Here is a 50,881-nt window from a genome sequence, read left to right on the forward strand (position 1 = left end):
CGGGCGTCCAACAGTTCCCGATCCGGCCGCTCCATGCCTTGCATGAATCCATTTTCCCAGCTCAAGCCGCTACACCGAGGAGACACGCCGATTATTCAGCGGCCTCCTAGGGGGGACTAAGCGGCTCCGATCCGTTCGGCGAGGTTCTTGCCGGCCTTGCGGATCCCGAAGGAGGACACGATCTCGAAGACGCCGATCACGACCAGCCAGATGCCCACCACGAGGGTCAGCGTGGCCAGCGACGGGAACGGCGATGCCAGCACCACGATGCCGGCGATGAGACTGATGACACCGACGAAGATCTCCCAGCCGCGGCCGGGGGTGTCCGGGTCACTGATCGCCGAGACCGCCGTTGCGACGCCACGGAAGATGAAGCCGATGCCGATCCAGATGGCAAGCAGCAGAATGGAGTTCTGGATACTGCGGAAGCACAGCACCGCCAGGATGAGCGCGGCGGCGCCGCTGATGAACAGCATCACCCGCCCGCCGGCCGACACGTGCAGGGTGAAGGCGTGGAAGACCTGCGAGATACCCGTCACCAGAAGGTAGGCGCCGAAGAAGATCGCGGCGACGAGGATCGAGATCCCCGGCCAGACGAGTACCAGGATGCCCAGGACGAGCGACAGAATCCCCGACAGCAGCACGGACTTCCACAGGTGCGGCAGCAGCGGCGGGGTAGAGGTAGTTGTCATGCTCGAAGTGTTTCACAGCGTGCTGGCGAGTTGCGGTATTTGGGCAGTTCACCGCAGGTGAATTCGAGGTTAGAGGTCCTCGGCGTCATCTCGGTTGTCGGCCACCGAGAGCCGGAACAGCAGGGTCATCAGCCCGAAGATCAGCAGGGCGGCCATCAGATCGGACCACCGGAACGGATACACGGTCCCGTCGATGGACAGCACCATGACGGTCTCGACCAGAGCGAAGAACAAAAAGAACAGCCCAATGGCCAGCGGTGCCCTCGACCGATGCAACTGGGTGCGGCGCACCTCGACCATCAGGCTCAGCAGCAGCACCGGCAGCACCTGCGCCAGGGTCGCGGCTGTCGGGCCGTCCATCAGGGTGAAGTGGATTCGATTCAGATCGGGCACGGCGGGCCACCCTAGCCGGGCGTGCCCGCAAGCCGGGCGCACCTGTGGTTCTGCTGCCAGATGGTTACACCTCCACTACTGTTCCGTTACCGGCAGTACAAAACCTGAACCAGGCCATTAGTTTCGGGCGTTACAGCCCGGATGCAGTCGAGAGAAAGAGGCAACCGTGCTCACTGGATGTCAAGACCGTCGCGGGACGCGCCACTGGTGGCGCGCCGCCGGAGTGATCGCCGTGGCAGGCGCCCTGGCGCTGTCGGGCTGCAGCAGCAAGTCCGACTCCGGCGCGGGCCCGTCGACCGAGACCACCGCGGCCAAGGCCGAGAAGGTCGACGAAATCGCGGCCACCGTCCCCGATGACATCAAGAACTCGGGCAAATTGATCGTCGGCGTGAATATCCCTTATGCGCCTAACGAATTCAAGGATCCCAGCGGAAAGATCGTCGGTTTCGACGTGGACCTGATGAACGCCATCGCCTCGACGCTCGGGCTGACCGCCGATTACCGCGAAGCCGATTTCGCCAAGATCATCCCGTCGATCCAGCAGGGCACCTTCAACGTCGGCATGTCCTCGTTCACCGACACCAAGGAGCGCCAGCAGTCGGTGGACTTCGTCGACTACTTCTCGGCCGGCATCCTGTGGGCGCAGCGGCCCGGATCGCCGATCGACCCCAACGATGCGTGCGGCAAGAAGGTGGCCGTGCAGGCGACCACAACCGAGGAGACCGACGAGCTGCCCGCCAAGAGCAAGGCGTGCACCGACGCCGGCAAACCCGCGATCGAGATCCTGAAGTTCGACGGACAGGACGCCGCCACCAACGCCGTGGTGCTCGGTCAGGCCGACGCCATGTCCGCGGACTCACCGGTGACCGCGTACGCGATCAAGCAGAGCAACGGCAAGCTGGAAGCCGCCGGCGAGATCTTCGACTCGGCTCCCTACGGCTGGCCGGTCGCCAAGGGCTCGCCGCTGGCGCAGTCACTGCAGAAGGCGCTGGAGCACCTCATCGAGACCGGTGACTACAAGACCATCGCCGGCAACTGGGGCGTCGAGGCCGGCATGATCACCAAGCCGACCATCAACGGTGGGACCAGCTAACCGATATGACCGTCGACGAGTCGGCCCCACCTGCCATCAACGCGATACCACTTCGTCATCCCTGGCGGTGGGTGGGGGCGGCCGTCATCATCATCCTGGTCGCGCTGTTCATCTACGGTGCGGCCACCAACCCGGCCTACGGCTGGTCCACCTACGGCGAGTACCTGTTCAACGACCGGATCCTGCTCGGCGTGGTCAACACGCTGCAGCTGACGGTGTACGCGATGGTGCTCGGCATCGTGCTGGGCGTGGTGCTGTCGGTCATGCGCCTGTCGCCCAACCCGGTATTCGGTTCGGTGGCATGGGTTTTCCTGTGGATCTTCCGTGGCACACCCGTGTACGTCCAGCTGGTGTTCTGGGGGCTGATCCCGACCATCTACCAGAACATCCAGCTCGGCATCCCGTTCGGCCCGTCGTTCTTTCATCTCGACCTGCAGAGCCTGTCGATTCCGTTCCTGCTGGCAGTAGTCGGACTGGGCTTGAACGAAGCAGCCTACATGGCCGAGATCATCCGGGCCGGCATCACTTCGGTGCCCGAGGGTCAGTCGGAGGCGTCGACGGCGCTGGGCATGTCCTGGGGAATGACGATGCGCCGCACGGTTCTTCCGCAGGCGATGCGGGTCATCATCCCGCCGACCGGCAATGAGGTCATCAGCATGCTGAAGACCACGTCGCTGGTGACCGCCGTGCCCTACTCGTATGACCTCTACAGCATCGCTTCCCGGGAGATCGCCGCGCGGATCTTCGAGCCGGTCCCGCTGCTGATGGTGGCCGCGACCTGGTATCTGGTGGTGACCAGCGTGCTGATGGTGGGGCAGTACTACCTGGAGAAGTACTTCTCCCGGGGCATCTCCCGGCAGCTGACCTCCAAGCAGCTCGAAGCGCTGGCGAAGGCGCAGACCAGTACGGAGACAGGACACGTATGACCGCCGAACCCATGGTGCGTGCCGAACAGGTGTGCAAGGACTTCGGGGCGCTGTCGGTGCTGAAGGGTGTCACGCTGTCGGTGGACCGCGGGCAAGTGCTGGTGCTTGTCGGCCCGTCGGGCTCGGGCAAGTCGACCTTCCTGCGGTGCATCAATCACCTCGAGAATGTCAGTGCCGGAAGGCTTTACGTCGACGGGGACCTGATCGGCTACCGCGAACGGGGTGGCAAGCTGCACGAGATGAGTCCACGGGACGCCGCCAAACAACGCCGTGACATCGGCATGGTTTTCCAGCACTTCAACCTCTTTCCGCACCGCACCGCGCTGGCCAACATCATCGAAGCGCCGGTGAACGTCAAACGGGTCAAGAAATCCGCCGCCCTCGAGCGGGCCCGTGACCTACTCAGCCAGGTCGGACTGTCCGACAAGGCTGACGCCTACCCGGCCCAACTGTCCGGCGGGCAGCAACAGCGGGTCGCCATCGCCCGCGCCCTGGCGATGGATCCCAAGCTGATGCTGTTCGATGAGCCCACCTCGGCGCTGGACCCCGAGCTCGTCGGCGAGGTGCTGGGCGTCATGAAGAAGCTCGCGAGCGAGGGCATGACGATGGTGGTGGTGACCCACGAGATGGGCTTCGCCCGCGAGGTCGCCGACCAGTTGGTGTTCATGGACGGCGGGGTGATCGTCGAAAGCGGTCAGCCCCGGGAGGTGCTGAGCAACCCGCAGCATGACCGCACCAAGGCGTTCCTGTCGAAAGTTATGTAGCGCTGGCCTGTTCGACGGGTCGATCGCCCGCGGTGGGCAGAGCCCGGCGGTCGACCAGATACCAGGTGCGCATGAGGCCCTTGCCTTTGACGTCGACGTCGCCGCGCTCTTCGAGAACGAACTGATTTCGGAGCCGCTCATAGACGTCCTGGGGCACCTGGATACGTCCCTCGGGGTCGGTGGTCTCCATCCGGGAGGCGACGTTGACCGCGTCGCCCCACACGTCGTAGAAGAACCGTCGCGCCCCGACCACGCCGGCCACCACCGGGCCGGCGGCCATGCCAATGCGCAGGGGCACCGGTTGTCCGTTCGGGTCGCGCAGGTCCCGTACCGCCTTGGCCATGTCCAGGGCCAGGGTGGCCAGGGCCTGGACATGGTCGGCCCTGGGCTGGGGGACGCCGCTGACCACCATGTAGGAGTCACCGGTGGTCTTGATCTTCTCGAGGCCGTGTTTGTCGACCAGCCGGTCGAACGTGGTGTACAGCCGGTCCAGGAACCGCACCAATTCCGCGGGCGGAATCTGACTGGCCCGCTCGGTGAAGCCGGCGATATCGGCGAACAGGATCGAGGCGTCGTCGTAGCGGTCGGCGATCACGCCGCGGCCCGGGTCCTTGAGGCGGGCGGCGATGCTGGCCGGCAGGATATTGGCCAGCAACGCCTCGGAGCGTTTGTACTCGACCTCCATGGCGGCCTCGGCGCGCGACACTTCGCGCATGGCGTACCAGACGGTCGCGAAGATCATCACGCACGCGGAAACCGTCGTGATGACGAAGCCCGCGTTGACCAGCCACCGCGGCTGGATCCCGGTGTCGCCGGGGACCAGGAACTGTGAGGCGATGGTCAGCCCGGCGCCGATCACGACCACCGTCGAGGCCATCACGATGTGTTCGACGCCGAGCACCAGCACCGCCAGCGACGCCGAGACCAGGTAGTAGAACTGGATCCCGGAGTCGGTACCGACCTGCCAGCCGACGATCGTCAGCGACAGAAACGCGAAAAACACGAAGGTCAGCGCGGCGATGATCTCGCCGAAACGGTGCAGCAGCGGGATCCCCACGAAAATGGCCGCGGTGACCAGGTTGACCGCCCCGATCGCTCGCAGTCCGTCGCCGGTGACCAGCTGCAGAACCCCCACCACGGACGTGACGACCGCGGCCAGCCACGTCGCGATGTTGAGCACCCGCTGACGCCGGTCGATGCTTTCGGCCCAGTGCTGGTTGCGCGCCGGGGCGCTGCGCTGCATGCGCTCGCAGTCCGAGCGCTGGGTCGGCCCGTCTAACTGCACCGAACCAGCGCATTTCCGCACGGTGCCCACGACGGAAGCCTATCGGTTGGCCGCCAGCACCGAGAGAAGTTCGAAGCCGACGTGAGCTGCTGCGATCCCGGTCATCTCCGCGTGATCATAGGCCGGGGCCACCTCGACGATGTCGGCGCCGACCACGTCGAGGCCCACCAGTCCGCGCAGCGTGTTGAGCAGTTCGCGCGATGTCAGTCCGCCGGCCTCGGGTGTCCCGGTGCCGGGTGCGTGGGCGGGATCGAGCACGTCGATGTCGATCGAAACATAGACCGGGCCGCCGTCGAGGCGCTTGCGCATCCGTTCGACAATGCTTGCGACACCGTCGAATTCGTAGTCATCGGAGCGGATCACCTGAAAGCCGAGCACGGAGTCCTGCTCCAGGTCGGTCTTGCTGTACAGCGGGCCGCGGATACCCATGTGCAGCGAACGCTCCATGTCGATGAGCCCCTCCTCGCTGGCCCGCCGGAACGGCGTGCCGTGTGTGTAGGGCGCCCCGAAGTAGGTATCCCAGGTATCCAGGTGGGCATCGAAGTGCAGGACGGCCACCCTCCCGTGGTCGCGTGCCAGCGAGCGGAGGATCGGCAGCGCGATGGTGTGATCTCCGCCGATCGTCAGGACGGTCGAGCCGTCCTTGCGCAGGTCGGTCATCGCGGTGTCGATCGTGGTGATCGCCTCGTCGATGTTGAACGGGTTGACCGCGATGTCGCCGCAGTCGGCGACCTGCTGGGTGCTGAACGGCTCGACGCCGAGCGCGGGGTTGAACGGTCGCAGCAGCTTGGAGGCCGCACGCACGTGCGACGGCCCGAACCGGGCTCCGGGCCGGTAGGACACGCCGCTGTCGAACGGCACCCCGACGATGCGGACGTCGGCCCCGGGCACCTCGGTGATCCGCGGAACCCGGGCGAACGTCGAGGGTTCGGTATAGCGCGGGTATTTGGTCGCGTCGACGGGTCCGACGATGTCGGAAGTCATGTTTTCCTCCCTCTGCCGAGCCCTGCCAGGTCTTCGGGGCGAGGTTAGCCTGCAACAGTGACCCGCATCGCGTGTGCCCAGATCGATCCCATGATCGGGGCGGTGGCTACCAACCTCGAGCTGTCGGCGAACGCCGTCGCCGACGCCGTCGCCCAGGGGGCCGACGTCGTGGTGCTGCCCGAACTGGCCACCTCCGGCTATATGCTCGCCGATCCCGACGAGGCGCGCTCGGCGGCGTTGCGAGCCTGCGATCCGGCGTTCGACGTGTGGCGGTCGGCTGCCGGCCCGGCGGTGGTCGTCGGCGGATTCTGCGAGCTCGGCGACGACGGCCTGCTCTACAACAGCGCGGTGGCGCTGGACCGGGACGGGGTGATCGCCACCTACCGCAAAACGCATCTGTGGGATCGGGAAAAGCTCATCTTCGCCCCGGGTGCCGAACTGCCGTCGGTGCTGCCGACTCGCCATGGGGCCATCGCGGTGATGGTCTGTTACGACCTCGAGTTCGGCGAGGTGACCAGGCGGGTGGCGGTCGACGGCGCTGAGCTGATCGCGGCGCCGGTCAACTGGCCGCTGTTCCCGCGGCCGGCGGGTGAACGGCCGGGCGAGGTGATCACGACGATGTCGACGGCCCGGCTGAACCGGGTCGTCATCGCCGTATGCGACCGCGCCGGGGTCGAGCGAGGACAGCCGTGGACCGAGGGGAGCGTGATCGTCGATCCGGATGGCTGGGTGGTCGCCGAGGTCGGTGCGGGCCCTGGTCTGGCGGTCGCCGACGTCGATCTGGCGGCCACGCATGACAAGACCCTGACCGAGTACGTCGATCTACTCGCCGACCGGCGAGTGGACCTGTACTGAAGCGCACGTACGAAGGTTTGCCTGAGTGATCGCATCGCGGCGAAGGGCAGTGACGATCGGCCACGTTGCACTAGTCTTCAGCGGCTAATGCCCATCGCGGCGGATTTTGCCGTACAATCGCTGCAAATTGCATGGTAATTACTCACAGTGATTGTTCAGCCTTTCGGGGCCGCTGGTAAACCAGCCGAGCCAGCAAACGAGGACGATCGGACCATTCGGCACGCACAGATAGGAAATGATATGAGTTCTGGTCGCTTGACTCGTCAGATTGCACTCTTTGCTGGCGGGGCCGCGATCGTTGGGATGGGGGCCCTGACCGCCTGCAGCTCGAGTGAGAAGGAAGCGCCCTCGACGACGACCACTCCGTCGTCGGCGGTCGTTCCGTCGCCCACCGAGAAGGCAGTGGCGCCGGGTGGCAACAACTCGTTCTCGCCCACGATCAACCCGGCACCGCCGGGGCCGGTCTGCAAGGAAGTTGTCGGCAACGACTGCATTCGCTGACCGCACTCGGCGCGCCCCGACTGTTCACAGTCGGGGCGCGCTGTGCGTCAGGGCTGCGCGCCGATTCCGGGCGGAGCCGAGACGTCGCACCGGTTGCGGAAATCGGTGGTGGGCTGGCGGATCGCCCTGATCTCGTCATGCACCTGCGGGTTAGCCGCGAAGTAATCCTGAACCTTCGCCCTCATCTCCTCCTTCGGCAAGCCCTTGAGGCTGGTGAAGAAAGCGTTGACGTCCGGGTGGGTGAATAGATAGCCCGACAGCGAGAAACCGACCCCGGACATGATGCCGGCCAGGTCGGCCGATGTGCAGTTCGGTGGCGGATCCGCGGAAGCGGGCCCGGCCACGCCGACAAGAAGAGCGCCTGCGGCCAGACTGACTGCCGCCGCGCGACGCACAGAACACGTGATGTTCATGACCACTCCGCTCTTCGATCCCGGTGAAAATCGCATCCACACTGTACGGGCTGCGGGGGCTTCCATGTCATCTTTGGTGAGCCGCCAACTCGATGTTCAAAGTGCTGTGTGAACTGGCAATTGTGGACACAGACGGTTCAGGCCCCGTCGTTTTCTCCTGGTAGCACTCCCAGCTGTCGCACAGGTGGTAGGGAGACAATCATGGGTCAACACACAGCAACTACCAAGAAGCTCACCTCTGTGGTGGCAGTCGGTGCAATCGCCACGGCGGGATTGGGATCGGCACCGACCGCCAACGCGACCTGTGCATCACTCTTTGGTTTCGGCAATAGCGCCGACTGCACGAGCGGCCCGCTCAGCGTCGCGGTCGCGATCGGCGCCGGCGCCCAGGCCAAGGCGTTCGGGTGGTTCTCCACCGCATTGTCGGTCGGCACGTCCAGCTACGCCACGACGGGTACCGACAGTGCCTTCACCTTCGCGACGGCGGTTGGTGATGAAGCGAGTGCGTTTGCGCAGGGGATCGTCGGAATCGCCACCCAACTAGGCCCGAACGGGATCGTCGAAACGAGCGGGTCGCCCAACTTCGGCCATCTCGGTATCAATCTTGCCCTCAACGTATCACCCGGAACAACAACGGCTTTCGGCAACTCCGTTGCCGCTGGCGGCATCGGCAATATCGCCGTCAACCTCTTCGGGGACGCGACCGGGGGGATGCTCAACAGCGTGGTCGCGGTTGGCACCCTCAATTCCGCGATCAACCTCGGTGGTGCCAACAACTCGGTCAGAGCGATATCCGGCGAACTGAACCAGGCGTTCAATGTCTTCGGCAGCGGTAACGACGTGAACGCGGGCGGGGGTCCGCTGTCCCTCGCGGGGACGATCGGGGGGACCGGGCAGACCGTGACCAAGCAGAACCCGGGTATCAACATCAACGGAATCCGCGTCCCCAATACCGCCGCCGCGATCGACCCCGGTCAAACCGTTACGGCCGCGGCGCTCCGCGCACCCAACAGCACCGCGCACTCCGCCCGCAAGAATTCGGCTGCCGGCACCGGCGAGCCCGCAGCTCCCGCGTCCACGGTCGCGGCCTCCACCGTGCACTCGGCGAGCGCGAGCGGCTCCGGCGATACCGCCAAGAAGGCGGCTTCCCATGCGGCCGCCGGCCGCGGCACCGGAAGCAGCAAGAGACAGTAAGCCCGCCGCGACCGGTCCGTGGGCTGAGCTGGTTCCTGTGGCCAAGAATCGGAAATTTGCCCATGATGGAAAAATTGTTGGACAAACTGTTGTTGAGTGCGCAATTAGTGTGATTAGATCTTTGCTAGGACCCACGAAGGCAACTGTCGATCCACATATCGCAACGCCCCAGGGGTCAAAGGCCCGCCTGGTCGCTACCTCCCCCTCATGCGACCGGGCGGGCGCTCTACTTCTGCTCGCAGGTGTGCCTCGACAGGTACGACGCCAACCCGCTGCGCTATTCGTGATTGCGCAGGCAGAGGCCAATTCAAGGCCCTGGCCTGCTCCGGTGCTGTCAAACAAAGAGAGTGCCCTCGGTGAGATTCGAACTCAAAAACCGAGACGGCTCTACCTTAGCGTTCGTACGCTGCAGGGCTCCTGCCTGCGATTTTGAAGTTATGCGGGATTAACGCTGATTACCGCTCATTAATCAGGTATGCAGCCAAAACGTAGCCAATCGGCCGCATGTTCGACCGGTCAGACGTCGGGTCGCGGGAATCGGTTCACCATGTCGGCAATGCGCCGCTGCTGAACCGCGGTGTAGATCGCCGTGGTCGACGGGTCAGCGTGCCCGAGGAATTCCTGCACCACCCGAAGGTCCTCAACCTCGATACCCGACGATCCGGCCCAATGCCGCAGCGTGTGCAGGGTTGAACGCGTGCCGCTCTTATGCAGCCAGACGTTCGCTAGCTGCGACACCTGTTGTGGCGTGACCGGGCCGACCCCCCGTTCGCGTCGGAAACAGGCCCCCGAAGGGGCGAGCGCCGGCCGGATCAGCAGCCATGCCCATGCGGGGAGCGCAGAGATTCGTTCGTACTCACCCTTGGTCCTCGTCAGCCTGATGAACACGCCACCGTCGGGCATCTCCTCGAAGCAGTCCATTTCCAGGTGGGCGATCTCTTTGGCACGTAGTCCGGCGTAGGCGGCCAGGATAAGCCACGCCTGCAGCCGTGGGCTTGGCGCATTGCGGATGGCCCGCTCTAGCGCATAGAACTCGATAGGGCGGGGCAGGCCGCGTTTCTGCTTGGGGGTGACCAGCAACGCCGCTGGATTGTCGGCCCGTATCCCCCGCTTGTGCAAGTAGCCGTAGTAGGGGCGCACCATCGCGGTGGCGAACCGCAGCCGCTCAACCGGCAGGCCGTCTTGCCAGTCCTCTAGCTCGAACTGTGTGACATCGACTGGATCGCGGCCGAGGTACTCGGCAAGGTACTGCATATACATCCGCCGCACCTTCACAGTGCGTGGTGCCCGGCCGGCGCGCATCATCCACCGGCAGTGCTCATCGAGATGGGACACGCCGGTGCCGTAGTAGGCGCCCGGAATAGTGGGTGTCATCGCTTTACGCTCGGGAGGAGGGGACTTGCGCGCGGCGCGCTCGGGATCGCGCACCCAAGCATTCCTGTGCATGCCGCACATCGCCTCAGTGCGGCCGGGCGCATCGAGGCGCGATCCCGCCAACCGGCTGCACTGACGACCGGACTGAGTCGTGCTCTCGCACCGGACCGTGTAGTTCGCCGCAAGCTCCGAAAACGCGCCTGGCACTATCGGATTCGACGCTGCATCGCGCCGATCAAACCAGTTCGCGACCTCATCGAGAGAGCCGGCAACAATGACGGTGCCCGCGCTGTCGGTCACGGTGACGCAGTCGGCGCTCTTCCTTGTGTGCAGTCCGAGCCGTTTTGCCCTGTGTCTGATGCTCCGGACTCGGTTGTCTGAGGTGCCCCGAGGTGCGGGGACGAGTGTTAGATGCGGTACGGCGCCCACAGTGACGGTGTTGGCGTCTATCGAATCAACAACGGCCTCCATGCCCCGAGAGTTAATAGCATAGGAAGCGAGATCGCAATGACCACACCATAATTCACGCGCTCCGCGCGTAGGTCACGCCATGCATACGTGGAATGATGGAAATTCGACCGGCTTGACCCGTTCGACAGTCAGGAGCCATGCGTCACGCGCGACTTGAGACCACCGCCCGCTACACGGCGGTGACCGACGATCGCCGCGTACAGGCGATCTTCTCAACAACTTGACGATCCCGGAAATTACGTACCGAACCAGCGCTACGCGCAAGCCCTGCTCGACAACCTCGCTGCCATGCATGAGGTCACTGACGACGTGTTCATCGATTGGGACGCGGCGACGCCCAACCGCAGGCGGTAGGACTCTTCGACGAAAGCAGCCCGGTGGTACTTCACGTACGGTCCGTCTGCGTGCTTGCTGACTCGTCGAATTGCCTTGTGGCACATGGGATGAATCGTGACGCCGTGGAAACGGAACTACGCAACGATACCTAACACCCCCGGTCAGCCAGGCCAACTCCCGCCGCAGCCGCCTGGGGGAGCTTTGGGCGGGAAGATGGTGTTGCCGTTGTCGATGACGCACCACAGTTTGAAGCCGCCGTAGCTGACGTCGTAGTGCCATTTCGTGCCGTCGTCGTAAGGGATTCCGTCACACCAGCCGACCATCGCGGTGGTGTAGCCAGTGCCGCCGCCCGGGCACCAGCCGGCCATCAAGTTCGGGGTGTGCGGGTCGAACGTCGCGGGCGCAGCGCCGGCAGGGGCGGCCAGCATCAGCGCTGCGCTGGTTATCACCGCGAGAGCGGAAATCATCCGTGGCGTCATGGGCAGTCCGGGTAGGTCAACATCGCTCCTGACGAGAACATCAGGGCGTCGCTCATGCTCAATCCGGCATTCATGACCAGCTGGTTGTTGACGTAGGTCGGGTCTGCTCCAGCGCGGAACATCACGCAGACCGTGCGTGCGTTATTCACGAACGCCGCCACATCGGTGATGACCCAACCTTCCGACTGCATCTTCGCGAGGAAGTAGCGGTCGAAATCAGTGAGCACCAGTGTCGGCGCAGGTGGCGCCGGTGGGCTCATGGTGTGCGCGACCTTGGTGTCGGCGGAGAACGGAATACGCGGCGGCTCTGGGCTAGGGCTTGGGAGCGCCGCGGTCGGAGCGGCCAAACCCGCAGCAGCGGCGAGCGCCGCGGCCCCTGCCAGCCCTACCCGCTTCATCCGTTCGCCCGAATCCACGGCTTGCACCGCGCCGTCGAGAACGCCTTGTCCGACGCCATGATCTCGACGACCTGCGGGCCTTCACTGCCTTCGTTGTCGATGATGTCGCTGCTGTCGAAACTCGCGAGGCGTTTCCAATAGCAGTCGTAGCCGGGCTGGTTGCTGCCGGCTGACCGGTAGATTCCGGGGGCGATGTCGACGCCGACAACATAGGTGCCGTCACTGACGATCGACGTCGCGGGCCCGGCAGATGTCTGCGACGTACTGCCTGGCGACCATCCGCCGCTGTCGCTTCCGGTGATGGGCGCGGATGCCGGCGGTGTGTAGATGCTGGTCTTGGTGACTGTGACGGTGGCGCGGCTGCCGCCTGGAGCCGGGATGCAACCAACGCACATGGCGGCGATGGTGCCGTAGATGATCATCGCCGCCCGCGCGGCCTTGACGGCGTCCCCCACCAGCGGCCTCCCCTGCCAGTTTCCTGTGAACAGAGGTTACGCCGCCGTCAGTAGACGCGCAGCAAGATCCTGCGCCTATCGCGGACAGGCAGTCGCTGATCCCTGACCGCGGCGACGCGGATGATCACAGCCGGATCACCTGCCCGTACGGGTCCACCGAAAGTGTCCTGCGGGTCTCCCGCTGCGTCGCCGCCGCGATGATCCACCCGATCACCAGCAGGCCGCAGGTGAAGATACTCAGCAGCGCCCACACAACATGATTCGGGTCATTCCCGTACACCAGCACCGCCTGAAACGGTGTCTGCGATTCGACCCGGCATCGGTAGGTGGTCACCTCGTAGGCGACGGCGGCGTTGAGGACCGCACTGCGGTCGGAATCGGACATGCGTGCGGGCGCGGCGGCGAAGTGGGGAGTCCATGTGGCGCCGTCAAAGTAGCGCTGCCCAGGCGCACCGGCCGGATCTGGATACCACCCTGGTGACGCCGACGGTTGCAACATAACCCCCCTGTCAAATACCTGTGAACAGGGAGAATACGCCCTCGTCCCCCGCTTGAGAGGGCGTTACTGGGGGACGCCAAGGGCGAGGCAGGGGCCAGCTCGCGGCTAGGTCCGGATGCCGCAATGCGGTGACCTCACGCGCACCACCGTGGGGGTGGCCCGGGCCGGCGATCAGGGGAAAACCGACCCGGGCCGCTCTCCTACACTCCCGTTGTCCAGACCAAGAGAAGGAGAAGCAACATGGCCACTCGTGGTGACCTGCGCAACGCCGTCCTCGCCCTCCAAGGGCAGATACCTGAGACGATGAAGGTCAGCCGCGGCTCGACCAATCACGTCCTGACCTGCGCCCAGTTCGCGCAAGAGGAACAGGCACAACAGCCCGTGGGAGCGGTGCGCGGCGATGATGCGCTCGTGCTGACGTTGCTGAGCAACATCGTGTATCTGGAGAGCAAGATCGAACGGGCAGCCGGCCGCCAGGGCGTCCCTGACGAGGGGAGGATCGCGATCCTCCGCGAGTTCATTCTCTAGGTCGAAGGCGTCACCGTAGAGGTGCGAGACCGGTGGTTGTCCAGCCTGCTCCTGCAGCCAGTCCATAAGGACCGCCTGCGCGCTCACAGGGCACCGCCTTCGGTGGTGTCCGACGGCCGCGCACCGGACGCGGCACGCCGAACCCACCTCCTACGCTGCAACCTTCGGGACGCGGCACGGAACGCGCCCGGCACATGACGGGTTACCAGCCCGTGCAACGCAAGGAGACTGTGATGCCCAAGCCTCAGGACCGACGTATCCCCGATGACTGGCACGTCAGCTCGATGCTCAGAAACATGGTCGCCGACTACGTCATCGGACCTGACAAGATCGACGTTCAGATCGACCGCGAGCTGGCGCTCCGGTTCCTGCACCTGACCGTTCTTGGCCACGTTGAGCTGGCGGAGAAACTTGCATGGCTGATCGAAGTGGTGCAAGAGCTTGATGAGAGGGTGGCGGCGTTGGAAGACCGTCTCGAAAGCTAGCTCAGCTTCGTCGATCTCGGCGCGGGTGAAACCCGGAGGCGGCAGCTGCGCATCCCGCGGGATCCGGAGGATGCCGTCCGGCTGCCCGGCGCTCACGACACCGTCTCAGCAGAGCCGGGTGTTCGGACGGTGCGCAGGTCGGCACGAATGTTGGCCAGCTCGAACGGATGCCGCGACCGATCCACCGACAGGCCCAGTGCCGCAGTGACGTCCTCGTGGACGGCCTCCCCGGTCCGTACCAACTTTTGAGCCACCGCGACGATCGCCGGCCAGCACTGCTCCAGCAGCCCGCCCAAGCCCGAGGACACCGCGTCCACACCGCCGGCGGCAGCCACGAGCGCGGCGTCACTCGCGGTGGCCCGCTTGTACGCCCCCGAAACGCCCCTGTGCCCGCACCCCTGGTTAAGGACAGCCAGAACCTCGTGATTAGCGGGTCGGCGGCCAGCACGCCAACGCGCCTCAGCCCACGGTCCCGCCAACGCGACCGAGGCATCGAAGGTCGTCATCAACTCCGGACCGAAGTTCGTCACCCCACGCATGCCCAACACCTTCGTGTTCACCACCGCCACCGAACGGAGCTCACCGGAGAAAAGCACTCCACCGACCGCGTGACCCGCTTCATGCAAACACAAACCCGCCCAAGCGATGTCGTCCTTGGACAACTCGGTACTCGGCTGCGGCTGGGGCGCCGGCTTGACCGAAAGGGTCGCATCTGAAACGCGACCCTTCGATACCGCTGCGGCGGGCGCCGGCGCAACAGACGCTGTCAGGGCTGGGCCCGTCAGCGTCGCAACCCCCGAGTATCTGACCCGGGTGGACTGTTCCATCGCACCTGCGATGAACGACAACCGCTCTGCGGGATCAACCTCGGCCAATGACCTCACGGACGGAACCCCCTCTTCCCCAGCCGGTGTCGGGGCGGCGGCACATAGCGCGGACCCGCCCCGACACCGACCTACCAACCGCACACCGTTGCTCAACTGATCGCCGCCGCCCCGACGAGCGCCTCATAACCCACCAGCACCGACCTCTCGGCGACGGCCGCGAACTTGTTGTGCTCCAACCTCGCCGCATCTTTCACCGCCACCGGGCCACGCCACCCGAACGGCTGCGACGTCGCCACCAGAGTGTCACCGAGCCCCGCGACGTAACCCCCACCGAAAATCCAGCTGTGCCCGCCTGGCGTCTTCAACGCCACACCCGAACGAACGATCAGCTGCGCAGCGCACGCCCGCGGCAACCACTTCGGGCTCGCATGGATGAACCCGAGCGTGTTCGTCGTGGCGAAAGCCGACTCCAGCAATCCGAGCGCGTCGACCAGATCAGCAGCAGCCGCCGGCGACGGTGCATCGGCGAGCAACCGGGCCGCGAACTGCGCCTCAACCGCCACCGGCTCAAGCAACCGCAAATTCTGCTCCGCCCGCACCCGCGCCACCACCGGATCCTCGCAGTGGAACTTCCCCTCATCAGACGCCCACACCGTCATACCGACAAACGGATCCGGAATCAACGGCCGCACACCAGTCTTCACATCATCCTCAGTCAGATCCGCCTCCGCCGCGTTCCACGCCGCCGCCCACACACCAAACGCATCCTCGCCGCCATAATTGTGCGGCCGAACCTCCACGCCACTGGGCAGCCACCGCAGCGGATCGCCCTCACCCGAATCCGACCACACCGTCGCGGCATACAACCCACCCGGCGCCGGATTCACCAGCGGTGCATCAAACCTGATCGGCACCAGCACACTCGTCATTTCAATTCCTCTCGATTAACTACGCCAGGCCCAACCGCTGCAGACGCTGCTGCGCACGCCGCTCAGACTCCGCAGCCGCCCACCTCGACGCCTCCGCGTAACCCTGGAGCGACATCTTCATCCCGGGCACCCTGCCCTCCAGGTGCCGCAGCTTCATTGTGAACTCACGCCCCAAGAGTTCGCTCACCGCCCAGGATGCATCCGACACAAGACCATCCGGCAACGCCGCACGCCCCAACTGCGCCGCCAACTCGACATCTAGCCCAGCGACATGGCCAGCCAGAACTTCCACCCACGCGCCCGACTTCACATCCTCATCGGTCACCTGCGGCGGCCCGGCATGCGCAGGATCAGACACCACGGCAGCAGCTTGGGAACGACCAGAAGCCGACGACCCGAGCTGCCGATCACCCAGGAGCGCGGCCACCGCCAACATGAGCTCGTGGACCGCGCCCGCCAGTTCCGCAACCTGGGCCCGGAACGGCAATTCGCGCGCCTGCTCGAAGGTTCCGGACTGCACCGGCGACACCACCCGCATTCCCCCGAGCCGCCCCGAGAACATCACGGTCATCTCGGCAGCCAGCGGAGCGCACATCCCACGGACCTCACCGCTCAGCGAGAAGTCCCCGACGTACTGGACCGACAAGCCTTTGCGCCGCCGCTCACGCGCAACATCTTGAGGGTGGATCGTCGGAACCAGCTGGGGCCGCGGGTGACTCGGTTTGGCCGGCTCCTGGCCGTGCTGAGGCGGGAACGGCGCTGAGATATACCACTCGGTCGGCTTCTTCGACTTCACGACCTTCACGACGCCACCACCTCACGCAACTGCGACACCAGCCGGGTGATCGAGGCAGGCGAGAGCTGACGGCCCTCGGCGGCAATGGAATTGCGAAGCCGGCAGTACGCCAGCGCATCGCGGCACTCAGCGACCCGCGGGTCATCGTCAGGGACGCCGCGGGACTTCAGGGCACCCAATCGCCCTGACACATGCGACATCTCGATGGAATCCGGTGAGAGAGTCACGGTCATAGTTGGGAAGAATAACCACAGGGTCTGACACAGTTACCCCCTAATGGGGCGACAAGGCGTTGACCTGCAACAACTCTCATGTGACCGGAGTCACTTCGGGGTCGTCACTCATCGGGACGTCTTCGTCGTCACCTGCGCCGGCCGCCAACGCTTCCTCGATCCATGACGGCGGCGGGCCTTCTGCAGCTCGATACACCGCCGACCATTCCGCCAACTCGTCCGCCGAGATGCAGCCCTTGCCGACAGCCAACACGTCGCGCATCACCTGGACGTGGATCGGCCACAACGGATCCTCAGGGCCGATGACAGTCCCGAACAGCTTCCGCACCTCTGCGACCGCAGCGGCCTGCAAATCGTCTGGGTCGAGCGCACCGCTCGTGACATCGTTGGCGATGGACATCGCCGCCTTGACTGCATCCTGCTTCGTGTTTCTGCTCATCTCCAATATCCCTTCTGGACAGGCGGTTTGATCGATTTGGTAGCCAAAGCGCAGCCAGAACCAGGTAGATCAGACTGCTGGCGGCCAGCGATATGGCTCCGACCTGCGTTCATAGCGGTCACGGCTGGGCAACCCTCGGTGAGTGTGAAGATCTAATGCTCAATTTCGACCACCTCGGCGTCGATCGCCGCCAACAGTTGAGCCTCGTAGTCGGCCAGAATCTCCGCCGCCGGCCGGAGGGTGACATTCACGTTGACCTCCTCCGGAGCGTGTAGCCCCTCGATCTTTGCGAGCAGAGAAGTTGTTGAACGGATCTCACGTGAGTATCCGAGGACGGCAACGTCGTCGGCACGACTCTCGGCGGCCGCCATGCCCTCGTGTAGCGCCTTTTTCGTCATTCTCAATCCGTCCGCAAGCGACCGGCGCTCGACGGCCGGCGACACCCATGTGCGCCTACAGAGGCGCTCGACCGCGCTTTGGGCCCCCTGGCGAGTCCGGTACCCGAGCTGGTCGGCCACCTCTTGCCAGGTGTGGCCCTTCGCTCGCAGGTCGGCCGCATCCTGGTGTCGCACACGAGTTTCCCGACGAGTGGCCATGTCAGCAGTTTGTCAGCAGAGGGTGACAGGTCAACCGGCGTCGGCGGTCAGGTTGTGGCATGACGCATATGACGCATGTTCGGTATGACGCCTTATGTGTGCGCGCGTGGGAGGAGCCAGTAAATGCGTCATATGCGTCATGGCTGGTCGGTTCTGACGGCGATTCCTGCACGCCAGCGGCCATTCTGGTCCCTGTCGGTGACTGGGTGGCTGTGGCGGTCGAGTGCGAGTCCGAACGCTTTCTGTGACATTGGTTCTGCGCCGTCGCGAATGCGCCATCGTTCCCATGCTTCGTGGAGTTGCCCGGTCGTGGCTTTGAGTACTGGGCTGCTGATTGTGCATTCGTCTTCGATGAAGCGGGCGATGGCGTCGCTGTTGCGGTGGTAGGTGTCGGTGGCGTTGCGGACGGTGGCGGGTTCGTCGAGTCCGCGGTCGAGGTATTCGCGGTAGCCGGTGATGGCCCAGGTGAGGATGCCGTCGGCTTCGAGTTGTAGGCGGGTGTCGAGTTCGTGGTCTTGTTCGTGTTCGGGGATGACGATGTCGAAGGGGATGACGCGGAGTCGTCGCCAGATGGCGGCGTCGTCGCCGGAGACTTTGGGGAGGTGGTTGGTGATCAGTAGCGGTGTGTGCGAGGGGGTGAATTCGACGAAGTCTTGGCGCATGCGGCGGGCGCGGATGGTGTCACCACCCGTCAGGCGTTTCATGGTGGCTTCGGCGAGGCGGCGGTCTTTGTCGGATTCGCTGACGACGGTCCAGCGGACGCCGCGGAGGTCCATTTCTCCGGTGGGGTGTGCGCCGTCTCGGTGCATGAAGAGGTCGGGTTCTGCGGTGGCGGCGTAGTCGCCGAGTGTGTGCCGGATTGCTTTGTCGAAGACGGATTTTCCGTTGGCGCCGGTGCCGGTGAGGATTGGGAGGACGTGTTCGCGGACTTCGCCGAGTAGGCCGATGCCGACGAGGCGTTGGAGGAAGCCGCGTACGTCGTCGTCGGGTAGTACGCGGGTCAGGAATGCCTGCCACAGCTGCGATTGGGCGTCGGGGTGGTATGCGCCGCGGCAGATCTTGGTGATGCGCTGTGCGGGGTCGTGGGGCCGTAGTTCGTGGGTGTGTAGGTCCAGGGTGCCGTTGGCGACGTTGAGTAGGTGCGCGTCGGCGTCGAGGTCGGTGACGGCGGCCGCGAACGGTTCGAGCGCGGAAGCAATGTCGAGAACGCCGCTGATGCCGGCCGCTGATTCGCACTTGCGGGCATCGGCGCGGAGTTCTTTGTCGTCGAGGCTTTCGGCGAGTGCCCGCCGTAGTTCGGCCAGCACTGCGCGTTTGGCCACGCCGCGGTCGTCAGGGCTCCAGCGGGTGCCGTCCCAGTGGTGCCAGCCGAGCCGGGTGACGTGTAGCAGCTGACCGCTGTAGCGGGCGGCGATCCGGTAGGCCATGCGGGCCTGGCCGCGGTGCACGCGTATCGGTGTCGTCGTCTGGTCGGCGGGTGAACCGTTGTGGGAGTGGTGGTTCCCGCTTGTGACGGTCGTGTCGCTGGGTGTGGGGTCGGTGGCGGCGTTCACTTGTGCGTCCTCGATGGCTGGTGTACGTGACGGTGGATCCGAGGCATGGGCATGGCGGGAAACGGGGGCGGGCGGGTGCACCGGCTACGGGGCGCGGCTGCCGACGTTGGTGTCGTCACTGTTATTGCTCGGGTACGGCTTCAACATCGCGTCGAGGTCGGACTCCCGGATGCGCACGGGCGCCCGGTCAGAATCGCCAAGCTTGATCGCGGACAGTTTGCCGCTGCTGATCCAGTCGCGGACTGTCCACGGGGAGACGTCGAGGCGGTGGGCGACCTTATTGACGGTTAGGTACTGCTCGGCTGCAGTGGCGGAGGCGTCACTCATGGGTGTTGGCATCCTTTCGGAGTCGTTGGGTGGGTGTGGGGCACAGTACGAGTCGGTGGTGCAGGCATTGGGTCGACGGCTCGGGCGGTGCTAGTGGTGGCGCCGTCACAGGGGTGTTCGCGTCCGCAGCACGCAGGGAACGCGGCGCAATCGGCCGCGCGGTGTGATGCACCATTGGCCGGGCCCGGCATCACACATGGGGCAGTCGCGGCGGAGTGCGTCGTACTGCTCATATGCGGCGCGGACCGGGACGCGGGCGTTCACCACGGCTCGCGGGTGTCGGAGTCGGCGACGTCATCGCAGCTCGGTTCGTTCGCTGGGATGCCGCGATGCTCGGCGATACGACCTCGCCACGATTTGGCGCGTGCCTCAGCGAGCATCACCCGCGTGTCCCAGTTCGATGCCTGTTGCTCGATCGCGTCCAGCAGCTGCGGCACCACGATGGTGGCGATGGTGTCCAGCGCGGCGAATGCCACCAGGAACAGATTCCCTGTGTCGCCGCCAAGCAATGCGAAGTAGCGGTTCCGGACTTCTTCGATCCGCTCGCCGGTGGAGTCGTCGGAGCAGTCGAGCATGTCGAACGCCATGCGGGCGCCGAACATCTCCTTGGCGATCAGGTTCGGCAGGTGCATCACCGTGCCGGTTGGTTGGCCGTCGCCGCGGTAGCAGCGAAGCGTGGACAGTTCCTCGGTCCACGGCTCGATCAGCAGGGACTGTTCGCGTGCCTCGTCGGCTTCGGCGCGGGCCTTCTCGAGTTTGGCGGGCTGATCCTCGCGGGATTTCTCGATCGCGGCGATCCGTTCGCGGAATCCGTTGGCGATGGCCAGGCCTTCGGCGATGATGCGGTCACTGTCGGTGGTGGTGGCGTGGTCAGTCACGGTGTGGTCCTTTCGGCGGGGTTGTGGGTAGCCGGCGCATCCATGGCCGTGTCGAGCGAAAAGCACTGCGCGAGTGGAGGTCTCGGGCGATCTTGGGCCAGTCGTCGGCGGATGAGACGGCGCGGCTGGCTTCGGCGCGCGCCTCCTGCGCTGTCTCCATCCGCAGGACATGGTGCTCCCCGGCGGCGGCCAAGGCGATCAGCTTGCGAGGATCACGGTCGGGCATCGCACACCAGAGCGGGGTGCCGGCCACCGGAAGATCGTTGTACTGAGCGACCAGCTCGGTGATGAACTCGTGCACCGACCACCACGACGCCTGTTGTGAGTCGATGGCGGTCATTCGGCCACCACCTCAGTGATAGCTGCGTGCAGCGATCCGGCCGCCTTCAACAACCACTCGTCGTGGGGGCGAACCGTGTCGCCGATCTGCTTCCGGTTGGCGTCGAACCGGTCGTCGTCGAGCAACTTGTTGATCCGGTTCGTGATCCGGCGCATGTCCTGAGTAATCGAGCGTGCATCATCGACGAGCGGCCCGCGTCGAGGCTTCTGCGGCCGGGGAGATGATCTGTTGAAGGTGCTGCCGTCCAGACCGGTGGTCATCTGCTGATTGCGGCACTTGGTCGCGACCGTCTCGCGGGACATGTCACCCTCGGCGCGGGCCTCGACGAGTACCGCCTCGAACGCCTCGTCGTCCAACTCGGCCATCGCCATGGCGGCCGCGGCCTCGCCGGCGTCGGTGAAGTACCCAGCCACCTCAGCGTCAGGTGTCCCAATTTGGGACAGGTCAGTAGTGACTGTGTTTTTGGAAACCCCCAGCGTCGCGGCGATGGCACGCTGCGACATGCCCTCATCGGAGAGCCAGCCGACGAGCTCTCGGCGCTTGTCCCGGTCGATCTTGATCTCGATCTTGCAGGCATCCGCGACGTACGCCGTCCATGACGCATACCCAAGCGCAAGATGTATCTGACCGGCCTTGGCCTGTTCGACCAAGTCGTAGAGCGGGCTATCATCGGGGTTATCAGCGTGGTGGCTGTGGTGGGTGGCCGTCCTGACGGGGGCGGCCTCTTCCAATTCCGGCGGCGGCCCGTTCTTTTGGTCAGCCATCTTCAGCACGGCACCACTGTGTTGGCGTCGAGGTACTCCGCCAAATCGCTTGCCCTGTAACGGATTCTGCGACCATCGCGGATGTATTTCGGGCCGCGGCCGAGGTGGCGCTCTTGGGATAACACCGCGGTTGTCGTGCCGCGAAGGTCGGCGACCTGCTGCGGGGTCAGCAACTCAGGAAGAGTGACTGTCTTTATGGTCATGTAACGAAGGTTGCACCATAGTGAACGCAAGCGCTATGGTGTCAAATTATGGCGAGTACCCGATCCGATAACCCACCCCGGAGGTCAGGTGGTGTGGTGAAGGTGACGACCGTGGAAACGGGAAGAGATCGACCGTTCTATATCGAGTGTCACGACCACGCACACAGTTACGAGGTGGCGTGGCGCGACACACCGCAGGGGCCGGTCATCACAGACCTACGGGTCACGTCGTTCGACGGAACCCCAATAACGGTGTCGAGCCTCCGCAAGATCGTGCCTGATCGGCTGGCGCGGGCCGCGGCAGCCAAGAACGAAGAACTGAAGATCCTTGAGTGGTCTCGGGACAGGATCCGAAAGGCGCTAGAGGACGAGTTCGGCGACGAATTGCAAGCTCGCGGTGTCGATCTCAGCCACATGGAAGCAATGGCCAGGAGCGAGCCGGGCGCGGGCGGGCCGCGGCTGATTCGTCGCAAGCGGCCCAGAGGACAGCCGAAGCTGACTAACCAGGAGCTACAGCAGATCGCTGACTGGGCCCGTGCGGCAGCGGCCGAGTCCTTCGATGATGGCCTCGCTGTCCACGGGAAGATCGCAGCTCGGGCGGCGGCGGCTGAATGGCGCAGCTACTCGAAAAAGCACCTGCCGAGCTCCGAGACGGTCAAGGGCTGGATTCGCAGGTGCAAGGACGCCGGACTCCTGGCTCCCGACTACACGCGCAAACCCCGCAACACATCAAGTGAGGACGGCTGATCATGGCGAGTGTCAAGAAGTACACGACTGCCAAAGGTGATCGTTGGCAGGTGCAGTTCCGAACTCCCGACCAGAGGGTGACCCGCCGGCGTGGCTTCAAGACAAAGAGAGAAGCTGAAAATTTCGCTGCCACAACGCATGTCAGCAAACTTCGTGGTGAATACATCGACCCGGCTGACGCGAAGATCACAGTGGGGGAGCTCGGGCCCGATTGGCTGGAGCGTCGCACCCACCTCAAGCCGTCCAGCCGCCGCGTCGAAGAGGTCGCGTGGCGAATCCACGTCGAGCCGGTGTGGGGCAAGGCGAGGTTGGCCGACATTCGGCACAGCGCCGTCCAGTCGTGGGTGGCCGACATGGGCCGCGAGATCACTAACGCCGAGGGCAAGGTCACCAGACGGGCCGGTGGACCCGTGACGGTGGTGCGGGCCTACAACGTACTGGCGGGCATCATCGACGATGCCGTGCGCGATCGCCGGATGCTGACCAACCCAGCACGTGGGGTGAAGCTTCCGCGCAAGATCCGGCGCGAGCACAACTACCTGGCCGATGATCAGGTGTGGGATCTGGCGCGCCAGGCTGGTCCCGACAAGGGCGCCATCGTCCTAGTGCTCGCGTACTGCGGGTTGCGGTGGGGCGAGCTGGCCGGGTTGCACGTCGCCGACGTGGACCTCCTGCGTCGGCGCCTTCATATTCGCCGCAACGCGGTCAACGTCGGGGGAGTAGTAGAGGTGGGCACACCCAAGACCCACGAACGCCGCACCGTGCCGCTGCCGCGGTTCCTGGTCGAGCCGCTGTCCTCGGCATGCCGCGGCAAGGGACGCGACGACATCGTGTTCCCAGCCGCCGGCGGCAGCTACGCGAAGTCGCCCGGCGCCCACACGTGGTTCGACGGCGCGGTAACCCGCTGCACCGCGGCCGCCGACGTCGCCCGGACGGCGGAGCGGAAGGCCAACCCGGATCGCGAGCCCTTGACGCCGGTGTTCGCTCGCGTCACGCCGCACGACCTCCGCCACACCGCAGCGTCGCTGGCGGTGTCGGCTGGCGCGAACGTCAAAGCGGTTCAGAAGATGCTGGGCCACAAGTCGGCGGCGATGACGCTCGATACCTACGCGGACCTATTCGACCGTGACGCCGAGGCCGTTGCCGACGCTCACGACCAGCGACTTTCCGGCCTCACCTTCACAACAGATGCAGCCAAAATGCAGCCAAACAGGGTGGGAGACGCCGGAAATCGGCTATCGATAAGTTCCTGACCTGCGACGTTCAATGTCAAGTCTGTGGTGCCCTCGGTGAGATTCGAACTCACACTGCACGGGTTTTGAATCCGTTTCCTCTGCCAGTTGGGATACGAGGGCCGGCCGCGTTGCGGCGGTGTTCCACCATAGTGGATCCTCTCGCCGATCCTTCGGGCGGTGGGTCGCGGCGGCCCGAGGTGGCTGTTTGCCGCGTGCCACGCAACAATGGCCGCATGACCGGCTCTACCACCGACGCTCAAGACCGTTCCTCACACCGAGTGCTGATCGCCGAGGATGAGGCGTTGATCCGGCTGGATCTGGCCGAGATGCTGCGCGAGGAGGGCTACGAGGTGGTCGGCGAGGCCGGCGACGGTCAGGAGGCCGTGGAGCTGGCCGAGCAGCTGCGACCGGACCTGGTCATCATGGACGTCAAGATGCCTCGACGCGACGGCATCGACGCGGCGGCCGAGATCGCCAGCAAGCGCATCGCGCCGATCGTGGTGCTGACCGCGTTCAGCCAGCGTGACCTCGTGGAGAAGGCCCGCGACGCCGGGGCGATGGCCTACCTGGTGAAACCGTTCTCGATCAGTGATCTGGTCCCGGCGATCGAGGTCGCGGTCAGCAGATTCAGTGAGATCACCGAGCTCGAGCGTGAGGTGGCCAACCTGTCGGACCGGCTGGAAACGCGCAAGCTGGTCGAGCGGGCCAAGGGGCTGCTGCAAACCAACCAGGGGATGACAGAACCCGAGGCGTTCAAGTGGATTCAGCGTGCCGCCATGGACCGGCGGACCACCATGAAGCGGGTTGCCGAGGTCGTGTTGGAAACCCTCGACACGCCGAAGGATGATTCGCCCTCGAAGTGACGCGTTAACTCCGCGTTTCCTCTGACCGCGCCGTTTGTCGCGATACGGAATAAGCTCACGGCCAGGCGTTGGCCAAGATCACACGCTGCGGCTATGGGTTGACTATGTTCTACCGCAGTGTCGAGGGCGGGCCGGATGGTGGTCTGCGATGTCGGCGCCGTGAAACAACTGACCCGGAGGTGAAACGTGCGCGGACGCGCGACGCGGAACGCAATCGCTGCTAGTTCGGCGCTGCTGGCGGTGCTGGGGATGGCCGGCTGCAGCAAGCAGTCCCCGTCGAGTGACAACTCGGCTCAGAGCGATTTGAAGATCGTCGAGCAGGTGCAAATCGACCAGAACGGCGCGCCGATCAAGGCCGAGGGCGGCCTCACCCCGGCCGATCCGGCCGGCGACGGCAAGGCCAACTGCCCGCCGGTGTCGATCGCGATGGCCGGTGCTCTCACCGGCCCCGACGCCGCGCTCGGCATCAACATCAAGAACGGTGTTCAGCTGGCGGTCGACAAACACAACGCGGCCAATCCCGGGTGCCAGGTCCAGCTGAAGACCTTCGACACCGAGGGTGACCCGCAGAAGGCCACCCAGATCGCCCCGCAGATCGTCGACGACGCCTTCACCATTGGCCTGGTCGGTCCGGCGTTCTCCGGGGAGACCAAGGCCACCGGCGGGGTGTTCGACCAGGCCGGCCTGGTCGCGGCCACCGCATCGGCCACCAACGTCACGCTTTCCGAACAGGGCTGGAAGACGTTCTTCCGCGGCCTGGCCAACGATGGGGTGCAGGGTCCGTCGGTCGCCAACTACATGAAGAACACCCTGGGCAACAAGAAGGTCTGCGTCATCGACGACAGCACCGACTACGGTCTGGGCCTGGCGCAGGCGGTGCGGGAAACCCTCGGCCCGGTCGCCGACGCCGGCTGCAATATCTCGGTGAAGAAGGGCGACAAGGACTTCTCGGCCGCGGTGACGCAGGTCAAGGGGCAGTCACCGGACGCGGTCTTCTACAGCGGCTACTACGCCGAGGCGGCCCCGCTGATCCAACAGCTGCGCGACGGCGGTGTCACAGCGACGTTCGTCTCCGGCGACGGCACGAAGGACCCGGAGTTCGTCAAGCAGGCCGGGGCGTCGTCGAAGGACGCGCTGCTGTCCTGCCCGTGCGGTCCGGCCACCAAAGAGTTCGCCGACGAGTACACCCAGAAGTTCGGCGAAGAGCCCGGAACGTACAGCACCGAGGGCTACGACCTGGGCACCATCATGATGAAGGGCATCGACTCGGGCGCCATCACGCGTCCGGCGCTGCTGGACTTCTTCAAGACCTATCAGGGCCAAGGAGTGGCGCGTAAGTACGAGTGGACTCCCACAGGTGAACTGACCACGACGCTGATCTGGATGTACAAGGTTCAGTAGTCACCCACCGAGGCGCGTCCGGGACCATATCGGCTCGGACGCGCCTCGCTCACTATCGGCGCTAAGGAGTCGGCCGCCTCGATGGTTCACGATTGTCTGGCCCAGACCGCTTGCCTGGCGGCCAACATCGGGTTCGACCTCGACGGCCTCCGTAGCGGCTTCTGGCAGCTGACTATCGACGGACTGTCCTGGGGTGCCATCTACGCCCTGGTGGCCGTCGGGTACACGCTGGTGTTCGGTGTCCTTCGGTTGATCAACTTCGCGCACTCCGAGATCTTCATGCTCGGCATGTTCGGTGCCTACTTCTGCCTGGACAAGATCCTGGGTTTCACGCCGAGCGGAAACGCCTACGAAAAGGGCGTCCTGCTGACGGTCGGGTATCTCGGAATTGCGATGCTCTTCGCGATGCTGGTGTCCGGTTCCGCCGCAGTCGGATTGGAAGCGGTGGCCTACCGCCCGCTGCGCCGCCGCAACGCCCGGCCGCTGACCTTTCTCATCACCGCCATCGGAATGTCCTTCGTACTGCAGGAATTCGTGCATTTCATCCTGCCGAAGATCATCACCGACTACGGCGGCAGCAACGCTCAGCAGCCGATCATCCTGGTGCGCCCCAAGACCGAGTTCAGCGTCTTCGGCGCGTCGGTCTCCAATATCACGCTGGTGATCATCGCCGCGGCTCTGCTGCTATCGGTGCTGACCGATATCGCCATCAACCGCACCAAGTTCGGCCGCGGAATCCGGGCGGTGGCCCAGGATCCGACTACCGCGACCCTGATGGGGGTATCCCGGGAACGAATCATCATGACGACGTTCCTCATCGGCGGCGTACTGGCCGGCGCGGCCGCGCTGCTCTACACCCTGAAGGTGCCGCAGGGCATCATCTATTCGGGCGGATTCCTGCTGGGCATCAAGGCCTTCTCGGCGGCGGTGCTCGGCGGCATCGGCAACCTACGCGGGGCGCTGCTCGGCGGTCTGTTGCTGGGCATCATGGAGAACTACGGCCAGGCGCTGTTCGGTACGCAGTGGCGGGACGTCGTGGCCTTCGTGTTGCTGGTTCTCGTGCTGCTGATCAGGCCCACCGGGATACTCGGGGAGAGCCTCGGAAAGGCGCGCGCATGAGCGACGCTTGCGGAGCGAATCAACTGCGGGCATGCGGGACCCGAGCCGGCGAGGGGGCCGCATGAGCGACGCTTGCGGAGCGAATCAACTGCGGGCATGCGAGGGGACCGCATGAGTCATCAGACGCCAGCGGGAAAGTGGACCGGCAGGGTGCTGGCCCCGGGCGACGGGCTGCGCGCCTGGTGGTCTGGGCGCAGCCGGGTGCAGAAGTGGGGATTCGGGGTGCTGGCCTTCGGGGTGTTGGCCCTGTGGCCGCTGTTTCCGCCGCCCTTCTTCGACACCCCGGGAATCAGCTTCGGCGGCACCATGGCCCAGTTCGCGATGGTCGCGATCATCGCGATCGGACTGAACGTCGTGGTCGGCCAGGCCGGCCTACTCGACCTGGGCTACGTCGGCTTCTACGCCGTCGGGGCCTACACCGTCGCCCTGCTGACCAGCCCGGACAGTCCGTGGAACAGGCTCAGCGAGACCGGTGCGTTCAGCGAGAAGTGGGCGTGGCTGACCTGCGTGCCGATAGCGATGGCTGCCACCGCGATGGCCGGGTTGATCCTCGGCATCCCCACGTTGCGGCTGCGCGGCGACTATCTGGCCATCGTCACCCTCGGATTCGGTGAGATCATCCGGCTGCTCGCCGATAACCTCAACGACATCACCAACGGCTCGCGCGGACTGAACCAGGTGGCCTACCCGCACATCGGACAGACCGAGAAGCTGCCCGACGGGGTGTTCTCCAGCGGCAACTCCACCGGCGACGCCAACTACGGAACCTGGTGGTTCTGGCTCGGCCTGGTGCTGATTGTGGCGATCCTGTTGCTGGTCGGCAACCTGGAGCGCAGCCGGGTGGGCCGGGCGTGGGTGGCCATCCGCGAGGACGAGGACGCCGCGGAAGTCATGGGAGTCAACACCTTCCGGTTCAAACTCTGGGCCTTCGTGATCGGTGCTGCGATCGGCGGGCTGTCCGGCGCGCTGTACGCCGGGCAGGTGCAGTACGTGGCACCGCCGACCTTCAACATCATCAACTCGATGCTGTTCCTGTGCGCGGTCGTGCTCGGCGGGCAGGGCAACAAGCTGGGTGTCATCTTCGGGGCGTTCATCATCGTCTACCTGCCCAACCGGCTGCTCGGCGTGCATCTACTGGGCATCAACCTCGGCGACCTGAAGTACCTGTTCTTCGGCCTGGCGCTGGTGGTGCTGATGATCTTCCGGCCGCAGGGCCTGTTCCCGGTGCGCCAGCAACTGCTGACGTACGGCAAGTCGGCCCGAAAACTCTTGCAGCGTGCCGACGACACCAAGGCTGCGGCATGAGCGAACCGGCCATCGACGAGGAACTCGCCGCACTGCACCGTGATGTGCACGCCGCCGAGGGGGAGACCCTTCTGGAGACCAGGGATCTGACGGTGAAGTTCGGCGGCCTGACCGCGCTGGACGCGGTCAGTTTCTCGATCAGGCGCGGCGAGATCCTCGGGCTGATCGGGCCCAACGGGGCCGGCAAGACCACCTGCTTCAACGCCATCACCGGGGTGTACCGGCCGAGCTCGGGCTCCGTCCTGTTCGACGGGGAGCCGCTGGGCCGGATCAAACGCCATCAGATCACCCGCCTCGGCATCGCCCGCACCTTCCAGAACATCCGGCTGTGGGGCGAGATGACAGCCCTGGAGAATGTGGTGGTCGGTACCGACGCGCGGCACAAGACGTCGGTCCCCGGTGCCCTGGTGCGTACGCCGCGGCATCGGCACGAGGAGCGGGCCGCGATCGAAAAGGCCGCTGCGCTACTGCAGTTCGTCGGCATCGCACATCGTGGCGAGGAGAAGGCGAAGAACCTGCCCTACGGAGACCAGCGCCGACTGGAGATCGCCCGAGCGCTGGCCACCGAACCGAAGCTGCTCTGCCTGGATGAACCCGCCGCCGGCTTCAACCCCAGCGAGAAGGCGGCGCTGATCGACTTGATCCGTGCCATCCGAGACGACGGGTACACGGTGTTGCTCATCGAGCACGACATGCGCCTGGTCATGGGCGTCACCGACCGGATCGTGGTGCTGGAGTTCGGGCGCAAGATCGCTGAGGGGTTGCCCGCCGAGATCCGCGAAGACCCGGCCGTCGTCGCCGCCTATCTGGGAGTGCCCGATGACCAACTCTGAACCGACCGCGCCACTTCTCGAGATCCGTGATGTGGTGGTGCACTACGGCAGGATCGAAGCGCTGCACGGTGTTTCGCTTGAGGTGCGCCAGGGCGAGCTGGTGACGCTGCTGGGCTCCAACGGTGCGGGCAAGACCACGATGATGCGGGCGATCTCGGGGCTGCGACCGCTGTCGTCGGGATCGGTGTGGTTCGAGGGTCGTGACATCAGCCGGGTCAAGGCCCATCGGCGCGCCATCGACGGGTTGATTCAGGCACCCGAAGGTCGTGGTGTGTTTCCCGGAATGACGGTCATCGAGAACCTCGAAATGGGCTGCTACGGGCGGAAGTTCGATACCCGGGCCGATCGTGTGGCGCGGCTGGACTGGGTGTTCGAGACGTTCCCGCGGCTGGCCGAACGGCGGAGCCAGGTCGGCGGCACACTGTCCGGCGGGGAACAGCAGATGCTGGCCATCGGGCGGGCTTTGATGGCGCGTCCGCGGGTGCTGCTGCTCGACGAGCCCTCGATGGGGCTCGCGCCGATGATCATTTCGCAGATCTTCAAGATCATCTCCGAGATCAACGCGCAAGGCACCACCGTGCTGCTGGTGGAGCAGAATGCCCAGCAGGCGCTGAGCCGGTCCGACCGTGCCTACATCCTGGAGACCGGAACGGTCACCCGCAGCGGCCCGGCCCGAGAGTTGCTGGCCGACGACAGTATTCGTGCCGCCTATCTCGGCGTGGCCTAGGGCGTGGTCGCCAGATCGTTCTGGCGGGCGACCGGCGCGTGATCGGGGTCGGTTGGTTCCTTCCCGACGTTCTCCAGGCTCACCCCGGTGGTCTCGATGCGGAAGAGCACCGTCACGACGGCGCCCACGATGAATGCGATCACCAACAGGTACAGCAGGGCTGAGGTGCCGATCTCCTTGAGCAGGATGGGGAACAGGAACGCGGTCAGCACCGCGCCCACTTTCGCGAACGACGCGGCGAAACCGGCTCCCCGGCCCCGCACTTCGGTGGGGAAGACCTCTCCGGCGAGCAGGTAGGTCATCGAGTTGGGGCCGAGGTTGGTCATGAAGTAGAACAGCATGAACCCCGCGAACAACAGCACCATGACGTGATCGCCGCCGGGCCGGATCGACAGTGCCGCAAGCAGAAGGCCCACGGCGCACCCGATGAAGCCGATCGTCTGCAGCTTGATCCGTCCGACCCGGTCGACGAGCACGATGGCGAACAGGATGCCGAACACGAACAGGACGTCCATCAAGGCTGAGCCCTTGATGCCGAGGATGTCGTTGTGAATGGTGTCGGCGAGGCCTTCACCGGAGGATTTCTTGCCGATCACCGCGGCGAGGATGGTCGGCGTGAAGATGCCGATGCCGTAGGTCCCGAGGTCCTGGAGGAACCACGGCACCGACGCGAGAATGGTCGCCCGGCGGTTCTTCTTGTTGAACAGCGCGGCATAGCTGCTGGCCGAGGTGGCCGCCTTGTGCATGAGGTGGCCGAGCGAGACATCGGTCGGATAGGCCGGTGACCGCCTGAGCAGCCGCAGGGTGGCCTGTTCGGCCTCCTTGGTCCGGCCCTTGTGCATGAGCCAGTGCGGACTTTCGATGATGTAGAGCCGGCCGACGATGACGAGTATGGCGGGCACGATGGCCGAGGCGTACATCCAGCGCCACGCCGTGATGTCGGGGTTCTCGAAGAGGATGAAGAACCCGACGATCGTCCCCGTCAGCGCTCCGATCGCCTGGAATGCGAAGGCGCTGAGCACCAGCCGGCCTCGCATGGAGGTGGGGATGCTTTCCGAGATGACCATGTGCGCGGTCGGATAGTCGCAACCCAGCGCGACGCCCGCGCCGAAGAGGCAGATCACCAACGTGATGAAGTTCGGGGAAAAGGTCAGGGCGATCAGGAAGCCGGTGAAGATGATCATCTCGATGATGAACATGCGTTTGCGGCCGAAGTGATCGGCCATCCCGCCCAGGGCGGAGGCTCCGACCAGGATGCCGGCCAGCGATGCCGCGGTGACCAGGCCCTTGTCCGCGGCGACGAGACCGAACTCGATCGAAATCAACGGCAGAGCAACGCCGGTCATGAACACGACCATGCCCTCGAAGAACTTCCCGGCGCAGGCCAGGCCCCAGATGCGCCACTGCATGCCGGTCATCGGGGTGGACTTGATGTAGGTGCCGTCGGACCACGTCGGCCGTTCGTCGATGTAGTCCTGAACGCTGCGCTGTCTGCCCACGCGATCCTCGGTATCCGGCGATGACATGAGTCCGATCGTTACATCGTTCGACCGCGCAAGACGTTGTCAGAGCCCGAGTTGGTCGACGGGGCCGCAATAATTCGGTCGCGGTTTCGCTGCTGTATGCCCGATGGACATATTGGCGAATCGGGTGTTCGGGCTAGTCGACGCGGAAGCGTTTGATGCGGGACGTCGCTCCCGACATCAGGGTGACCGCGCTGCGAGACACGCCCAGATGGCCGGCGAGCAGCCGGGCCGCGGCCTCGGTCGCCCTGCCCTCCACCGCGGGTTCCCGCACATAGATCGTCAGCGCTCCGTCGGCGGCCGTCTCGACCAGGGGGCCTTTGCGGCTACCCGGTTTGACGGTGACGACGACGATCACGTCGCCATATCGAGGGCGGCGAGATGACTGAACAACATCGACGCGCCGATCGGGTTTCCGCCGCCCGGATACGTCGTTCCGCTGACCGCGGCCATGGTGTTGCCCGCCGCGTACAGGCCAGGGATCGGCTGACCGGATTCGTCCAGCACCCGGGCCCGGGCATCGGTGCGCAGGCCACCTTTGGTCCCGAGATCGGACAGGCCGAACGCCGCGGCGTGGAACGGGGGGGTGTCGATGGGCACCAGGGGCGATTCGCCCCCGGAGAACGCCCGGTCGTACGGCTCGTCGCCGCGGCCGAAATCGGTGTCGGAACCGGCGGCGACCATCGCGTTGTAGCGGGCGACCGTCTGTTCCAGATTCTCGACCGGCACCCCGATGACGTCGGCCAGTCCGGCGAGAGTGGCTGCGCTGCGCCACAACCCGGCGGCGCGGTAACTCTCGGTGTCCACCATCGAGACGTTGGTCGCTTTGACCGGCGGAACCTCGCCGTCGCGATCGTCGTAGATCATCCAGAACGGGACATCGAGGCGCCCGGCCCGCATCTCGGCGATGATCTCCCGGCCGATCCGGTCGTAGGCCGCGGACTCGTTGACGAATCGCCGTCCGGCCTGATTGACGAAGATGCCGCCGGTGAACCACAACGCGAATGCCGAGCGGCCGTCGGGATGGGTCAGGCCCGGCGACCACCACGCCTGATCCATCAGGTCGGTGGCCGCACCCACACGCAGCGCCGCCTCGAGGGCTGCCCCGGTGCTGCCGGGGCCGCCCATGCTGTCCTCGGGGACGCCGGGCACACCGTATGCACGGCGAAGCTCGGCGTTGTGTTCGAAACCGCCCGCCGCCAGGAGCACCCCGCGCCTGGCCCCGATCCGCACCCGCTGGCCGTCGCGCTCGACGACCGCACCGACCACCCTCGGCCCGTCGGTGATGAGATCGGTCAGCGGTGCGTTGCGGTACAGCGCGGCATCCGGGTAGCCGGCCAGCGCGGCGAGGAACCTGCCGATGAGGGCGCGGCCGCCGAAGAGCTTGTCCGGGGCGGGTGTGCCGAGCCGGTCGTGGTCGAGCGGGCCGCGCACGAACCCGGCATACGGGCCCAGCTTCTCGCCGCGGATCGGTGCGGCCACGATGTGCCGCAGGCCGTCGCCGCGCGCGTCGGGGGCCTTGCCGTAGTAGTCCGGCCAGGGCAGCACGGAGAAGGTGAAATTCTCGTCGGCCTCCAGGTATTCGATCAGGCCCGGACCGCGGCGGATGTAGGTCTCCTGCAGGTCGGCCGGTGTGCGGTCGCCGATGACGGAGTGGAAGTAGTTGAGGGCTTTCTCGATCGTGTCGTCGCTGCCCGCCCGCTGCAGCACGGGATTGCACGGGAACCACATGCCGCCGCCGCCCGAGTAGGCGGTCGTCCCGCCGAACTTGTCCGTCGCCTCCACCAGCGCCACCGACAGACCCTCGCGGGCAGCGGTGTACGCGCCGGTGATACCGCCACCGGAGCCGGCGACCACGACGTCGACGGTTTCGTCGAATGACATGTCCTGGGCGGTCATCGGCCTCCTTTGGTCGGTGGCAACCACTGTCGTCGGTGGCCGGGGGCGAAGCAACAACCACTCCCGGTGAGCGAGTGTTCTGGTGGTTCTGCCGACCCTATGCCCGCGTCGGTGTCACGCTGTTGGGAACGGGTCAGGTGAGCTACGGAGGTCGCGAGCATGACGACGATGCATGCCGATGTCGAGGTGCGCCACATCGAGGAAGGAGCGCCGCCCACCCGGTTCGCGCGGGGCTGGCACTGCCTGGGCCTGACGCGGGATCTCGGCGATGGAAAGCCACACGCCGTCAATGCCTTCGGAACAAAGTTGGTGGTGTTCCGCGGTGAAGACGGTTCACTCAATGTGCTCGACGGCTACTGCCGGCACATGGGCGCCGACCTGTCGGAGGGTCAGGTCAAGGGAAGTGAGATCGCGTGTCCCTTCCACGACTGGAGGTGGGGCGGCGACGGCCGCTGCAAGCGGGTTCCCTACAGCCGACGGGCACCCAAGCTGGCCCGTACCGCGACCTGGCGCACCCTCGAACAGGACGAGATGCTTTTCGTCTGGAACGACCCGGAGGGCAACCCACCCCCGGACGGGGTGATCATCCCCCGCATCGAAGGCGCCACCAGCGACGAGTGGACCGATTGGCATTGGTACACCACGGTGGTCAACATCAACTGCCGCGAGATCATCGACAACGTTGTGGACATGGCGCATTTCTTCTATGTCCACTCGGCGATGCCGACTCACTTCAAGAACATCTTCGAAGGGCACATCGCCACCCAGTACATGAACAGCGGCGTCCGCCAGGACCAACCGACGCCCGAGGGGCCAGTGATGCTCGGCACGACATCCGTCGCCTCGTACTTTGGCCCCTCGTTCATGATCGATGACCTGCTCTACCACTACGAGCACGAGGATCAGCAGACGGTTCTGCTCAACTGTCACTACCCGATCGACGCGAATTCCTTTGTCCTGCAGTACGGCATCATCGTCAAGAAATCACCGAACCTGCCACAAGAGGCGGCGATGCAGGCCGCCATCGCACTCGGCGACTTCGTCAAGATGGGGTTCGAGCAGGATGTGGCGATCTGGCGGACGAAGACCAGGATCGACAATCCGCTGCTGTGTGAGGAGGACGGGCCGGTCTACCAGCTTCGGCGGTGGTATGAGCAGTTCTACGTCGATGTCGCCGATGTGACACCCGATATGGTCGACCGGTTCGAATACGAGGTCGACGTGTCTCGACCTCGCGAAGTGTGGCAGCGGGAAGTCCAGGACAACATCGCCGCGCAGGCTTCGGCGGGGGCCACCGAATGACGGTACGGCCCGACAACCGGCTGCTCGACGCCCCGATGGTGCCGGTCGGTTGTCGCCAATGCGGGGCGCGGGTCGAAGTCCGCAAGAGCAGCTGGGCGCAGACCAGCGTGCAGTGGAACGCCCAAGCGACGGCTGCCTGTGTACAGCGGCGGACTGCCGAGACACTGGCCGGTCACGGCCACGAACCGTTCCTGGTCTGTTCGCAGCTGCGCGAGTCGATCGAAGACGCCGTCCGGCACGGTCGGGTGCCCATTGTGGACGAAGGCGCGGACTAATCCCGGACGAGCAGCGTGCGCACATCGCGCCAGGCCTGCTCACGCGCCCGCACCGCGGGCCACGGGTGCTCGGGCGCCAGCCGATAGTCCACCGAAATCACCGTGGCGCGAATGCCATTAGCCATCGACCGGCACAACCCGTCGTGGCTGTCCAAATCGCAGAACACGAATCCGCCGCCGTGGAAGAACACCGCGACTGCAGATGCGGACTCCGGACGATAGATGCGCACCGGGATGTCCCCGGCCGGTCCGAGCACCGTCGTCTCGGTGACACTGTGCACCGGTTCGGGGTCGGTCGCCGACCGTAGGCGGGCCCGGATCGCCTCCCGCGCCTGGGCGCCGGTCATCGTGTGGACCGGGGGAAAGCCGGCGTTGAGTGTGTCGATGATCGCGGCGATGCCGGGATCGAGAGTCACGGTGCCCTATTGCCCGCGGGCGGCGGAGCGCCCGGCCCGGCGACCGTAGAAGCTGCCGTCGCCGAGCGAGATTCCACTGGCGTAGCCCCACGCCGCGAGACCCGCCGTGCACCGCCCGGCCGCATACAGGCCCGGAATCGGTTCGCCAGTGACGTGCAGCACCTCGGCCGAGAGGCTCGTACGTAGCCCGCCGAGGGAGAATCCGCCGGTGCTGTGTCGCAGATCGATCGCGCCCACCGGGCTGCCGATCGGGCGCAGCCACCGAGGTTTCTTGTGCAGCAACGGGTCCTCGCCGCGGGCCGCACCGTCGTTGTAACGCGCCACGGTGTCCTGCAGGCTCCCGGGCGCAAGGCCCATCTCAGCCTCGAGTTCGGCCACCGTCTCACACACCCACTTCGGCTTCCGCAGAATCAGCTTCGGCGTTTGCGATGCCAGTGCCTCTTCCTGGGCCTGCTCGTCGATGATCAGGAAGGCCTTGTCGTCCTGGTAGTAGAGCGTGTGCTGGCCCACGCGGCCGGGGTAGGTGTCCTCGGCGACGTAGCGCTGCCCCCGTGCATTGACCAGAATGCCGCGGACCAGCTGCTGCGGGTCGACCAGGAAGGCGACTTCGGTGGCGTCCATATGGGCCAGGTCGGCGCCCAGCGCCTGAGCCATCCGAATACCTTGCCCGTCATGCTGTTCCACCGCCGAGATCGGCCGCCCGGCGATACGGGGCGTGAAGCGGGCCATCATCGAGTCGTTGTAGGCGAAGCTGCCGGTCGCCAGGACGACGCCGCGTCGAGCCCGGATCGCGATGTCCGTGCCGTACTGGCGGGCGGTGATGCCGATGACCCGACCGTCGGACTCGACGATCAGCGACCGCACCCGTACGTCGTAGAGCCCCCGGACGCCGAGGCCGGTCGCGGTCTCCACGAGGGGTTTCATCAGCATGTAGCCGGCACTGGCCTGACCCTGTTTCTTGTTCTGCATCTGGGGCACGTGCCCGCGTGGAGCCGGCTCGGCGATGGTGTCGAACGGATAGGCGTCCTCGCCGCCGCTGTACATCAGACCCTGGTCACCGAGCGGCTCCCAGCCCGGCTCGCCGAAGAACTCCGGTTTGAACGGCACCCCGCATTCCACCAGCCATTCGTAGTGGGCGACACTGCCGGAGCAATAGTCGGCGATGCGTTCCCCGTCGGCGCCCGGGCCCATCGCCGCGTTGAGGAAGGCGGCCATATTGTCCGGGGAATCCTCGAAGCCGCAGGCCTTTTGGAGTCCGGTGCCACCGCCCAGGTAGATGAACCCGCCCGCCAGAGCCGCCGCTCCGCCCCAGGCGCCGGCCCGCTCGAGGACCAGGACGTCGGCGCCGGCCGAAGCGGCCTCGACCGCCGCAGCCGCCCCGGCGATGCCGTAGCCGGCGACGACCACGTCGGCCTCCTGGTCCCAGGTGGCCACGGAGCTGGCCGCGACCGGCCGGATGTCGCTGCTCACCTCAGGGGCGCATCGCCGCGGGCAGGTCGCCGACCCATTTGTGTCCCCAATAGCTGTCGGCGGTGATTTCCTCCGCGGTGTAGTGGCTTTCGTCTATCCGCATGCCGCCGGTGCCGAACTCGATGTCCCAGTCGCCGGGCGCGCGCACATAGAACGACACCATCTTGTCGTTGGTGTGCCGGCCGAGCGTGGACGACAGCTGGAACCCCGCCGCCGCGATCCGGTCCAGTGCCTCACCGACCGTGTCGAGGCTGTCGACCTCGACCATCATGTGGATCAGTCCAGGGTCGCGCTGATGGGTGGCCGGCGCGATCGCCAGACTGTGATGGCGTTCGTTGATGCCGAGGAAGCGGATGCGGATCGGACCGAATTCCTTGGGCAACGGAACCCGGAACGCTCCGCGAGACACGAAACCCAGTACCCCGGTGTAGAAGTCGAAGAGGCCGGGGGCGTCCAGCGCCGGCAACACGACGTGCCCCAACCCCTGATCCCCGGTGACGAACCGGGCGCCGAACGGGGTGACCACCGGGCTGTGGTCGAGGACCGCGCCGTGGAACACCTCCAGGTGGGTGCCGGCCGGATCGTCGAACGCCACCACCTCCTCGACCCGCCGGTCGTCGGCCTCGGACTGGGACAGCTGCTTGTAGGGCACCCCGGCGCCGTCGAGCACCTCCTTGAACTGCTCGAGGGCGGCGTGGTCGCGGACTTCCCAACCCACCGTGACGATCCGGTCACCGTCACCGGGCACCACGATGATGCGGGCTGCACGTTCGTCCATGCGCAGGTACAGCGCCGAGGGATCCGGACCCTTGCCCTCGGCGAATCCCAGTACGCCGAAGGCGAATTGACGCCAGCGGTCGATATCGGCGGTTTGGATGGTGACGTAGCCGAGGCTCTTCAACAGGCTCATCGGTGTACTCCCGTCAGATCATCGCCCGCAGCGGGCCCTGCGGCTCGACACCGAACGAACTCAGCGCCGAGGCATGGTAGGTGGTCCCCGGCACGTGGATGGCGTGCGCCATACCGGTGTGGGCGTCACGCCAGTAACGCTGCAGCGGCTTGTCCATCCGCATGGCATTGCCACCGGAGCGGGAGAAGATCTCGTCGACCGCACTGACCGCCCGCCAGACCGCGCGGACCTGGGTGCGTCGCCCGGCCGCGCGGTCGGCGAAGGAGACTTCCTTGCCGGAATCCACGATTCCGTAGATCCGGTCCACGTTGGCCAGGATCTCCTGGCGGGCAGCGTTGATGTCGGCGGCGGCCTCGCCGATCGCGTACATCACATAGGGGTCATCCTTGATAGCGGTCCCGGCCGCGCTGACCCGCTCACGCTGGTAGTCCAGATGCGCGGCCAGCGCCCCCTCACAGATGCCGATGGTCGCCGAGGAGATGCCCAGCGGGAACATCGTCGACCACGGCATGAGGTACAGCGTGTCGGTCATGCCGGCCTCACGCTGGGCGGTGCCGTCCATGACCTTGAACGCGTCCATCGTCCGGTACTCGGGCACGAAGGCGTCCTTGACGATCACGTCCTTGGAGCCGGTGCCGCGCAACCCGACGACGTCCCACGAGTCTTCGACGATCTCGTAGTCTTTGCGCGGCAGGATCATGTGCAGCATCTGTGGCGGCATCTGCACGTTTCCGTCGGCGTCGCTCTTGATGGCGCCGAGGAAGATCCAGTCGCAATGATCGGTACCGGAGCTGAACTGCCACCGTCCGTTGAAGATGTAGCCCCCGTCGACCGGCCTTGCGATGCCCTGCGGGGCGTACGGGGAGGCGACCCAGGTGTCGACATCGTCGGCCCAGATCTCCTCGGCCACCCGCGGGTCGGCGTACGCCAGCTGGTAGGGGTGTACCCCGACCACACCGTTGATCCAGCCGGCGGCGGGGTCCAGCGCGGCCAGCGCCATCACGGTTTCGGCGAACTCCCGTGGATGTACCTCCAGGCCGCCGAACTTCGCGGGCTGAAGCAGCCGGATGTGTCCGGCTTCCTTCATCACCTTGACGGTCTGATCGGTGAGCTTGCCAATCTTCTCGGCCTCCACGGCCTGCTCGCGCAACTGGTCGGCCAGCTGCATCGTTTTGTCGAGCACCGAAGCGGTCATCATTAATCCTTGTCCAGATCTGGGCTGTTGGTTTCATCCTGACCCCGCAAGACGGTCAGTATCGGGCAATGTCTCGATGAGCGGGGCAACTTAGCCGGTGCCGCCCTACGCTGCTGGGCATGGGCGCAGGCGACGACGCACTCGACGTGGTGGTGGTCGGCGCCGGGTTCGCCGGGCTCTACGCGCTGCACAGGTTCCGCCAGCAGGGGCTGTCGGTACGGGTCTTCGAGGCGGCCCCCGAGGTGGGCGGCACCTGGTATTTCAACCGGTACCCCGGGGCGCGGTGTGACGTCGAGAGCGTCGACTACAGCTACTCGTTCTCCGATGAGTTGCAGCAGGAATGGACGTGGACCGAGAAGTACGCCGCCCAGTCGGAGATCCTCGCCTACGTCAACTGGGTCGCCGACAAGCTGGACCTGCGCCGTGACATCACCTTCGACACCCGGGTGACGTCGGCCGTGCTCGACGAGGCCACCGTGCGATGGTCGGTGACCACCGAGGAGGGGCAGACCGTCACCGCCCGGTTCGTCGTCATGGCCACCGGCGCGTTGTCCGCGGCCCTCACACCGGAGTTCGACGGTCTGGACACCTTCGGCGGCCAGATCTACCACACCGCGCACTGGCCACCCGAAGACGTGGACTTCACCGGCAGGCGGGTAGCCGTCATCGGCACGGGTTCCTCAGGGATCCAATCGATTCCGATCATCGCCGAGCAGGCCGAGCACCTGTACGTCTTCCAGCGCACCCCCAACTACAGCATCCCGGCGGGCAACAGCCCCCTGACGCCCGAGCAGGTCGCCGAGGTCAAGGCCACCTACGCCGAACGGCGGCGGGCCTCGATGCGCAGCGGCGGCGGCTCGCCGTATGTCGGGACGACCAAACGGACCATGGAGGTGTCACCGGAGGAGCGGCGGGCGGCCTTCGAGAAACGTTGGCGCCTCGGCGGTGTGCTGTACTCCAAGACGTTTCCCGACCAGATGACCAACTCCGAAGCCAACGACGAGGCACGCAGATTCTGGGTGGAGAAGATTCGTGCGGTCATCGATGACCCGCGGGTCGCCGAGTTGCTGATCCCCGACGACCATCCGATCGGGGCAAAACGAATCTGCACCGACTCCAACTACTTCCAGACCTTCAATCGGCCCAACGTGACGCTGATCAGCGTGCGCCGGACACCGATCGAGTCGATCGACGAGACCGGCATCAACATCCCCGACGTCCACATCGACCTCGACGCGATCGTGTTCGCCACCGGATTCGACGCGCTCACCGGTGCGTTGGGCAAGATCGACATCGTCGGACGCGGGGGAGAGCGCCTGCGCGACGACTGGGCGCAAGGCCCACGCAGCTATCTCGGACTGGGGGTCGACGGCTTCCCGAATCTGTTCGTCATCACCGGCCCGGGCGCCCCGGCGGTGCTGGCCAACATGGTCCTGCATGCCGAGGCGCACGTGGACTGGATCGCCGACGCGATCGGCTATCTCGACGGACACGGCTACCTCGGCATCGAGGCGACACCCGAGGCCGTCGAGAAGTGGCTCGCCGAACTCGATCGGCGCGCCGCAACCACCCTGTTCCCGCGGGCCAATTCCTGGTACATGGGCGCGAACGTGCCCGGCAAACCCCGGGGCTTCATGCTGTTCATCGGCGGATTCGGCGTCTACAACGACATCTGCGCCGACGTCGCCGCCACCGGCTACCCGGGCTTCGAGCTGATCAAGACACCCTGAGACAAGGGCTAATCGCGCTGCAGGAACGCCATCACCGTGCTCTCGAAGGCCTCCTTGGCCTCGATCATCACCCAGTGCCCGCAGTTGGGGAACACGTGCAGTTCGGCGTTTTCGATGGTGCGCATCGGGATCAGCGCCATGTCCAGCGGGCTGACCCGGTCGTCACGGCCCCACGTCAGCAGGGTGGGCGCTTTCACCTTGTGCATGATGGCCCAGGGCAGCGGGAAATCGGCGTTGCGCATCATCTTGGTCATGGCCGCGAACGCGGCCTTGCCGTACATCCGTCGCGCGCTGGCCAGCGTCTCGGGGTCGGTGGCCAACTCCCAGCGCTCCTCGATGAGCTGCTCGGTCACCAGCGCCGGGTCGTAGACCATCGAATTGAGCCAGTCGACGAGCCGCTGCCGAGTCGGGTCCTCGGTGAATTCCTGCAGCAGCCGGATGCCCTCGCTGGGGCCTGAACTGAAGATGTTGGTGCCGATACCGCCGATGGTCACCAGTTTGCCGATCCGGTCGGAAAAGTTGATCGCGAAGTTGATACCGACGCCGCCGCCCATCGAGTTGCCGATCACGTCGACTCGGTCCAGTTCCAAAGCGTCGACGAAGGCCGGCACCGCGATTTGGGCGTCCAGCATCGGATGGCCGCCGAAATCGTCGCTCACCCCGAAGCCGGGAAACTCCAGCACCAGGCATCGGTAGTGCTGGGCGAAGAATCCGAGGTTGCCGCGGAAATTGCGCCAACCGGTGACACCCGGTCCAGACCCGTGCAGCAATAGCAGTACCGGGCCGTCGCCGGCCTCGTGGTAACGCAGAACACCCTTCTCGGTGGCGATCTCGCGCAGCGTGCCTTCGTATGTCGTATCCACGGGTGCTATCCGAACACTTGTCGGCGCCCGGCTCAACTACCGGGTCCCGCCGACCGGGCCCGTTTGACCGCTGGCCACAACCGTCACATCGGCCTCATTTGCCACATCTGGCTGGTAATCTGCACCCGGGTCCCCAGCTGCGGGGTGACCGCGAAGGGGTACCGATGTCGCAAAGCGCTGAGCCGGGGGCGGCGCAGCCCACGGCGGCACCCGACAAGCCGACGATGCTGGACCGTTTTCGCCGTGATCGGCTGCTGGCCAGGGTGAGCATCCAATCGAAACTGATCCTGATGCTGGTGTTGTGCACCATCCTGGCCGCGACGGTGGTGGGGGGCATCGCCTTCCAGGTCGGCCGAACAGCGCTGCGTACCGCAGTGTTCAATCGGCTCATCGAAATCCGTGAGGCACAGTCACGCGCACTCGAGGGCCAATTCGGGGATTTGAAGAACTCACTGGCCATCTATGCCCGCGGAACCACCACGTCGGATGCGCTCGCGGCCTTCACGAGCGGGTTCGATCAGCTCGGCGACGCCCCGGTGAGCCCGTCTCAATGGCAGGGCGTCCTGGATTACTACAACACCTTCATCAAGCAGACCGCCCAGCACAGTGGCACCGAGTTGGATGCCGCCGCGCTGTTGCCCACCTCGAATGCTCAGCGCTACCTGCAGGCCAACTACACCGTGCGGTCGCCGAACACGGGTGGGGCCGTCGCCGTGGACGATGCCCACGACGGAAGCCCGTGGTCGGCGGCCAATGCGCGGTACCAGGAATTCTTCCGGGAAATCGTCACGCGGTTCGAATTCCAGGACGCGCTGCTCATCGACGGCCGCGGCAACGTGGTGTACAGCGCCGACAAGGGTGTGGACCTGGGCACCAACATCGTTACCGGGCCCTACGCCGGATCCAAGCTGCATGTCGCCTACTTGAAGGCGATGTCGGCCAACACCGTCGACTACGTCGGACTGACCGACTTCGAGTTCTACCAACCGGCCCAGATGCAACCCACCGCATGGATGGTCGCCCCGATCGCCCCCGCCGGGAAAACCGAGGGCGTGCTGGCGCTGCAGTTCCCGATCGCCAAGATCAACCGGTTGATGACGCTCGACCGGAAGTGGTCCGACGCCGGGCTCGGTACGACCGGGGAGACGTTCCTGGTCGGCTCCGACGGGCTCATGCGGTCGGATTCCCGGCTGTTCCTCACCGATCCCGAGCAATACAAGTCCGACGTCGTCGCGGCTGGGACTCCCGCCGAAGTCGCGGAGCTGGCCATCCGGCTGGGGGGCACCACCCTGGTACAGCCAGACCCGTCAGCAGCCGCCTCGAACGCGCGGCGCGGCGAGACCGGAACACTGATCTCCGAGGACTATCTCGGGAATCTGGCCCTGCAGTCCTACGCCCCGCTCCCGGACCACGATTCGGGGCTGCAGTGGTCGATCATCGCCAAGATCGACACCGCGGAGGCGTTCGCGCGGGAATCGTCGTTCACCCGCACGATGGTGCTGAGCACCGTCGGCATGATCTTTATCGTTTGCGTGCTCGCGGTCTACCTCGCCCAGGTGTTCGTGCGGCCGATCCGGCGGCTGGAGGCAGGCGCACAACGCATCGCCGCCGGCGACTACCTGGTTGCCATACCCGTGGAGACCCGAGACGAGCTCGGCGACCTCACGCAGGCGTTCAACGAGATGAGCCGCAGCCTGACCGTCAAGGACGATCTGCTCAAGCAGCAGCGGCGCGAAAACGACGATCTGCTCAAATCACTGATGCCCGAACCGGTGATCGAACGTTTCCGGCGAGGCGAGGAGACGATCGCCACCGAACATCACGATGTCACCGTGATCTTCGCCGATCTCATCGGCCTGGACCGCCTGCAGTCGCAGATGACCCCGTCCGAATACCTGGCTTTGGGCAACGAGTTGATCCGCCAGATCGAGGCCGCCGCAGCAGATCTGGGTATCGAGAGCGTCCACACCGTGCGCAACGGATACCTCGCGAGTTGTGGGCTGACCGTGCCGAGGCTGGACAACGTGCGCCGCACGGTGGACTTCGCCCTCGAATGCCAGCGGGTCGTGGAACGGTTCAGCAGTGAGGCGGGAGTCGAGTTGAGCCTGCGCGCCGGTATCGACACCGGCGATGTGGGCAGCGGTCTGATGGGCAGTCCCTCGGTGGTCTACGACATGTGGGGCGACGCGGTGAACCTGGCTCATCAGGTCAAGGATGGCTCGCCGCGGCCGGGTATCTACGTCACGTCCCGGGTGTACGAATCCCTGCGCGACACCGTGGCGTTCACCGAGGCGGGCACCGTCACCGTCGACGGCACCGCGCAACCCATTTGGCAGGTGTCGGAGGGTGCGCAATGAGCGACGTCTTCGCCTCCGCGTGGTTCTACTGGGCGGTCGGCATCGCCATCGGGCTACCGCTCGGAATGGTCCTGCTCACCGAGTGGCAGCACGCGTTGCGCCGCAGGAACAGTGTCCTGGCCAAGCCGGTCACCCTGCTGCGCAATTACCTGCTGCCGCTGGTCGCCCTGCTGTTGTTGATGGTCGAAGCCAGTCAGGTGCCGGCCGGATCCACCTCGGTGCGGATGATCGGCACGTTGGTGGCCTTCGTCGTGCTGGTGCTGCTGCTGTCGGGGGTCAATGCCGCGCTGTTCCAGGGCGCCCCGGAGGGCAGCTGGCGCAAGCGGATTCCCGGAATCTTCCTCGACGTCGCTCGCTTTCTGCTGATCGCCGTCGGCCTCGCGATGATCTTCGCCTACATCTGGGGCGCCAACGTGAAGGGTCTGTTCACGGCGCTGGGCATCACCTCGATCGTCGTCGGCCTGACCCTGCAGAACTCGGTCGGCCAGATCATCTCCGGACTGCTGATGCTCTTCGAGCAGCCGTTCAAGATCGGGGACTGGCTGGACACTCCGGCCGCCAGGGGCCGGGTCATCGAGGTCAACTGGCGCGCCGTTCACCTCGAGACCGGCACCGGTCTGCAGATCACGCCCAATTCGGTGCTGGCCGGTGCGTCGTTCGCCAACTTGAGTCGCCCCGCGGGCAAGCACACCATCACGGTGACGAGCGTGTTCTCGGTGGACGACGCCCCCGACGAGGTCTGCGCCATGCTGGTGCGCGTCGCCGCCGAACTGCCGCAATGTCACCCGGATCGCACTCCGACAGCGGTTCCATTGGGCGCCAAGGAGTTTCAGACGACAATTCCGTTGCGCACGCCGGCCGATGATGGGAAGGCCAAGGCGACGTTCCTGCGCTGGATCTGGTATTCGGCCCGCCGGGCCGGCCTGAGTCTCGACGAAGCCGACGACCAGTTCACCACGCCGGACCGCGTCGCCGCGGCGATCCGCTCGGTGGTGGCATCGCCGTTGCGCCTGGATCGCGACGAGCAGCAGCGACTGGTCGAGCATGCCACCATGGAGCGTTATGGCGACGGGGAACTCATCCAGCGTTCCGGTGAGGTGCCCACCGGCATCAAGTTCATCCTGTCCGGTGAAGTCACCATGACCGCGGCAGCAGAGGACGGCACGGAGGTGGTGATCGGCAGCCACGAGCGGGGGTCCTTTCTGGGCCAGAGCACCCTGACCCGTCAACCGGTGATCGGCTGGTCGTATGCCGTCGGCGAGGTCACCATGGTCTGCATCGAGCGCGAGCAGGTCGAGGCGATCGTCTCCGACAACCCGTTGCTGCTACAGGAATTCGGGCGGACGATCGAACAACGGCGGGCCAATGTGCTGCGCGCCGTGGCGGCGAGCGGGAGCAATGACCACTCCGGAACATGATCTGGTGGTCGTCGGGGCCGGCATCGTCGGTCTGGCGGTAGCCAGGGAGTGGACCCTGCGCCGGCCCGACGATTCGGTGGCCGTCGTCGAACGTGAGGCCGGCCCGGCCCGCCACCAGACCGGCCACAACTCCGGGGTGATCCACGGCGGCATCTACTATCAGCCAGGATCGCTCAAGGCCCGGTTGTGCGTCGAGGGCGCCAAGTTGATGTACGAGTACTGTCAGCACAACGCGATCCGCCATGAACGGTGCGGCAAGTTGATCGTCGCGGTGTCCGCGGACGAACTGGGCCGGCTGGACGACCTGGAAGCACGCGGCATTGCCAACGCCGTGCCGGGGCTACGCCGGATCGGCGCCGAGGAGATCGCCGAAATCGAACCCAATGCTGTTGGCCTGCAGGCGCTTCATGCACCAAACACCGGTATCGTCGACTATCCCGCGGTCGCCCGGGCGCTGGTCGACGAACTGACGGGCGCGGGGGTCACGGTGCGGTTCGGGACCACGGTCAGCGCGATCGACGGCGCGGAGCGCCCCGTGCTGCACACCGACGGCGGGCCGTTGCGCGCCCGGACCGTCATCGCGTGCGCGGGCCTGTGGGCCGACCGGCTCGCGCGCCGCGCCGGAGCGCCACGCGAGCCCCAGATCGTGCCCTTTCGTGGCGCCTACCTCGGGCTCAAGCCCACGCCGCAGCCCCGGCTCACCGGGATGATCTACCCGGTGCCCAACCCCGAACTGCCCTTCCTGGGGGTGCACATCACCAAGCACATCACCGGTGAGATGACTCTCGGGCCGACTGCCATGATGGTCGGCGCCCGCGACGCATACACGTTGCGACGGTTCAGCATTCGGGACTCCTGGGAGACGTTGACCTGGCCGGGCACCTGGCGGGTGGCAGGACGGTACTGGCGGGTGGGTCTCGACGAGATCCGGATGGCGACCAGCCGGCGGGCCTTCGTCACCGCCGCCGCACGGTACATGCCGGGCCTGACGGTGGCAGACCTGGACGGCAGTGCGCACGCCGGGGTGCGGGCTCAGGCGGTCGGCCGGGACGGCGCACTGGTCGACGACTTCGTCATCTCCCGCGACGGGCACATCTCACACGTGCGCAACGCCCCGTCGCCCGCGGCGACCTCGGCGTTCGCGCTGGCCCGCGAGCTCGTCGACCGCGTGACCGGCTGAGGCGGGTCAGTACTGCCGGTATCTGCGCTGGACGTGCGCCTGCCGAACCGCGATCTGGCCGGCGCGCTCATCGGCCGAGACGTGGCGGGTGGTCTCCGGGAGGAGGTGGCGGACCTCGCCGAGTCGCGCTGTCCTGACAGTCAACTCGGGCAGCTGATCCGGGTCTTGCGAATACGTCCACCGGAAGCTCAGGAATCCCTTCGGCAGCCCCGTGGTGTCCAGCCAGTTCGGTACCCCGGGATCGCTGGCGGCGATGACGTAGCGCACGACGCCGTCGTCATCGGGTTCGGCCTGAAATCCGTTGAGGCTGGATTGATGATTGGCGTAGTCGAGCGATTCACCCCACAGGTTGCTCAGATGAAATCCGCTGTAGGCCGGAGCGACGGGAACCGTCGCCTCGATCACCAGCGCCTCGTCGGGTCCCAGGTCGAAAACCCCGCCGGAGTAGACGTTCGTGTTCTGCCCACCTCCGGTGGCCAGGTTCGCGCGCGCGGGGGCGTTCAAACCGTTGCGGGGCATGAAGGTCACCCCGTCGCCGTTCCGGTCGCCGTGCGCCTCCAGGATGACGTCATAGAACTCGTTCCAGAACCTCATCTGGCCCTCGACGATCTCGCCGGCCCGGCGCATCCGCGCCGCCGCGCCCGCGGCGTCGATCGGGTCCGGGTGGCGCCCTTGCCGGCCAACCTGCACGATCTGCAGATCGGGGCAGGCCTCGTTGGCCCAGTCGTGAAACAGCAGGCGCACGATGAGGTATCGGGCTGTCCCGGTCCCGTTGTCGGTGTCCCGTCGGCTGGGGAGGAAGTTGCCGGTGTAGCCGGCGGGCGCCTGCGGAGCGACCAGGATCTCGAAGTGACCATCGTCGTCGACCCGCAGCTCGTCGCTGTCCAGCGACCCGGTGATCATCCGGTGTTCCGGGCTGAGCTCGGCCAGACTTCCCGAGTCGCCGGCGTAGGCCGTGTGTGCCTCGAAGATGATGTACTGCGGCGCTTTTGGCAGCACCGTGCCCTCGATCCGGTACGTGTGCTCGCCGTCGATGGCCGCGGACAGGTACAAAGCGTCGGCGTTGTCGATGGTGGCCTTGTCGACGGGCTGGATGGCACGGCGGAAGTACGGGAAGGCCGGGTCTTCGAAGAAGGCGCGCTCGATCGCTGCGAAGGTGAACCCGAGCAGATAGCGGTATCCCTCGGCCAGGCCCCGCTCGCTGGGCGGGGGAGCGTGCAGTTCCGGAGAGTCGACGCCGTCGCGTGCCCGGTTCAGGGCGGCGGTCAGGTCGTCCCAGGCCGCCCGCATCTCGGCGGCCCCGTGATCAGTTGACACCTGTGTGTTCTCCTTCTTCCGCTTCGTCATCCCAGCCGAATCGCTCGAAAAGGTCCGCGAGCCGGAGATGGATCTCCTGCGGATCGAGTCCGAACTCGTCGAGGCTGTAGCGGTGCGTCGTTTCATGGCCCTGGCCGCGGGACGCGTCGATGGCGGCGGCCACTTCCGGTGCCATCTCGAGATTCAGCTCGTCGTAGACCCGGCGCATGGTCGCCGCCGGCTGCCCGACGAGTTCGCGATAGTCGACCACACAGGATCGGATCTCGGGGTGCCGCGCCAACACCTCGAGCGGATGGTGGTAGGAGTCGAAGGACTGATCCGCCAGGATCCTCAGCGATTCGGTGATGAGGCGGTCGTCGCGGCCCTGCAGCGCCCAGCTGGTCTGCAGCATCTTGAGCAGGCTCGGGATGGTTTCGTAGGGATTGCGCACCGGCACGATGAATTTCGCGTCGGGAAACGTCTCGATCAACGCCTCCACGCGCCCGCAGAAGGTCGGGTTCTTGCTCAGGTGAGTACCTCCGCCATTGAGGGCCAGTTGGCGTCGCACGCACTCTTTGTAGAACCTCATCATGCGTCGCCGCTTGCGCTCGCTCCACCGGTCCACATGGTAGAAATCGAGTTGGCCGAGGTAGGGGAACAGCACGATCCAGAACCCGGACCCCAGCGACCAGGTGAGCAGGAAGTCGTCCTCCTCGGCGGCGAAGAAGCCGGTGCGATGCATGTCGTTGGTGTCGGCGAAGGTGCGCTCCTCGACCGCATCGATCCTGCTACGCAACCGCCTCCCGAACAGCCTCTCGTCGGCGAGAAACAACAGCCTCAGGAACCGCTTCTCGAGCAGGGACGGGAAGAACATCTCGTACATCAAGACCACGCTGAACCGCTTGTCCTGCGCCATCAGCCGATGCAGATACGTGGTTCCGCTGCGGGCATGCCCCACGGAGAAAACCGGCTCGCGGACTTCGGTGCGCCGCAGCGAGGGAAAGAGGAGCGGGTCGAGCGCAAAGCAGATGGCATGGACGGTGACCATCAGCGGAACGCCGACGAGGAACGCCGCGAGCAGTTTACGACGCCGGGCCCGGTCAGCCTCGGCGCGCACCAATCGCAGCATCGTGGCGTAGTTGCCGACGTCGAAATAGAACCGCGTGCCGACCATGGTCGAAGGCTAGAAGTAAAAGATTGACAAAGTCAAGGAAATCGACTATTCAGTCGTCGTCGAACGGGGTGGCGATGGAGTCGGCAACGAACCTGATCAGCAACCGATCGAACTGGTCCAGTTCGGCCGGGGTCCAGCCGGACAGCGCCCGCCGCAGATGGCTTCTGCGGGCGTCCTGCAGCCTTCCGGCGACGCGTCGCCCCGCCCGGGTGACCGCCACCCTAGAGACACGGGCGTCGGACGGGTCGGGTTCGCGGGTCACCAGTCCGGCGTCGACCAGTGCGGTCACCTGCCGGGTCGCCATCCCGACATCCATGTGCGCGCCGCGGGCGAGCGCACCCATCGAAAGCGGGCCGCCGTCGATGAGGCCCCGCAGCAGCGCGTAGGACGGTTGGGTCAGGGCTACGCCGGCGGCCGCAGCCTGCCGCGAGAACAGGGACCGACTGCTGGTCAGGCGCACGACCTGGGCCATCGATCGGCTGATCGAGTCGAGCGAGTCGTCGTTCGCCGAAGAAGTCACAGCGGGTCCGTTCCTACGAGGGTCAGTCTTGTTGATACCAGCCCCGTCGATGCGTGGTGCGACGGGTGTCGTTGAATGCCAGCCATGAGCGCACATCCGGCCCGTCTGGGCGCCACCCTCGCGGTGGGGTCGATGGTGTGTGTCCAGCTCGGCCTTGCGGTCGCAGTGGGTCTGATCGACCAGATCGGGGCCGAAGGTGCCGCCTGGCTGCGCCTGGCCTGGGCGGGACTGTTGTTCCTGGTAGTGGTGCGCCCGCGGCGGGCCGCGTTTACTCGCGCCACCTTCGGGATCTGTGTGGCGCTCGGCGTCGTGACCGCGATGACCACCATGCTGTTCATGGCCGCGCTGGCCCGCATACCGCTGGGGACAGCGAGTGCGCTGGAGTTCCTCGGCCCCTTGGCGGTCGCGGTGATCAGCGGTCGCGGACGGGGCCGCTGGGCATGGCCGGCGCTGGCGGCGGTCGGCGTAGTGGCGCTGACCCAGCCGTGGCACGGCAGCATCGACGCGGTCGGAGTGGGCTTCGCCCTGGCTGCGGCGGTCTGCTGGGCGGCCTACATCCTGCTGACCCAGCGCGTCGGGGACGGCGTCGACGGGTTGCAGGGGCTGGCGGTCTCCATGCCGGTGGCGGCGGTGGTCGCCACCGCGGCCGTTGGCGCGGCGGTGCTGCCCCGGATGACTCCGGACATCATCCTCATCGGCTTCGGCCTGGCGTTGTTGTTGCCGATAGCCCCCTTCACCCTGGAGCTGCTGGCGCTGCGTCGCCTCAACACCGCGGCGTTCGGAACGTTGATGAGCCTCGAGCCGGCGCTGGCGCTGCTGATCGGTTTCGCCGTTCTCCACCAGGTGCCCGACCCGTCCGGGATCGTCGGGGTCGGGCTGGTCGTCGTGGCCGGGTTCGGGGCGGCCCGCGGCGGTGCCCGGGACAGGGCGGCACCCGTTCAGCTCGGGTAATGGTGGACGAGCAGACGCAGACTCGCACGGATCGGGGCGATTTCGTGCGAGTCTGCGTCTCTCTCGAAAATTGGGTGACCCAAGCTGGGTGAGCGGTTGCTCGCTGGTGCTAGGCGGCGTTGGTGCGGGGTTCGAGAGTGACTTTGTACCCCAAGGTTTCCA

General features: G+C 65.8%; 57 protein-coding genes, 1 tRNA gene and 1 pseudogene. 22 read left to right on the plus strand and 37 right to left on the minus strand.

Going from position 1 to position 50,881, the window contains the following annotated elements; translation table 11 throughout:
* Positions 1-116 precede the first annotated feature (116 nt).
* The gene (locus tag ORI27_RS27455) at positions 117-692 is read right to left on the minus strand and encodes an HdeD family acid-resistance protein (protein WP_266000331.1); all 576 of its coding nucleotides are present in this window, start codon (positions 690-692) and stop codon (positions 117-119) included.
* A 69-nt stretch (positions 693-761) separates the two neighbouring features.
* Positions 762-1,085, minus strand: a complete 324-nt coding sequence (locus ORI27_RS27460) for a hypothetical protein (protein WP_266000330.1) — start codon at positions 1,083-1,085, stop codon at positions 762-764.
* A 166-nt stretch (positions 1,086-1,251) separates the two neighbouring features.
* On the opposite strand from ORI27_RS27460, the gene ORI27_RS27465 reads away from it, so the two are divergent.
* From ORI27_RS27465 to ORI27_RS27475, 3 genes are read left to right on the plus strand one after another with little or no spacing between them, the layout of a single operon-like run.
* Positions 1,252-2,178: an ABC transporter substrate-binding protein gene (locus tag ORI27_RS27465; RefSeq protein ID WP_266000329.1), complete on the plus strand. Its 927-nt coding sequence runs from the start codon at positions 1,252-1,254 to the stop codon at positions 2,176-2,178.
* Positions 2,179-2,183: 5 nt separating this feature from the next.
* Positions 2,184-3,104, plus strand: a complete 921-nt coding sequence (locus ORI27_RS27470; protein ID WP_266000328.1) for an amino acid ABC transporter permease — start codon at positions 2,184-2,186, stop codon at positions 3,102-3,104.
* Positions 3,105-3,115: 11 nt separating this feature from the next.
* A complete protein-coding gene (locus tag ORI27_RS27475) occupies positions 3,116-3,868 on the plus strand; it encodes an amino acid ABC transporter ATP-binding protein (protein ID WP_266000336.1) in 753 nt (250 codons plus the stop codon).
* On the opposite strand, the gene ORI27_RS27480 is transcribed toward ORI27_RS27475, so the two are convergent.
* Together ORI27_RS27480 and speB are read right to left on the minus strand one after the other, a co-directional pair.
* Positions 3,861-5,111 carry an adenylate/guanylate cyclase domain-containing protein gene (locus ORI27_RS27480; RefSeq protein ID WP_266000335.1) on the minus strand — a complete coding sequence of 417 codons (1,251 nt, stop codon included), beginning with the start codon at positions 5,109-5,111 and terminating at the stop codon, positions 3,861-3,863. The genes ORI27_RS27475 and ORI27_RS27480 overlap by 8 nt on opposite strands.
* 81 nt (positions 5,112-5,192) lie before the next feature.
* The gene (gene speB, locus ORI27_RS27485) at positions 5,193-6,137 is read right to left on the minus strand and encodes an agmatinase (RefSeq protein ID WP_266000327.1); all 945 of its coding nucleotides are present in this window, start codon (positions 6,135-6,137) and stop codon (positions 5,193-5,195) included.
* Between the two features lie 57 nt (positions 6,138-6,194).
* On the opposite strand from speB, the gene ORI27_RS27490 reads away from it, so the two are divergent.
* Entirely contained in the window at positions 6,195-6,992 is a 798-nt protein-coding gene (locus ORI27_RS27490) for a nitrilase-related carbon-nitrogen hydrolase (protein WP_266000326.1), read from the plus strand.
* A 263-nt stretch (positions 6,993-7,255) separates the two neighbouring features.
* Here the strand turns inward: ORI27_RS27490 and ORI27_RS33065 are convergent, their stop codons facing one another.
* Together ORI27_RS33065 and ORI27_RS27500 are read right to left on the minus strand one after the other, a co-directional pair.
* Entirely contained in the window at positions 7,256-7,477 is a 222-nt protein-coding gene (locus tag ORI27_RS33065; protein ID WP_323055684.1) for a hypothetical protein, read from the minus strand.
* A gap of 63 nt (positions 7,478-7,540) precedes the next feature.
* Positions 7,541-7,906 carry a heme-binding protein gene (locus ORI27_RS27500; RefSeq protein WP_266000324.1) on the minus strand — a complete coding sequence of 122 codons (366 nt, stop codon included), beginning with the start codon at positions 7,904-7,906 and terminating at the stop codon, positions 7,541-7,543.
* Positions 7,907-8,107: 201 nt separating this feature from the next.
* Between ORI27_RS27500 and ORI27_RS27505 the strand changes: the two genes are divergently transcribed.
* Positions 8,108-9,100 carry a hypothetical protein gene (locus ORI27_RS27505; RefSeq protein ID WP_266000323.1) on the plus strand — a complete coding sequence of 331 codons (993 nt, stop codon included), beginning with the start codon at positions 8,108-8,110 and terminating at the stop codon, positions 9,098-9,100.
* Positions 9,101-9,616: 516 nt separating this feature from the next.
* Here ORI27_RS27505 and ORI27_RS27510 read toward each other — a convergent pair.
* The 6 genes and pseudogenes from ORI27_RS27510 to ORI27_RS27535 all read right to left on the minus strand — a co-directional run.
* On the minus strand, positions 9,617-10,774 hold the full coding sequence (locus tag ORI27_RS27510) for a tyrosine-type recombinase/integrase (RefSeq protein WP_266000322.1): 1,158 nt from the start codon (positions 10,772-10,774) through the stop codon (positions 9,617-9,619).
* A 668-nt stretch (positions 10,775-11,442) separates the two neighbouring features.
* The gene (locus ORI27_RS27515) at positions 11,443-11,760 is read right to left on the minus strand and encodes a hypothetical protein (protein ID WP_266000321.1); all 318 of its coding nucleotides are present in this window, start codon (positions 11,758-11,760) and stop codon (positions 11,443-11,445) included.
* Positions 11,757-12,176, minus strand: a complete 420-nt coding sequence (locus ORI27_RS27520; protein ID WP_266000320.1) for a DUF732 domain-containing protein — start codon at positions 12,174-12,176, stop codon at positions 11,757-11,759. The genes ORI27_RS27515 and ORI27_RS27520 overlap by 4 nt, the downstream gene beginning before the upstream one ends.
* The gene (locus ORI27_RS27525; protein WP_266000319.1) at positions 12,155-12,613 is read right to left on the minus strand and encodes a hypothetical protein; all 459 of its coding nucleotides are present in this window, start codon (positions 12,611-12,613) and stop codon (positions 12,155-12,157) included. Before ORI27_RS27525 ends, ORI27_RS27520 begins: the two co-directional genes overlap by 22 nt.
* Positions 12,614-12,737: 124 nt before the next feature.
* Positions 12,738-12,998 carry a hypothetical protein gene (locus tag ORI27_RS27530; RefSeq protein ID WP_266000337.1) on the minus strand — a complete coding sequence of 87 codons (261 nt, stop codon included), beginning with the start codon at positions 12,996-12,998 and terminating at the stop codon, positions 12,738-12,740.
* 42 nt (positions 12,999-13,040) lie between these two features.
* Positions 13,041-13,112 (minus strand): annotated as a pseudogene (locus tag ORI27_RS27535) (DUF2510 domain-containing protein); the annotation flags it as partial.
* Positions 13,113-13,352: 240 nt separating this feature from the next.
* Here ORI27_RS27535 and ORI27_RS27540 point away from each other — a divergent pair.
* Positions 13,353-13,640: a hypothetical protein gene (locus ORI27_RS27540; protein WP_266000318.1), complete on the plus strand. Its 288-nt coding sequence runs from the start codon at positions 13,353-13,355 to the stop codon at positions 13,638-13,640.
* Positions 13,641-13,873: 233 nt separating this feature from the next.
* Complete coding sequence (locus ORI27_RS27545; RefSeq protein ID WP_266000317.1) at positions 13,874-14,125, plus strand: hypothetical protein; 252 nt, start codon at positions 13,874-13,876, stop codon at positions 14,123-14,125.
* A gap of 92 nt (positions 14,126-14,217) precedes the next feature.
* On the opposite strand, the gene ORI27_RS27550 is transcribed toward ORI27_RS27545, so the two are convergent.
* From ORI27_RS27550 to ORI27_RS27605, 13 genes are all read right to left on the minus strand, one after another.
* Entirely contained in the window at positions 14,218-14,664 is a 447-nt protein-coding gene (locus ORI27_RS27550; protein WP_266000316.1) for a hypothetical protein, read from the minus strand.
* Between the two features lie 437 nt (positions 14,665-15,101).
* On the minus strand, positions 15,102-15,881 hold the full coding sequence (locus tag ORI27_RS27555; RefSeq protein WP_266000315.1) for a hypothetical protein: 780 nt from the start codon (positions 15,879-15,881) through the stop codon (positions 15,102-15,104).
* A 19-nt stretch (positions 15,882-15,900) separates the two neighbouring features.
* Complete coding sequence (locus ORI27_RS27560) at positions 15,901-16,686, minus strand: hypothetical protein (RefSeq protein WP_266000314.1); 786 nt, start codon at positions 16,684-16,686, stop codon at positions 15,901-15,903.
* Positions 16,683-16,910, minus strand: coding sequence for a hypothetical protein (locus ORI27_RS27565; protein WP_266000313.1), 228 nt, complete (start codon positions 16,908-16,910; stop codon positions 16,683-16,685). The genes ORI27_RS27560 and ORI27_RS27565 overlap by 4 nt, the downstream gene beginning before the upstream one ends.
* Positions 16,911-16,986: 76 nt before the next feature.
* Entirely contained in the window at positions 16,987-17,349 is a 363-nt protein-coding gene (locus ORI27_RS27570; protein ID WP_266000312.1) for a flagellar hook-length control protein, read from the minus strand.
* Positions 17,350-17,501: 152 nt separating this feature from the next.
* Positions 17,502-17,792, minus strand: a complete 291-nt coding sequence (locus tag ORI27_RS27575) for a hypothetical protein (protein WP_266000311.1) — start codon at positions 17,790-17,792, stop codon at positions 17,502-17,504.
* 290 nt (positions 17,793-18,082) lie between these two features.
* Positions 18,083-19,372 (minus strand): DNA primase family protein, encoded by a 1,290-nt coding sequence (locus ORI27_RS27580; protein ID WP_266000334.1) that lies wholly within the window; start codon positions 19,370-19,372, stop codon positions 18,083-18,085.
* A gap of 210 nt (positions 19,373-19,582) precedes the next feature.
* On the minus strand, positions 19,583-19,825 hold the full coding sequence (locus ORI27_RS27585; protein WP_266000310.1) for a helix-turn-helix domain-containing protein: 243 nt from the start codon (positions 19,823-19,825) through the stop codon (positions 19,583-19,585).
* 105 nt (positions 19,826-19,930) lie between these two features.
* A complete protein-coding gene (locus ORI27_RS33300) occupies positions 19,931-20,092 on the minus strand; it encodes a zinc finger domain-containing protein (RefSeq protein ID WP_458367953.1) in 162 nt (53 codons plus the stop codon).
* On the minus strand, positions 20,086-20,703 hold the full coding sequence (locus ORI27_RS27590) for a hypothetical protein (RefSeq protein ID WP_266000309.1): 618 nt from the start codon (positions 20,701-20,703) through the stop codon (positions 20,086-20,088). The genes ORI27_RS33300 and ORI27_RS27590 overlap by 7 nt, the downstream gene beginning before the upstream one ends.
* Positions 20,696-21,043: a DUF2742 domain-containing protein gene (locus tag ORI27_RS27595; protein WP_266000308.1), complete on the minus strand. Its 348-nt coding sequence runs from the start codon at positions 21,041-21,043 to the stop codon at positions 20,696-20,698. The genes ORI27_RS27590 and ORI27_RS27595 overlap by 8 nt, the downstream gene beginning before the upstream one ends.
* On the minus strand, positions 21,040-21,807 hold the full coding sequence (locus ORI27_RS27600) for a helix-turn-helix domain-containing protein (protein ID WP_266000307.1): 768 nt from the start codon (positions 21,805-21,807) through the stop codon (positions 21,040-21,042). The genes ORI27_RS27595 and ORI27_RS27600 overlap by 4 nt, the downstream gene beginning before the upstream one ends.
* 2 nt (positions 21,808-21,809) lie before the next feature.
* Positions 21,810-22,010 carry a helix-turn-helix domain-containing protein gene (locus ORI27_RS27605; protein ID WP_266000306.1) on the minus strand — a complete coding sequence of 67 codons (201 nt, stop codon included), beginning with the start codon at positions 22,008-22,010 and terminating at the stop codon, positions 21,810-21,812.
* Positions 22,011-22,184: 174 nt separating this feature from the next.
* Between ORI27_RS27605 and ORI27_RS27610 the strand changes: the two genes are divergently transcribed.
* Both ORI27_RS27610 and ORI27_RS27615 read left to right on the plus strand, forming a co-directional pair.
* Positions 22,185-22,757: a hypothetical protein gene (locus tag ORI27_RS27610; protein WP_266074028.1), complete on the plus strand. Its 573-nt coding sequence runs from the start codon at positions 22,185-22,187 to the stop codon at positions 22,755-22,757.
* Between the two features lie 2 nt (positions 22,758-22,759).
* Complete coding sequence (locus ORI27_RS27615) at positions 22,760-24,010, plus strand: tyrosine-type recombinase/integrase (RefSeq protein WP_266000304.1); 1,251 nt, start codon at positions 22,760-22,762, stop codon at positions 24,008-24,010.
* Between the two features lie 25 nt (positions 24,011-24,035).
* On the opposite strand, the gene ORI27_RS27620 is transcribed toward ORI27_RS27615, so the two are convergent.
* Positions 24,036-24,112 (minus strand) — tRNA-Leu (locus ORI27_RS27620).
* Positions 24,113-24,225: 113 nt separating this feature from the next.
* Here ORI27_RS27620 and ORI27_RS27625 point away from each other — a divergent pair.
* From ORI27_RS27625 to ORI27_RS27650, 6 genes are all read left to right on the plus strand, one after another.
* A complete protein-coding gene (locus ORI27_RS27625; RefSeq protein ID WP_266000303.1) occupies positions 24,226-24,855 on the plus strand; it encodes an ANTAR domain-containing response regulator in 630 nt (209 codons plus the stop codon).
* Positions 24,856-25,041: 186 nt separating this feature from the next.
* A complete protein-coding gene (locus tag ORI27_RS27630; protein WP_266000302.1) occupies positions 25,042-26,256 on the plus strand; it encodes a branched-chain amino acid ABC transporter substrate-binding protein in 1,215 nt (404 codons plus the stop codon).
* An 81-nt stretch (positions 26,257-26,337) separates the two neighbouring features.
* Entirely contained in the window at positions 26,338-27,375 is a 1,038-nt protein-coding gene (locus tag ORI27_RS27635; RefSeq protein WP_266000301.1) for a branched-chain amino acid ABC transporter permease, read from the plus strand.
* A 111-nt stretch (positions 27,376-27,486) separates the two neighbouring features.
* A complete protein-coding gene (locus ORI27_RS27640) occupies positions 27,487-28,680 on the plus strand; it encodes a branched-chain amino acid ABC transporter permease (protein WP_266000300.1) in 1,194 nt (397 codons plus the stop codon).
* Positions 28,677-29,513 (plus strand): ABC transporter ATP-binding protein, encoded by an 837-nt coding sequence (locus tag ORI27_RS27645; RefSeq protein WP_266000299.1) that lies wholly within the window; start codon positions 28,677-28,679, stop codon positions 29,511-29,513. The genes ORI27_RS27640 and ORI27_RS27645 overlap by 4 nt, the downstream gene beginning before the upstream one ends.
* Positions 29,500-30,240: an ABC transporter ATP-binding protein gene (locus ORI27_RS27650; protein WP_266000298.1), complete on the plus strand. Its 741-nt coding sequence runs from the start codon at positions 29,500-29,502 to the stop codon at positions 30,238-30,240. Before ORI27_RS27645 ends, ORI27_RS27650 begins: the two co-directional genes overlap by 14 nt.
* Here the strand turns inward: ORI27_RS27650 and ORI27_RS27655 are convergent.
* The 3 genes from ORI27_RS27655 to ORI27_RS27665 all read right to left on the minus strand — a co-directional run bounded on the left by ORI27_RS27655 (position 30,237) and on the right by ORI27_RS27665 (position 33,662).
* Positions 30,237-31,766 carry an MFS transporter gene (locus ORI27_RS27655; protein WP_266000297.1) on the minus strand — a complete coding sequence of 510 codons (1,530 nt, stop codon included), beginning with the start codon at positions 31,764-31,766 and terminating at the stop codon, positions 30,237-30,239. The two genes, ORI27_RS27650 and ORI27_RS27655, sit on opposite strands and share 4 nt — an antisense overlap.
* 133 nt (positions 31,767-31,899) lie before the next feature.
* On the minus strand, positions 31,900-32,121 hold the full coding sequence (locus ORI27_RS27660) for a DUF167 domain-containing protein (protein ID WP_266000296.1): 222 nt from the start codon (positions 32,119-32,121) through the stop codon (positions 31,900-31,902).
* A complete protein-coding gene (locus ORI27_RS27665; protein WP_407666450.1) occupies positions 32,118-33,662 on the minus strand; it encodes an FAD-binding protein in 1,545 nt (514 codons plus the stop codon). Before ORI27_RS27665 ends, ORI27_RS27660 begins: the two co-directional genes overlap by 4 nt.
* Before the next feature lie 168 nt (positions 33,663-33,830).
* On the opposite strand from ORI27_RS27665, the gene ORI27_RS27670 reads away from it, so the two are divergent.
* Together ORI27_RS27670 and ORI27_RS27675 are read left to right on the plus strand one after the other, a co-directional pair.
* On the plus strand, positions 33,831-34,964 hold the full coding sequence (locus tag ORI27_RS27670; protein ID WP_407666451.1) for a Rieske 2Fe-2S domain-containing protein: 1,134 nt from the start codon (positions 33,831-33,833) through the stop codon (positions 34,962-34,964).
* On the plus strand, positions 34,961-35,239 hold the full coding sequence (locus ORI27_RS27675) for a ferredoxin (protein WP_266000294.1): 279 nt from the start codon (positions 34,961-34,963) through the stop codon (positions 35,237-35,239). Before ORI27_RS27670 ends, ORI27_RS27675 begins: the two co-directional genes overlap by 4 nt.
* Here the strand turns inward: ORI27_RS27675 and ORI27_RS27680 are convergent.
* The 4 genes from ORI27_RS27680 to ORI27_RS27695 are packed head-to-tail and all read right to left on the minus strand — an operon-like array spanning position 35,236 to position 39,230.
* Entirely contained in the window at positions 35,236-35,655 is a 420-nt protein-coding gene (locus ORI27_RS27680; protein WP_266000293.1) for an alpha/beta hydrolase fold domain-containing protein, read from the minus strand. The two genes, ORI27_RS27675 and ORI27_RS27680, sit on opposite strands and share 4 nt — an antisense overlap.
* A 6-nt stretch (positions 35,656-35,661) precedes the next feature.
* Positions 35,662-37,125: an FAD-dependent oxidoreductase gene (locus tag ORI27_RS27685; RefSeq protein ID WP_266000292.1), complete on the minus strand. Its 1,464-nt coding sequence runs from the start codon at positions 37,123-37,125 to the stop codon at positions 35,662-35,664.
* A gap of 1 nt (position 37,126) precedes the next feature.
* The gene (locus tag ORI27_RS27690; protein WP_266000291.1) at positions 37,127-38,035 is read right to left on the minus strand and encodes a VOC family protein; all 909 of its coding nucleotides are present in this window, start codon (positions 38,033-38,035) and stop codon (positions 37,127-37,129) included.
* Between the two features lie 13 nt (positions 38,036-38,048).
* On the minus strand, positions 38,049-39,230 hold the full coding sequence (locus ORI27_RS27695) for an acyl-CoA dehydrogenase family protein (RefSeq protein ID WP_266000290.1): 1,182 nt from the start codon (positions 39,228-39,230) through the stop codon (positions 38,049-38,051).
* A 119-nt stretch (positions 39,231-39,349) separates the two neighbouring features.
* Here ORI27_RS27695 and ORI27_RS27700 point away from each other — a divergent pair, with 119 nt between their 5' ends.
* Complete coding sequence (locus ORI27_RS27700) at positions 39,350-40,960, plus strand: flavin-containing monooxygenase (RefSeq protein WP_266000289.1); 1,611 nt, start codon at positions 39,350-39,352, stop codon at positions 40,958-40,960.
* An 8-nt stretch (positions 40,961-40,968) separates the two neighbouring features.
* Here ORI27_RS27700 and ORI27_RS27705 read toward each other — a convergent pair whose 3' ends face one another.
* Entirely contained in the window at positions 40,969-41,823 is an 855-nt protein-coding gene (locus ORI27_RS27705) for an alpha/beta fold hydrolase (RefSeq protein WP_407666449.1), read from the minus strand.
* A gap of 164 nt (positions 41,824-41,987) precedes the next feature.
* Between ORI27_RS27705 and ORI27_RS27710 the strand changes: the two genes are divergently transcribed.
* The 3 genes from ORI27_RS27710 to lhgO are packed head-to-tail and all read left to right on the plus strand — an operon-like array spanning position 41,988 to position 46,778.
* Complete coding sequence (locus ORI27_RS27710; RefSeq protein WP_266000288.1) at positions 41,988-44,180, plus strand: adenylate/guanylate cyclase domain-containing protein; 2,193 nt, start codon at positions 41,988-41,990, stop codon at positions 44,178-44,180.
* Positions 44,177-45,598, plus strand: coding sequence for a mechanosensitive ion channel domain-containing protein (locus tag ORI27_RS27715; protein WP_266000287.1), 1,422 nt, complete (start codon positions 44,177-44,179; stop codon positions 45,596-45,598). Before ORI27_RS27710 ends, ORI27_RS27715 begins: the two co-directional genes overlap by 4 nt.
* Positions 45,579-46,778, plus strand: coding sequence for an L-2-hydroxyglutarate oxidase (lhgO, locus tag ORI27_RS27720; protein ID WP_266000286.1), 1,200 nt, complete (start codon positions 45,579-45,581; stop codon positions 46,776-46,778). The genes ORI27_RS27715 and lhgO overlap by 20 nt, the downstream gene beginning before the upstream one ends.
* A 6-nt stretch (positions 46,779-46,784) precedes the next feature.
* On the opposite strand, the gene ORI27_RS27725 is transcribed toward lhgO, so the two are convergent.
* Genes ORI27_RS27725 through ORI27_RS27735 form a run of 3 tightly spaced genes read right to left on the minus strand, consistent with a single transcriptional unit; the run spans position 46,785 to position 49,768 of the window.
* Positions 46,785-48,095 carry a DUF1214 domain-containing protein gene (locus ORI27_RS27725; RefSeq protein WP_266000285.1) on the minus strand — a complete coding sequence of 437 codons (1,311 nt, stop codon included), beginning with the start codon at positions 48,093-48,095 and terminating at the stop codon, positions 46,785-46,787.
* On the minus strand, positions 48,085-49,248 hold the full coding sequence (locus ORI27_RS27730; protein WP_266000284.1) for a sulfotransferase family protein: 1,164 nt from the start codon (positions 49,246-49,248) through the stop codon (positions 48,085-48,087). The genes ORI27_RS27725 and ORI27_RS27730 overlap by 11 nt, the downstream gene beginning before the upstream one ends.
* A gap of 49 nt (positions 49,249-49,297) precedes the next feature.
* Positions 49,298-49,768 (minus strand): MarR family winged helix-turn-helix transcriptional regulator, encoded by a 471-nt coding sequence (locus ORI27_RS27735; protein ID WP_266000283.1) that lies wholly within the window; start codon positions 49,766-49,768, stop codon positions 49,298-49,300.
* 84 nt (positions 49,769-49,852) lie between these two features.
* Between ORI27_RS27735 and ORI27_RS27740 the strand changes: the two genes are divergently transcribed.
* Positions 49,853-50,719: an EamA family transporter gene (locus tag ORI27_RS27740; RefSeq protein WP_266000282.1), complete on the plus strand. Its 867-nt coding sequence runs from the start codon at positions 49,853-49,855 to the stop codon at positions 50,717-50,719.
* Positions 50,720-50,881 lie beyond the last annotated feature (162 nt).

Origin of the sequence: Mycobacterium pinniadriaticum (assembly GCF_026242045.1) — a bacterium.
Classification (GTDB): domain Bacteria; phylum Actinomycetota; class Actinomycetes; order Mycobacteriales; family Mycobacteriaceae; genus Mycobacterium; species Mycobacterium pinniadriaticum.

Excerpts from the sequence above, each read along its gene's own strand:
- ORI27_RS27710 (WP_266000288.1), top strand. The coding sequence starts at position 41,988 with ATGTCGCAAAGCGCTGAGCCGGGGGCGGCGCAGCCCACGGCGGCACCC.
- ORI27_RS27530 (WP_266000337.1), bottom strand. The coding sequence starts at position 12,998 with ATGTCCGATTCCGACCGCAGTGCGGTCCTCAACGCCGCCGTCGCCTAC.
- ORI27_RS27605 (WP_266000306.1), bottom strand. The coding sequence starts at position 22,010 with ATGACCATAAAGACAGTCACTCTTCCTGAGTTGCTGACCCCGCAGCAG.
- ORI27_RS27470 (WP_266000328.1), top strand. The coding sequence starts at position 2,184 with ATGACCGTCGACGAGTCGGCCCCACCTGCCATCAACGCGATACCACTT.
- ORI27_RS27635 (WP_266000301.1), top strand. The coding sequence starts at position 26,338 with ATGGTTCACGATTGTCTGGCCCAGACCGCTTGCCTGGCGGCCAACATC.
- ORI27_RS27580 (WP_266000334.1), bottom strand. The coding sequence starts at position 19,372 with ATGGCCTACCGGATCGCCGCCCGCTACAGCGGTCAGCTGCTACACGTC.
- ORI27_RS27565 (WP_266000313.1), bottom strand. The coding sequence starts at position 16,910 with ATGACCGTGACTCTCTCACCGGATTCCATCGAGATGTCGCATGTGTCA.
- ORI27_RS27600 (WP_266000307.1), bottom strand. The coding sequence starts at position 21,807 with ATGGCTGACCAAAAGAACGGGCCGCCGCCGGAATTGGAAGAGGCCGCC.
- ORI27_RS27570 (WP_266000312.1), bottom strand. The coding sequence starts at position 17,349 with ATGAGCAGAAACACGAAGCAGGATGCAGTCAAGGCGGCGATGTCCATC.
- ORI27_RS27645 (WP_266000299.1), top strand. The coding sequence starts at position 28,677 with ATGAGCGAACCGGCCATCGACGAGGAACTCGCCGCACTGCACCGTGAT.
- speB (WP_266000327.1), bottom strand. The coding sequence starts at position 6,137 with ATGACTTCCGACATCGTCGGACCCGTCGACGCGACCAAATACCCGCGC.
- ORI27_RS27665 (WP_407666450.1), bottom strand. The coding sequence starts at position 33,662 with ATGACCGCCCAGGACATGTCATTCGACGAAACCGTCGACGTCGTGGTC.
- ORI27_RS27615 (WP_266000304.1), top strand. The coding sequence starts at position 22,760 with ATGGCGAGTGTCAAGAAGTACACGACTGCCAAAGGTGATCGTTGGCAG.
- ORI27_RS27675 (WP_266000294.1), top strand. The coding sequence starts at position 34,961 with ATGACGGTACGGCCCGACAACCGGCTGCTCGACGCCCCGATGGTGCCG.
- ORI27_RS27625 (WP_266000303.1), top strand. The coding sequence starts at position 24,226 with ATGACCGGCTCTACCACCGACGCTCAAGACCGTTCCTCACACCGAGTG.
- ORI27_RS27640 (WP_266000300.1), top strand. The coding sequence starts at position 27,487 with ATGAGTCATCAGACGCCAGCGGGAAAGTGGACCGGCAGGGTGCTGGCC.
- ORI27_RS27700 (WP_266000289.1), top strand. The coding sequence starts at position 39,350 with ATGGGCGCAGGCGACGACGCACTCGACGTGGTGGTGGTCGGCGCCGGG.
- ORI27_RS27730 (WP_266000284.1), bottom strand. The coding sequence starts at position 49,248 with ATGGTCGGCACGCGGTTCTATTTCGACGTCGGCAACTACGCCACGATG.
- ORI27_RS27455 (WP_266000331.1), bottom strand. The coding sequence starts at position 692 with ATGACAACTACCTCTACCCCGCCGCTGCTGCCGCACCTGTGGAAGTCC.
- ORI27_RS27555 (WP_266000315.1), bottom strand. The coding sequence starts at position 15,881 with ATGACGAGTGTGCTGGTGCCGATCAGGTTTGATGCACCGCTGGTGAAT.
- ORI27_RS27740 (WP_266000282.1), top strand. The coding sequence starts at position 49,853 with ATGAGCGCACATCCGGCCCGTCTGGGCGCCACCCTCGCGGTGGGGTCG.
- ORI27_RS27595 (WP_266000308.1), bottom strand. The coding sequence starts at position 21,043 with ATGACCGCCATCGACTCACAACAGGCGTCGTGGTGGTCGGTGCACGAG.
- ORI27_RS27715 (WP_266000287.1), top strand. The coding sequence starts at position 44,177 with ATGAGCGACGTCTTCGCCTCCGCGTGGTTCTACTGGGCGGTCGGCATC.
- lhgO (WP_266000286.1), top strand. The coding sequence starts at position 45,579 with ATGACCACTCCGGAACATGATCTGGTGGTCGTCGGGGCCGGCATCGTC.
- ORI27_RS27650 (WP_266000298.1), top strand. The coding sequence starts at position 29,500 with ATGACCAACTCTGAACCGACCGCGCCACTTCTCGAGATCCGTGATGTG.
- ORI27_RS27505 (WP_266000323.1), top strand. The coding sequence starts at position 8,108 with ATGGGTCAACACACAGCAACTACCAAGAAGCTCACCTCTGTGGTGGCA.
- ORI27_RS27480 (WP_266000335.1), bottom strand. The coding sequence starts at position 5,111 with ATGCAGCGCAGCGCCCCGGCGCGCAACCAGCACTGGGCCGAAAGCATC.
- ORI27_RS27515 (WP_266000321.1), bottom strand. The coding sequence starts at position 11,760 with ATGACGCCACGGATGATTTCCGCTCTCGCGGTGATAACCAGCGCAGCG.
- ORI27_RS27550 (WP_266000316.1), bottom strand. The coding sequence starts at position 14,664 with ATGCGTGGGGTGACGAACTTCGGTCCGGAGTTGATGACGACCTTCGAT.
- ORI27_RS27500 (WP_266000324.1), bottom strand. The coding sequence starts at position 7,906 with ATGAACATCACGTGTTCTGTGCGTCGCGCGGCGGCAGTCAGTCTGGCC.
- ORI27_RS27655 (WP_266000297.1), bottom strand. The coding sequence starts at position 31,766 with ATGTCATCGCCGGATACCGAGGATCGCGTGGGCAGACAGCGCAGCGTT.
- ORI27_RS27690 (WP_266000291.1), bottom strand. The coding sequence starts at position 38,035 with ATGAGCCTGTTGAAGAGCCTCGGCTACGTCACCATCCAAACCGCCGAT.
- ORI27_RS27475 (WP_266000336.1), top strand. The coding sequence starts at position 3,116 with ATGGTGCGTGCCGAACAGGTGTGCAAGGACTTCGGGGCGCTGTCGGTG.
- ORI27_RS27695 (WP_266000290.1), bottom strand. The coding sequence starts at position 39,230 with ATGACCGCTTCGGTGCTCGACAAAACGATGCAGCTGGCCGACCAGTTG.
- ORI27_RS27545 (WP_266000317.1), top strand. The coding sequence starts at position 13,874 with ATGCCCAAGCCTCAGGACCGACGTATCCCCGATGACTGGCACGTCAGC.
- ORI27_RS27540 (WP_266000318.1), top strand. The coding sequence starts at position 13,353 with ATGGCCACTCGTGGTGACCTGCGCAACGCCGTCCTCGCCCTCCAAGGG.
- ORI27_RS27670 (WP_407666451.1), top strand. The coding sequence starts at position 33,831 with ATGCATGCCGATGTCGAGGTGCGCCACATCGAGGAAGGAGCGCCGCCC.
- ORI27_RS27585 (WP_266000310.1), bottom strand. The coding sequence starts at position 19,825 with ATGAGTGACGCCTCCGCCACTGCAGCCGAGCAGTACCTAACCGTCAAT.